This window comes from Pantoea sp. Fr-CA_6 (assembly GCF_024520895.1).
GTDB lineage: Bacteria > Pseudomonadota > Gammaproteobacteria > Enterobacterales > Enterobacteriaceae > Pantoea > Pantoea agglomerans.
This window is the reverse complement of sequence record NZ_JALNPO010000013.1, coordinates 57,672-114,860: the sequence shown is the minus strand read 5'-3', so window position 1 is coordinate 114,860 and position 57,189 is coordinate 57,672. Positions and strand designations below refer to the sequence as shown.

The following is a 57,189-nucleotide window of genomic DNA, read 5'->3' as shown; positions in this document are numbered from 1 at the left end:
AGCGGATCGACAGTCCAGACCCAGCAATCTTTATTCGGTGCATTGGCCGGGCTTTCCAGCACGCCACCTTCGGTGGAGATGTGCCAGGCATTCTCGTCGCGGCTGTAGATTTTCTCCAGTGACGCGGTGGTCGGAATGTTGCGCTCTTTCAGGTAGTCCAGCAGCGCTTCACGTGAACGCAGGTTCCATTCACGCCACGGTGCCACCACTTTCAGCTGCGGTGCCAGCGCGGTGTAGGTGGTTTCGAAACGCACCTGGTCATTCCCTTTACCGGTTGCGCCGTGACACAGCGCATCCGCACCCACTTTCAGCGCCAGCTCAACCTGTGCTTTAGCGATGATAGGACGTGCCATTGAAGTGCCCAGCAGATAAGTGCCTTCATAGAGGGCGCCAGTCTGCAGCACCGGATAGACATAGTCGCTGATGAACTCTTCACGCAGGTCAACCACGTGGCATTCAGATGCGCCGGACTGCAGGGCTTTCTTCTCTACACCTTCCAGATCGCCGCGCTCCTGACCGATATCTGCGACAAAAGCGACGACTTCACAGCCGCCGTAGTTCTCTTTCAGCCATGGAATGATGGCCGAAGTATCAAGACCACCGGAGTAAGCCAGAACGATTTTTTTGATGTTTTGCGTTTGCATTTCGTAATCCTTGAATCAGAGTCGTTAAGCGAGAATCCGGGTGCCAATCGACACGCCGTTAAACAGGTCAGGCAGCCGCTCAGCGTGACGCCAGCTGGCAATATCCACCGGGCGGCCCAGGGTACGCGCTGCATCAAGCGCAGCGTGCACTTTCACAATCATGCCGTCGGTAATAATGCCCTGGGTAATCAGCTGCTCAGCTTTGTCGGCGGTCATCTCTTCGATGCGCTGACCTTTGCCGTCGAGAATACCACTGACGTCTGACAACAGGACCAGATCAGCGCCCAGCGTCGAGGCCAGTGCGGTCGCCGCCTGGTCAGCGTTGACGTTCATCAGGTCGCCGCTGTCAGTTATACCAATTGAGCTCACCACCGGCATATAGCCGGCCGCCAGCAGGGTGTTCAGCAATGCCGGATCGCCCGGCATTGCGTGGCCAACGTGGCCGAGTTCTTCATCAAACGGTGTGACATTCACGATGCCCGCATCGCCCAGGCAGAGGCCTACCGCGTTGATGCCCGATTTTTTTGCCCAGGCCAGCAGCGTTTTATTCGCGGTTCCCGCCAGCGCACCGGTAATAATGTCGATCTGATCGGCTGGCGTGACACGCAGGCCATTTTTCTTCTTCACCGGCAGCGCCAGCTTTTTCATCAGTTCATCCACCAGGCAACCGCCGCCGTGGACAATAATCAGCGGACGCTGATGGGCGCTGCGGTAGGTCAGCAGCGCTTCAAACAGGCGGGCCAGCGCTTCTTCGCTGTCTAACAACACACCGCCCAGCTTGATAATCAATGGATTGGTCATGGTATATTTGTCCGTTAAATCAGTGACTGCGTTTCAGGGAAGCCGAACCGGATGTTCAGGCACTGTACCGCCTGCGATGCCGCGCCTTTCAGCAGATTATCTTCGGCTGCCACGACAATCAGATGCTCGCCCTGCACTTCAAAACCGATATCGCAATAAGGCAGACCTACAACGGCTTTCAGCGCCGGTACGCCCTGTTCGTAGAGCCGCACCAGTGGCTTGTTGTCATAGGCGCGATGGAAAACTGCGGCGATATCTTCACGGCTGACACCCGCTTTCAGACGGCAGGTAATCGTCGCCAGGATACCGCGCGGGAAGTTACCCAGATGCGGTGTGAAGATCACCGGCGTACCAAGGTGCGCAACGATTTCCGGGTGATGACGATGATTGAACAGGCCGTAAGGCTGCAGGCTCACTTCGCAGAAGCTGGTGCCGACATTGGCTTTACGTCCGGCACCGCTCACGCCGCTGGTGGCGTTGATTACCGGCCACTGCGCCTCGTTTAACAGTCCGGCATCCACCAGGGGCTTCAGCGCCAGCTGCGCAGCGGTCGGATAGCAACCTGGCACAGCCACCAGCTGCGCCTGCTGGATTTTCTCATGCTGATATTCGGCAAGGCCGTAAACGGCTTTGTCCAGCCAGTCGCTATGCTGATGGGTGAAGCCATAAAAGCGGGTATAAAAATCAGCGTCATTCACGCGGAACGCACCCGACAGGTCGAACACCACACAGCCAGCCTTGAGAAATTCCGGCGCCAGATCGTGGCTGACTTCGTGGGCCGTCGCCAGGAACACCACATCCACCTTGTCTGCCCACTCGGCCGCGCTGCTCAGCGGCTGCAGCGGCAAATCCACCACACCTTTCAGCTGCGGATGGAGATCGGAGAGGCGCTTGCCGGCATCAGGGCTTTGCGCCGAAACCGCCAAAGCGGTTATGTTGATATGTGGATGGCGATTCAGGAAGGTGGCAAGCTCTGTACCAGCATAACCACTGGCACCAACGATCAGCGTATTCAACATCAGGCTGTAACCCTTTTTACAGTCGCACGTTCTGGGTCGCGGCCTTGCCCCGTTACCCGCCCTGTCATCTGCAGTGATTTAAGGTTCCCTTGCAGAGGACGTTAATGTATTTTTATTCACTATTACTGCATGAATATGGATACATCCTAACCCAAGGACCGCCAACAGTGAAGACAAAATTACCGCCTTTTATTGAACTGTACCGCCAGTTAATCGCCACACCGTCGATCAGCGCAACCGATGCCGCACTGGATCAGAGTAATGAAACTTTAATCAATTTGCTGGCCGGCTGGTTCCGCGACCTCGGCTTCAGCGTTGAAGTGCAGCCGGTGCCCGGCACCCGCAATAAATTTAATATGCTGGCGCGTACCGGAAGCGGTGCGGGCGGCCTGCTGCTAGCAGGTCATACCGATACCGTTCCTTTTGACGATGGCCGCTGGACACGCGATCCCTTTACCCTGACCGAGCACGACAACAAGCTCTATGGCCTGGGCACGGCAGACATGAAAGGCTTCTTCGCCTTTATTCTCGATACGCTGCGCGATGTGGATGTCAGCACGCTGAGCAAGCCGCTCTATATCCTCGCTACGGCCGATGAAGAGACCACCATGGCTGGCGCCAAATATTTTTCTGAATCGACGCAGCTGCGTCCCGACTGCGCCATCATCGGTGAACCAACCTCACTTAAACCGGTACGTGCGCACAAAGGTCACCTGTCGAATGTGATCCGTATCGAGGGAAAATCGGGCCACTCCAGCGATCCCGCACGTGGCGTTAACGCCATTGAACTGATGCATGAGTCGATCACTCATCTGATGCAACTGCGCAATACGCTGCAGGAGCGTTATCACCATGACGGCTTTGCCATCCCCTATCCCACCATGAACTTCGGCCATATTCATGGCGGTGACGCCGCTAACCGTATCTGCGCCTGCTGTGAACTGCATATGGATATCCGTCCGCTGCCGGGTCTGTCGCTGAACGATCTCGATGGGCTACTGAACGAGGCGCTGGCACCGGTCAGTGCGCGCTGGCCGGGCCGTGTCACGGTTGCCGAGTTGCATCCGCCGATTCCTGGCTACGAGTGTCCGGCAGATCATGAACTGGTTAGTGTGGTCGAGAAATTGCTGGGTATACCCACTGAGGTGGTGAACTACTGCACCGAAGCGCCTTTTATTCAGCAGCTCTGCCCAACGCTGGTACTGGGCCCGGGGTCGATTGAGCAGGCACATCAGCCAGACGAATTTATTGATACTGCATTTATTAAGCCGACAAGGGCGCTTATCAGTCAAGTTGTGCAGCATTTTTGCCACTGATTAACAGCAAATGGGGCATTTCACTGCATTAACAGTAAAATGCCCCTTCATTCTGCGGGATTTAGCAATAAGAATAACTTATCCCGCTTTGTTCCCGATAAATTCTACGAATTTCCGTTATTTAGCCACACCTTCAGCGCACTTTAACGCATTTGACGAACGCAACATTACGTGGCTAGATAAAAGACGATGTTATGCCCACCGGGTGATTATCCAGAGCGTTTCAGAATGTGGACAGGCGGCAACGGAGCCGGTTCCCTGTAGATTAGGGGGAACATGGCGTTGCTGATTTTTCTGCTGCCTGAAAGGTCGGGTGTAGAAGTTTTTCAAGACGATAAGGGTGTCAGGGTCCAATGAACGAACAATATTCCGCAATGCGAAGTAATGTCAGTATGCTCGGCAAACTCCTCGGGGATACGATTAAGGATGCACTGGGAGAGAACATCCTCGACCAGGTGGAAACCATCCGTAAGCTCTCCAAGTCATCCCGTGCAGGAAATGACACTCATCGTAAAGAACTGCTCAATACGCTGCAGAACCTCTCCAACGAGGAGCTTCTGCCGGTTGCACGCGCTTTTAGCCAGTTTCTGAACCTCACCAACGTGGCTGAGCAGTATCAGACCATCTCGCAAAGTGGCGAGGGTGAGAACCATCCCGAACTGCTGAAAAAGACCTTTGATACCCTGAAGCAGCAGAAAGATATCAGCGAAAGCGACATCCTTGCGGCCATTGAATCGCTGTCGCTGGAACTGGTGCTGACGGCTCACCCGACTGAAATCACCCGCCGTACGCTGATTCACAAGCTGGTTGAGGTTAACAGCTGCCTGAAACAGCTCGATCACAGCGACGTGTCCGACTACGAACGTAACCAGATTATGCGCCGTCTGCGTCAGCTGGTGGCACAGGCGTGGCACACCGATGAGATCCGCAAATATCGTCCGACCCCTATCGACGAAGCCAAATGGGGCTTTGCCGTGGTGGAAAACAGCCTGTGGGAAGGCGTACCCGCTTTCCTGCGTGAGCTGAACGAGCAGGTAGAAGAGGCGTTCGGCATTAAGCTGCCGGTCGATTTCGTGCCGGTTCAGTTCACCTCATGGATGGGTGGCGACCGCGACGGTAACCCTAACGTTACGGCGGCGATTACCCGCCACGTTATGCAGCTGAGTCGCTGGAAAGCCACTGACCTGTTCCTGCGCGATATCGGCGTACTGATCTCTGAGTTGTCGATGTCAGAGTGCACTGAAGAGATCCGGGAACTCAGCGGCGATCCGGAAGCGCTTGAACCTTATCGTATGATCCTGAAACGCCTGCGCAGCCAGTTAATGACTACCCAGTCATTCCTGGAACGTCGCCTGAAAGGTGAACGTCTGCCGCGCCCGGCCGATCTGCTGGTCTCCAACGATCAGCTGTGGGATCCGCTGTTTACCATCTATCAGTCACTGCAAAAGTGCGGCATGGGCATTATCGCCAACGGTCAGTTGCTTGATACGCTGCGCCGCGTGAAATGCTTCGGCGTGCCGCTGGTGCGTATCGATCTGCGTCAGGAGAGTACCCGTCACACCGAAGCGATTGCTGAAGTGACCCGCTATCTGGGCCTCGGCGATTATGAAAGCTGGTCCGAAGCGGACAAGCAGGCCTTCCTGATCCGTGAACTGAACTCCAAGCGTCCGCTGCTGCCTCGCAGCTGGGAGCCCAGCGATGAAACGCGTGAAGTGCTGGAGACCTGTCGCGTCGCGGCTGAAGCGCCACAGGGTTCTATCGCCGCCTATGTTATTTCCATGGCGAAAACCCCTTCTGACGTGCTGGCCGTGCATCTGCTGCTGAAAGAAGCAGGCATCGGCTATGCCATGCCGGTTGCACCGCTGTTTGAAACGCTTGATGACCTGAATAACGCCAATGACGTGATGAGCCAGCTGCTGAGCATCGACTGGTATCGCGGCTTAATTCAGGGCAAACAGATGGTGATGATTGGCTATTCTGACTCGGCGAAAGACGCCGGTGTGATGGCCGCCAGCTGGGCGCAATATCAGGCACAGGATGCCCTGATTAAAACCTGTGAGAAGGCCGGGATTTCACTGACGCTGTTCCACGGACGCGGCGGCAGCATTGGCCGTGGCGGCGCACCCGCCCATGCAGCGCTGCTGTCGCAACCACCAGGCAGCCTGCGCGGCGGTCTGCGCGTGACCGAACAGGGCGAGATGATCCGCTTTAAATATGGTTTACCCGCCGTCACCATCGCCAGCCTGTCGCTCTACACCGGCGCAATTCTGGAAGCGAACCTGATGCCGCCGCCGGAGCCAAAACGCGAATGGCGCGACATTATGGATCAGCTCTCCGCCGACTCCTGTGCGATGTATCGCGGTTATGTGCGTGAAAATGCTGACTTCGTGCCCTATTTCCGCTCAGCGACACCAGAGCAGGAGCTGGGTAAATTACCGCTGGGCTCACGTCCCGCCAAGCGCCGACCTACCGGCGGCGTAGAGTCGCTGCGTGCGATTCCATGGATTTTCGCCTGGACGCAGAACCGTCTGATGCTGCCTGCGTGGCTGGGTGCCGGTGCGGCCCTGCAACAGGCGATGGCCGCCGGTCATCAGGATCAGCTGGAAGCGATGTGCCGCGACTGGCCATTCTTCTCTACCCGTCTGGGTATGCTGGAGATGGTATTCTCAAAAGCGGACCTGTGGCTGGCGGAATATTACGATCAGCGTCTGGTCGAGAAATCACTCTGGCCGCTGGGCAAACAGCTGCGCGATCAGCTTGATGCGGATATCAAAGCGGTACTGACCATTGCCAATGACTCACACCTGATGGCCGATCAGCCGTGGATTGCCGAGTCAATTGCACTGCGTAACGTCTATACCGATCCGCTCAACGTACTCCAGGCCGAACTGCTGCATCGTTCGCGCGCGCGGGAAGCGAATGGCGATGAACCGGATGCCCGTGTTGAGCAGGCGCTGATGGTGACCATTGCCGGTGTCGCGGCAGGCATGCGCAATACCGGTTAATGGTGGTGCAGTAAAAAACAAAAAAAGTCGGGACTCTCCCGACTTTTTTATTGGCTGAAGCAGAGCGGTTAAGCCGCAGCAGCAGCAGGACGCACGCCCAGGGTGTGACAAATGGCGTAACTCATTTCGGCACGGTTCAGCGTGTAGAAATGGAAATCCTTCACCCCTTCGCGTGACAGGATTTTCACCATATCCATCGCGATATTGGCTCCCACCATTTTCCGCGTTTCCGGATCATCATCCAGACCGGCGAACATCGCGCTCATCCAGCCCGGCACGCGCACATTGGTCAGCGTGGCAAAGCGTTGCAGCTGTTTAAAGTTAGAGACCGGCAGAATGCCCGGCACAATTTCCACGTCAATGCCGGTCGCGACACAGCGATCGCGGAAACGCAGATAACTTTCAACGTCGAAGAAAAACTGGGTAATAGCCCGGTTGGCACCTGCATCGATTTTTCGCTTCAGGTTAATCAGATCGGCCTGGGCGCTTTTCGCTTCGGGATGGACTTCCGGATAGGCCGCAACCGAAATATCAAAATCACCCACCTCTTTCAGCAGCGAAACCAGATCGCTGCCGTACATTTCTGGCTTACCGCTGCCAGGAGGCAGATCGCCGCGCAGCGCCACAATGTGACGGATGCCGTTGTTCCAGTAATCCTGAGCGATGGTGCGCAGTTCATCGCGCGTGGCATCGACACAGGTCAGATGGGGTGCGGCTTCCAGACCGGTGCGATCTTTAATGCCTTTGATAATGCTATGGGTGCGATCACGCTCACCTGAGTTCGCACCGTAGGTCACAGAAACGAATTTCGGTTTCAGACTGCTCAGGCGATCGATAGAGGTCCACAGGGTCTCTTCCATGTCGCTGGTACGAGGCGGGAAGAACTCAAATGAAACATTAATTTGCCCGTTCAGCTCAGCCAGGCTCTGGTTTAGCGCTTCGCGCTGATTGGCATGAAAGAAACTCATCCTGCACCCTCATCGATTAACAATCGGCCTGCGAACATCTACACGTTTAGACGTCCAGATGTTCAAAATGACGTAATCTGACTGTGCCGTCAACTTAAAAATGGTCAACAGTCGTGATCAATTTTCAATCAACATGAAGGCGATTCAACAGGGGAGCGATAACGCATTGAAAACAGGCGCCGAAGCGCCTGAGGAGGAGGAGTTACAGCAGTTGTGCGAGGCGATTAATATCTGACTGGATAGCGCCTGCGGTGACATCCCGGCCTGCGCCCGGTCCGCGGATCACCAGCGGATTATCGCGGTACCAGCGGCTCTCAATCGCAAAGACGTTGTCGCACGGCAGCAGTGAGGCCAGCGGATGCTCCGGGCGCACCGCTTCAACACCCACGCGCGCCTTGCCATTGGCATCAAAACGGGCAACGTAACGCAGCACCAGGTCCATCTCCTGCGCGGCTTCGAGCCGCTGCAGCATCTGCTCATTCAGCTCTTCGCCATTTTCAAAGAAGTGGTCGACAGATCCCTGCTGACAGTTACTGGGCACCAGCGATTCCACCCGCACCTGATCCGGCTCGATGTTGTAGCCTGCCTCACGCGCCAGGATAACCAGCTTGCGCATCACATCCTGACCCGAGAGATCGGCGCGCGGGTCGGGCTCGGTTAAACCCTGCTGCCAGGCCTGATCCACCAGCTCGGTAAAGGGCACCGTGCCATCAAACTGCAGGAACAGCCACGACAACGTGCCGGAGAAGATCCCGCTGATCGCCAGGATGGTATCGCCGCTGTCGCGCAGATCGCGCACCGTATAGTTGATCGGCAGACCTGCGCCAACGGTGGCGTTATAGAGCCAGTGACGTCCGGTTTTGGTAAAGGCATCGCGGATCTGGCGCCAGGTCTGACTGTCAGACGCTCCCGCGACCTTATTGGCGCTGATAACGTGAAAACCGTGACTGGCGAAGTCGAGATACTGCTGCGCCAGCGGTGTGCTGGCAGTGACATCCAGCACCACCAGGTCATCAAACGGGTGAGCACGCATCCACAGGAACAGCGACTCTTCATCGCGCTCTACCGCTTCATCATCAAAGAAGGCGAGTGCCCGGCTGGCTTCCAGCCCTTCATAGCTCAGCAGGCTGCGACGGCTGTCCGCGACGCCCGCCAGCACAAATTCAAAGCCGGTCCGCGCTGACAGCGTTTCCTGATCGCGGGCAAACAGCTCCAGCCAGCGTGAACCGATATTGCCTTTGCCAAACAGCATCAGACCGATGCGCTTTTCTGCCCGGAACAGCGACTGATGCAATCCCTGAATCAGATGCTGAGTCGGGCCGACGCGCAGCACTGCGACCACGCTGATGTGCTCTTCTGACTGCCAGATGAACTCAATTGGCTGATCCTTTAACTGCTGCCAGAAGCGATGGGTATGCAGCGGATTGCGGGTAACGCCTGCGCCAACCAGCGCCACCAGCGCCAGGCCGTCGCGCAGCTGCAGATGGCCCGGTAAACCGGCATCCTGTAGCAGCGTAAAGGCGCTGTTTACCACTTCGGCGGTGTAACAGAGCTGCAGCAATTGACGATCGGGATGAACGCCAAACGCCAGCGGACGCAGCTGCGCGCGCTTCAGCAACAGGTCGATCTCTTTGTGCAGGATGGCGAAGTCATGCTGCTCTGGCAGCTGAATCTCAATCAGGCAAACATCATCATGGCTGGTGACGATACGCGCGCCCGTCCCGGAGGCCAGCACGCGCTCAATGCGGGTTGAGCCCTGCTCCGGCTGATAACTGCAGCGCAGTTGCAGGTCGATATCGCTGCCTGAAACCGGCTGCAGAGTACGGGTATGGAGAACCGGTGCCGCCAGGCGCGCCAGCTCGCTGGCTTCATCCAGCCTTAACAGCGGCAGCAGACAGGCATCAGAGACTTTGCGGGGGTCGGCACTGTAGACACCCGCCACATCGCTCCAGATGGTCACCCGCCCGACACCCGCCAGTGCGCCAATCTGCGTGGCAGAATAGTCGGAGCCGTTGCGGCCAAGCAGGACGGTTTCACCGGCGTCGTTGCGGCTGATAAATCCGGTCACCACGATGCGCTTATGCGGATGCTGCGCCAGTAGAGTCTGTAGCAGTGGCCAGGACTTCCCTTCATCTACCTGCGGTTGTGCCGCACGTTCAGCGCGCAGAAACTCACGCGCATCCAGCCAGCAGGCCTGAAGGTCACGCTGGCTCAGTACCGCTGACATCAGGCGTGCCGACCAGACTTCACCATGACCGACCACTTCGGCATAGACCGCATCGGTAATCGGCGCATCCAGCAGTGCGGCCAGCTTTTCCAGGTCGCGGATAAACGCGGTGATTAAAGGTTCTGCGACCTCAGCAGGCAGCAGCGCACTGATCAGTTCGCTCTGGTAGCGCCGTAAAGCCTGTTGCACCTGATGCGCAGAGAGCCGATCGCTCTGGCTCAGCTTCAGCCAGCTAATCAGCTGGTTGGTAGTTGAGCCTGCCGCAGAGACCACCATCAGGTCGCCCGGCTGGCTGTAGTCCGCCATAATACCGGCAACGCGCTGATAGCAGCGCGCATCGGCCAGGCTGCTGCCGCCAAACTTATGCAACTGCCTGATGTTCGGCGTTCCCGCGCCTGCTGAAATCGTCATGCTTAACCCTCGGCTGCGACCCGGAATGCATTATCCAGATCGGCAATTAAATCTTCGTGATCTTCAATACCGACAGAAACCCGTAGCAGCGTATCGGAAATGCCCGCTGCCGCGCGTGCTTCTGCCGACATCCCCGCGTGCGTCATGGTGGCGGTATGGGAGATCAGACTCTCTACTCCGCCCAGCGATTCCGCCAGCGTAAATAGCTGCAGTGCTTTCAGGAAGCGACGCAGCAGCGCCTCATCACCGTCGACCTCGAAACTCAGCATGGCGCCAAAGCCGCGCTGCTGACGTACGGCATGTTCGTGTCCGGCGTTTTCCGGCAGCGAAGGATGATACAACTTTTTCACCAGTTTCTGCTGCTTCAGATACTCTACAATCGCGAGTGCGTTGCGTTGTGCGGCTGCAATCCGCGGTGAAAGCGTACGAATCCCGCGCAGCAGCAGATAACTGTCAAACGCTGCACCGGTCACACCAATGTTATTTGCCCACCAGGCCAGGTCGGTAGCGAGTTGCGGATCTTTGGCGATGACCGCGCCCGCCACGACATCGGAGTGGCCATTGAGGTATTTGGTACAGGAGTGGATCACCAGGTCCGCACCCAGCGCCAGAGGATTCTGCAGCGCCGGACTCATAAAGGTATTGTCCACCACGCTGATGGCACCCGCAGCACGCGCAGCGGCGCAAATCGCGCTGATATCTACCACGCGCAGCAGCGGATTGCTGGGGCTTTCAATCAGCACCAGTTTTGGGTTTTCATCCAGAGCGGCCTGCAGCGCTACCGGATCACCCTGATCGACAAATTTCACCCGATAGGCGCCGCGCTTGCTCAGGCTGTCAAACAGCCGATAGCTGCCGCCATAACAGTCATGTGGCGCGACCAGCAGATCGCCAGGCTTCAGAAACACCGTCGTGACCAGGTGAATCGCCGACATCCCGGTATTGGTTAATACCGCGCCTGCTCCCCCTTCCAGTTCTGCCAGGGTACGCTGTACGACATCACGAGTGGGGTTGCCACGACGGGAGTAGTCATGCGCACGAGGCTCATTGAAATCCAGGAAGTTATAGGTGGTAGAGAGGTGGATTGGCGGGACAACGCAGCCATATTGCTCGTCATCATTCAAACCGCTGCGCACTGCGATGGTTGCCGGTTTACGCGTCATGAGCGAATTGTTCCTGAAGAGTGAATAAAATGTAGGCCACAGGATATCACCCTCTAATTAGACGTCAATACATCTGGACATCTAAATGTCTTTGCGTATAGATTGAGCAAAACCGCAATAACCGCTAAAATTATGCGTCATCGCCTGGCGTTCCCCTCTGTGAGACAGAGGCAGTGAGCGAAGAAAACCCGCCATATCAGGGGTCAGGCAGGAAAAAATCAGGCATAATCCGCTGATTTCCTAACATTTAACGTTTATTAATTAAGGTAACCCATGGCTGAATGGAACGGCGAATATATCAGCCCGTACGCTGAGCACGGTAAGAAGAGCGAGCAGGTCAAGAAGATCACAGTATCAATCCCATTGAGCGTGCTGAAGATTTTAACGGATGAGCGTACCCGTCGTCAGGTGAACAACCTGCGTCACGCCACCAACAGCGAGCTGCTTTGCGAAGCCTTTTTACATGCCTTTACGGGCCAACCGCTGCCGGATGACGTCGACCTGCGCAAAGAGCGTAGTGATGAGATTCCGGAAGAAGCAAAAGCAATCATGCGCCAGATGGGTGTCGATCCGGATACCTGGGAGTATTGATCTTTCAGCCATAAAAAAACCCAGCCGAAGCTGGGTTTTTTCTTGCCGCCGAACCCGCAGGTTCAGGTGCCTTTTAATCTTATTTTTTAGCGCCTGGCACGCTGAAACGCTTGTTAAAGCGGTCAACACGGCCACCAGTTGCCACTTCACGCTGCTTACCGGTATAGAACGGGTGGCATTTGCCACAAACGTCCAGGTTCAGTTCGTGAGTCAGTGTTGAACGGGTGTGGATCTCGTTGCCGCAGGTACATTTGATAGTAACTGCTTCGTATTTCGGGTGAATACCTTGTTTCATGGGAAACCTCATTGAAGGCCGTGTCGCTCTCCGTGCCAGGCTTTAACCTGCACAGCACCACACGCGATTGAACATTATAGGGTGTACTCCGGCCAGATATTTCTCACCGAAGGCGGCATATTATACAGGTAAGTTTCGATTGCTGCAAATATCTGCTGAGATACCCGCCATCAGGGTCAGCGTGTACACTAGCTTCCCCGATCATTGAGCCGGAAAGAGAGAGTTATGCCCGTAGTCCAGGTCGCCCTGCCCGTCCCCTTGCCCCGCCTGTTTGATTATCTGCCGCCACAGGGCGCGCAGCCGGTCATTGGTGGTCGCGTGAGTGTGCCCTTTGGCAATCGCAGGATGATCGGGATTGTGGTCGCCTTTCGTGAGAGCAGCGATCTGCCGGAAGCACAACTCAAGCGCGTGATCGAGGTACTGGATAGTGAATCTCTCTATCCAGCGTCGCTGTGGCGCATCCTTAACTGGGCCGCCAGTTACTATCATTCGCCGCAGGGAGAGGTACTGAGCCATGCTATTCCGGTACTGCTGCGTCAGGGCAAAGCGGCGCAGGACAATCCCTTATGGCGCTGGGAAATCACCGAGCAGGGTCGGGCGACTGCGCCGGAAAGTTTAAAGCGGGCACCGAAACAGCAGCAGGCGCTGGCTGCACTGCGTCAGCAACCGCTCTATCGTCATCAGGTCAGTGAACATGACCTCACGGATGCGACGCTGCAGGCGCTGCGCGCTAAAGGGTTATGCGAACTGCATGAGCATCAGCCGCAGATGCACGACTGGCGTACCACTTATGCCGTAAAAGGCGAACGTCTGCGGCTGAATACCGATCAGGCGATGGCCGTGGGTGCGATTCGGGCAGATGATGAACATTATGCAGCCTGGCTGCTGGCGGGCATCACGGGTTCAGGCAAAACCGAGGTTTACCTCAGCGTGCTGGAAAATGTGCTGGCACGCGGTAAACAGGCGCTGGTGCTGGTACCGGAGATTGGCCTGACCCCGCAAACTATCGCCCGTTTTCGCGAACGTTTTGATGCGCCCATTGATGTGCTGCACTCCGCATTAAATGACAGTGAGCGGCTGGCGGTCTGGTTACGTGCGCGGCGCGGCGAAACGGCGATTGTGATTGGCACCCGATCGGCGCTGTTTACGCCACTGGCCCGTCCTGGCGTAATTATTATCGATGAAGAGCATGACAGCTCCTATAAACAGCAGGAAGGCTGGCGCTATCAGGCGCGCGATCTGGCCGTCTTCCGCGCACATGAAGAGGATATCCCGATTGTTATGGGATCGGCGACCCCTGCTCTGGAGACACTGCACAATGTCCGCAGCGGCAAGTATCGCCAGCTCGACCTGACAAAACGCGCCGGCAATGCCAGACCGGCACTGCAACAGCTTATCGACTTAAAAGGCGTGCAGTTGATCGGCGGTCTGGCACCGGGCCTGATTGGTAAAATGCGCCAGCATCTGCAGGCCGATAATCAGGTGCTGTTGTTTCTTAACCGCCGCGGCTTTTCGCCCGCCCTGCTCTGTCATGATTGCGGCTGGATTGCTGAGTGTACCCGCTGTGACCGCTACTACACGCTGCATCAGCACCATCGCCAGCTACGCTGCCACCATTGCGACAGCCAGCGTCCGCTGCCTAACCAATGCCCGCAGTGTGGTTCAACCCATTTGCTACCGGTAGGCGTCGGGACTGAGCAGCTGGAGCAGCAGCTCGGCACACTTTTCCCTGGCGTGCCGGTGTCGCGAATCGATCGTGATACCACCAGCCGCAAAGGTGCGCTGGAGCAGCATCTGGCTGACGTTCATCGCGGCGGCGCACGAATCCTTGTCGGCACCCAGATGCTGGCCAAAGGCCACCACTTCCCCGATGTTACGCTGGTGTCGCTGCTGGATGTCGATGGTGCGCTGTTCTCAGCCGATTTTCGTGCGGCGGAACGCTTCGCTCAGCTCTACACCCAGGTCGCCGGTCGTGCTGGCCGTGCCGGCAAACAGGGCGAGGTGTTGCTGCAGACTCACCATCCGGAACATCCGCTGCTGCAGACGCTGTTGCACCAGGGCTATTCGGCGTTCGCCCAGCAGGCCTTGCTGGAACGACAGGCAGTCCATCTGCCGCCCTGGAGCCGCCATGCGCTGTTCCGCGCTGAAGATATGGATAACCAGCAGGCGGCGGAATTCCTGCAACAACTCCGTAATTTGCTGGAGGCAAGCCCGCTGAACGATAAGGCGATGTGGTTTATGGGTCCGTTGCCTGCCCTGCAGCCAAAACGCAGTGGACGCTGGCGCTGGCAACTGCTGCTGCAGCATCCTTCCCGGCAGCGTCTGCAACAGTTGCTGAGCAGTTCGTTGCCGCTGGTTTCAACACTGCCTGCGGCGCGCAAAGTGAAATGGACGCTGGATATCGACCCTACCGAGAGCTGATTTAAGCTGACACTGCGAGCCAGATCGAAAAATGTCGCATAAGTCACAATTTTTATGCAAATTAAGTAACAACCAGCCGGGCAATCGTTAACAATGTTGCCTGGTTTGCCTTCAGGTCAGGCAGAAACAGAATTGAACGCGCCATAACGCGTCAGGAGCATGTGTTGGAGCAGAATCAACAACCGCCCGCCGCCACGATGAAAGATGTTGCGGAACATGCGGGCGTCTCAACCGCCACCGTATCGCGTGCGCTGATGAATCCGGAGAAGGTTTCTGCGGCCACTCGCCAGAAAGTCGAGCAGGCGGTTGCCGCCGTCGGCTACGCGGCACATGGCCCCACGCGCAACGCCCGTCGTAATGAGACGCGTACCATCCTGGTCATTGTCCCTGACATCTGCGATCCCTTCTTTAGTGAAATCATCCGAGGCGTTGAAGTTACGGCAGCCGAAGAGGGCTATCTGGTGCTGATTGGTGACTGCGCGCATCAGAATCAGCAGGAGAGAACTTTTCTTAACCTGATGGTGACGCGACAGATCGATGGCATGGTGCTGCTCGGCTCAAAGTTGCCTTTTGATGCCAGCATTGATGAGCAACGCAACTTGCCGCCTATGGTAATGGCGAATGAGTTTGCGCCGGAAATGTCACTGCCCACTGTCCACATCGATAACCTGACCGCCGCATTTGAAGCGGTAAATCATTTACTGCAGTTGGGTCACACACATATCGCCTGTATCGCCGGGCCGGAAGAGATGCCGCTCTGCCAGTATCGTTTGCAGGGGTATGTCCAGGCGATGCGTCGCAGCGGGCTGACGGTCGATCCCACCTATATTGTGCGCGGTGACTTCACATTTGAAGCGGGCGTTGCCGCTATGAATCAGCTGATGACCCTGCCGCAACCGCCGCGTGCGCTCTTCTGCCACAGCGATATTATGGCACTTGGGGCGATGAATCAGGCCCGGCGCTGCGGACTGCGGATACCGGAGGACCTCTCTGTGGTCGGATTCGATGACATTGAGCTATCACGTTACTGCGAGCCGCCGCTGACCACGGTCACGCAGCCACGTTACCAGATAGGCCGGGAAGCGATGCTTCTGCTGCTGGATGAGTTAAATGGCAAACGAGTCATCAGCGGATCGCGGCTGCTGGATGCCGGTTTAACCATTCGTGGCAGCACGGCGCGAGCAAAAAAGCGTGAAAAATAAGCGTATTTGTCTGATTTTTTCAGTAGATTCTTAAGGCGAACACTGCTGGTCAAAGTTCCGACCCTTAAGTAACATGGCGGACTCCTTGCCGGGCGCGTAAAAATCATCATTTCGCCCATCTGGCACTATTTTTGAAGGGTATAAGAACGAGAGTGGCACAAAAAGATTACGTAGGCCGCGGGCGTTCAACAGGGACGCGTCGCAAAAAAAGCCCCAGCCGTGGCAAGAAGAGCAAAGGCGGTTCGGGAACATCTAAATTGATGATTGTACTGGCGGTCGCAGTGTTGGTGACCTTTGCCGGTGGTTTATGGTTCCTGGCGCATCACAAAAAAGAGGACGTGCCGGTCATTACGGATCATAAAGCCAACGGCAATGGCCTGCCGCCGAAGCCAGAAGAGCGCTGGAAATATATTAAAGAGCTGGAGAACCGTCAGGTCACTGTGCCGACACCTATCGAACCCTCTTCGGGTGGCGAAGTGAAGTCGCAGACACAGCTGACCGACGGGCAGCGCCAGTTGCTGGAGCAGATGCAGGCGGATATGCGTCAGCAGCCGACGCAGCTCAACGAAGTGCCGTGGAACGAACAGACGCCGGCGCAACGTCAGCAGACACTGCAGCATCAGCAGCAGTTGCAACAACTGCAACGTCAGCAGCAGCAGGTTCAGCAACAACAGCAGCAGCAACAGGTTCAGCAGCAACGTCAGCAGTTGCAGGCTCAGCAGCAACAGCAACGCCAGCAGCAGTTGCAGCAACAACAACAGCGCCAGCAACAGCAGCAATTACAACAACAGCAACGTCAGCAGCAGCAGCAGCAGCAGCAGCAGCAGCAAAACGTACAGCGCCAGACGCAGCCAGCACCTGTTACGCGTGAACCGGAAGTGCAGCCAAAACCGCAGGAGACCGCGAAGGCGAAACCGGCGGAGAAAGCCTCTTCGCAGCGCTGGATGGTGCAGTGTGGTTCGTTTAAAGGCACTGACCAGGCTGAATCGGTGCGCGCTGGCTTAGCCTTTGAAGGATTTGAAAGCCGTATTACCACCGGTGGCGGCTGGAATCGTGTGGTTATCGGTCCTTATAAAGACCGCGCCTCCGCTGACAGCACCCTGAAGCGCCTGCGCAGTTCCGGACACTCCAGCTGTATTCCGCTCTCCGTCGGGGGTTGAAACCCGTCAAACCCGCCCCATATCTGTTGCATGATACTCCGCGCCCGGTGCGCGGAGTCCTTTTCCGACTGCAACAAGGGGTCTGCCCGTGACAACAATAGTAAGTGTACGACGCAACGGCCAGGTAGTGATTGGCGGTGATGGCCAGGCTACGCTCGGCAATACCGTGATGAAAGGCAACGTTAAAAAAGTGCGTCGTTTATACAACGATAAAGTGATTGCCGGATTTGCTGGCGGCACCGCAGACGCCTTCACCCTGTTTGAACTTTTCGAACGTAAACTGGAAATGCATCAGGGCCATCTGGTGAAAGCTGCTGTGGAACTGGCTAAAGACTGGCGTACTGACCGTATGCTGCGTCGCCTTGAAGCCTTACTGGCCGTCGCAGATGAATCAGCTTCACTGATCATCAGCGGTAACGGTGACGTCATCCAGCCTGAAAACGATCTGATCGCCATCGGCTCCGGTGGGCCTTTCGCCCAGGCAGCGGCACGTGCGCTGCTGGAGAATACCGAGATGGGCGCACGCGACATCGTCGAAAAGTCGCTGAATATCGCGGGTGATATCTGCATCTACACTAACCACAACGTTAATTTCGAAGAATTAACGTCTAAGTCGTAAGGGTATAAATATGTCTGAGATGACTCCTCGCGAAATCGTCAGCGAACTGAACCGCTTTATCATCGGCCAGGACAGCGCTAAGCGCGCCGTGGCTATTGCACTGCGTAACCGCTGGCGCCGCATGCAGCTCGACGAAGAGCTGCGCCATGAAGTGACCCCTAAAAATATCCTGATGATCGGTCCGACCGGTGTCGGTAAAACCGAGATCGCGCGTCGTCTGGCTAAGCTGGCCAATGCGCCGTTTATCAAAGTAGAGGCGACCAAATTTACCGAAGTCGGTTATGTCGGTAAGGAAGTGGACTCTATCATTCGTGACCTGACCGATTCGGCCATTAAGATGGTGCGCAGTCAGGCGATTGAAAAGAACAAATATCGTGCCGAAGAGATGGCGGAAGAGCGCATTCTTGATGTGCTGATTCCACCAGCAAAAAACAACTGGGGCCAGTCAGAGCAGAGCGCTGAACCCTCTGCAGCACGCCAGTCGTTCCGCAAGAAGCTGCGCGAAGGCCAGCTGGACGATAAAGAGATTGAGATCGACCTGGCCGCCAGCAGCCCTGGCGTCGAAATCATGGCCCCTCCGGGCATGGAAGAGATGACCAGCCAGCTGCAGTCGATGTTCCAGAACCTCGGCGGCCAGAAGCAGAAAGCCCGCAAGCTGAAGATCAAAGAAGCGATGAAGCTGCTGATCGAAGAAGAAGCGGCCAAACTGGTTAACCCGGAAGAGCTTAAGCAGGACGCCATTGATGCCGTTGAGCAGCACGGTATCGTGTTTATCGATGAGATCGACAAAATCTGTAAGCGCGGCGGCCAGAATGCCGGCGGCCCGGATGTCTCACGCGAAGGCGTTCAGCGCGACCTGCTGCCGCTGGTGGAAGGCTGCACCGTCTCCACCAAGCATGGTATGGTGAAAACAGACCACATTCTGTTTATCGCCTCAGGCGCGTTCCAGGTTGCCAGCCCATCCGATCTGATCCCGGAACTGCAGGGTCGTCTGCCCATCCGTGTTGAGCTGCAGGCGCTGACCGTGAACGATTTCCAGCGCATCCTGACCGAGCCGAATGCCTCGATTACCGTGCAGTACAAAGCCCTGATGAATACCGAGGGCGTGAACATTGAGTTTACCGAAGAGGGTATTCGCCGGATCGCTGAAGCCGCATGGCAGGTCAACGAAACCACCGAAAACATCGGTGCGCGCCGTCTGCATACTGTGCTGGAGCGTCTGATGGAAGATATTTCGTATGACGCCAGCGATCGTCATGGTGAATCCGTTACCATCGATGCTGACTATGTCGGTAAACATCTGGATGAACTGGTGGCTGACGAAGACCTTAGCCGCTTCATTCTCTGATCCACTGATTCAGCGCTTTTCAGAAGCCCAGCCCACCCGGCTGGGCTTTTTTATGCATGTTCTTGATCGAACGATGCTTTTTTCATACTGATGATTTTGCCAACAATCTGCATATAGCGATATACTTACCCTTCCTGTGGCAAACAGACGAAACCCTTATGAAATACGATACATCTGAACTCTGCGATATCTACCATGAAGAAGTGAATGTTGTTGAACCGCTTTTTTCAAATTTTGGTGGGCGCACTTCATTCGGTGGTCAGATTACCACAGTGAAATGCTTTGAAGACAACGGCTTACTCTACGATCTGCTGGAAGAGAATGGCCGGGGTCGGGTACTGGTGATTGATGGCGGCGGCTCAGTGCGCCGTGCACTGGTGGATGCGCAGCTGGCACGTCTGGCGTCAACCAACGAGTGGGAAGGTCTGGTGATTTACGGTTCGGTACGCCAGGTTGATGAGCTGGAAGAGCTGGAGATTGGCATTCAGGCGATTGCCGCGATTCCGGCAGGCGCTGCGGGTGAAGGAATTGGCGAAAGCGATGTGCGCGTTAATTTCGGCGGCGTCACCTTCTTCTCCGGCGACCATCTCTATGCCGACAACACCGGTATCATTCTGTCAGAGGATGCGCTGGACCTCGAATAGGCCAGACATGAAAACGGGTGCCTGAGCACCCGTTTTTCACATCAGCTGAGGCTTCAAACCTCTTCCATTTTTCCCAGCAATGCACGCAGACGTTCCTGCCACACGTGTTGCTCTTCTTTCAGGTGCTGATTTTCACGCATCAGCGCATCGTGGTTGCCCGCGACTTGTTGCGCATCGTTACGCAGTGAGTTGTTCTGCTCTTTCAGCTCTTCGATTTCCATCTGCAACAGGGTGATGGTATCAATCGCCTGCTGTACTTTCGCTTCCAGTTTCTCAAACACTTCAAATGACATCTTTCTGACCTCTCCTAAATTCCTGCAAGGCGTTGATGATGCCAGCTTAAGCCAGCAACGTTGTCCCGATTGTATGTAGCCTCACCCCGCAAGTCCAGCAACGCGGCCGCTGCGGGCGTAGTCTGTAACACTTTTCAGCCAATCCCTGAATTTACGCTGCGCTTACTGTGACGGCTTTCTGGTACGGGTGCGTTATCCCCGTCCTCAGGCGCGAATATTGGCTAAAGAAAGCCAGAATACGCGAAAACGCGCATTTTTATGACGCAGTACACAAAAAACGATTTCGCTATTTCTCGTTTATGTTCGTTAACGATAAATTCACACCAGCCCTACATTAAAGCTGGGTGCCTCATGGAATGAGAACAAAAACTGATAAAATTTAACCTCGCTTCAGGAACCACTATTATGAGTCAGACAACTAACACGCTCAAAGGTCAGTGTATTGCCGAATTTCTGGGGACAGGCTTGATTATTTTCTTTGGCGCAGGCTGTGTGGCTGCACTGAAACTCGCCGGTGCCGCCTTCGGTCAGTGGGAGATCTGCATCATCTGGGGTCTTGGCGTTTCCATGGCCGCCTACCTCACCGCAGGCATTTCGGGCGCGCACCTGAACCCGGCAATTACCGTTGCACTCTGCCTGTTTGCTAATTTTGAAGGACGTAAAGTTCTGCCTTATATCGTATCGCAGATTGCCGGTGCCTTTTGTGCCGCGGCGCTGGTATACGGTCTCTACTACAGCCTGTTTTTTGATTATGAGCAGAGCCACCAGATGGTGCGCGGCACGGTTGAAAGTCTCGACCTGGCAGGCATCTTCTCAACCTACCCTAATCCACATATCGGTGTCGGCCAGGCCTTCCTGGTTGAGATGGTCATCACTGCAGTATTAATGGCGGTCATTATGGGTCTGACGGATGACGGCAACGGCATTCCACGAGGCCCACTGGCTCCACTGCTGATTGGCCTGCTGGTTGCGGTTATCGGTGGCTCCATGGGTCCTCTGACCGGCTTCGCCCTTAACCCGGCTCGTGATTTCGGACCGAAGATCTTCGCATGGCTGGCAGGCTGGGGTAACGTTGCCTTTACCGGTGGTCGTGAGATCCCTTACTTCCTCGTGCCGATTTTTGGCCCGCTGGTCGGTGCCTGCCTGGGTGCAGTAGGTTATCGCACACTGATTGGTCGCTACCTGCCAGGTACCGCCCAGGAACCTGCAAGCGTTCCAGCAGACAAACCGGTTGCACGCGCTCAGCAGCGTAAAGCGTAAGTTTCACCTTTTATCATCAGGACAGAATTTATGACTACCACAGATAAAAAATATATTGTCGCGCTCGATCAGGGCACAACCAGCTCCCGCGCCGTCGTTCTCGACCACGACTCTAATATCGTCGCGGTATCGCAGCGCGAATTCACCCAGATCTACCCGAAAGCGGGCTGGGTTGAACATGATCCAATGGATATCTGGGCTTCACAAAGCTCAACGCTGGTTGAAGTGCTGGCCCATGCCGACATCCGCTCTGATGAGATTGCGGCAATCGGTATCACCAACCAGCGCGAAACCGCTATCGTCTGGGAAAAAGAGACCGGCAAGCCGATCTATAACGCCATCGTCTGGCAGGATCCCCGCACCGCCGACTACTGTCACAAACTGAAGAAAGAGGGTCTGGAAGAGTATATCCAGCACACCACCGGTCTGGTGATTAACCCCTACTTCTCCGGAACCAAAGTGAAGTGGATTCTGGATCACGTTGAAGGCTCTCGTGAGCGTGCAAAACGTGGCGAGCTGCTGTTTGGTACCGTCGATACCTGGCTGGTCTGGAAAATGACCCAGGGCCGCGTGCATATCACCGACTATACCAACGCCTCCCGTACCATGATGTTTAACATCCATAAGCTGGAGTGGGATCAGCGTATGCTGGATATCCTGGATATCCCGCGTGAAATGCTGCCAGAAGTGAAGTCCTCTTCTGAAGTCTATGGTCAGACCAACATCGGTGGTAAAGGCGGTACACGTATTCCAATCGCTGGTATTGCCGGTGACCAGCAGGCTGCGCTGTATGGCCAGCTCTGTGTTCAGCCTGGCATGGCGAAAAACACCTACGGCACCGGCTGCTTTATGCTGATGAACACCGGTACTGAAGCGGTAACCTCAACGCACGGCCTGCTGACCACTATCGCCTGTGGCCCGCGCGGTGAAGTGAACTATGCACTGGAAGGGGCTGTGTTTATCGGTGGCGCCTCTATTCAGTGGCTGCGCGATGAGATGAAGCTGATCAGTGAAGCTGCTGACTCTGAATACTTCGCGATGAAAGTGAAAGACACCAACGGCGTTTACATGGTGCCTGCTTTCACCGGCCTGGGCGCTCCTTACTGGGACCCGTATGCCCGTGGTGCTATCTTCGGCCTGACCCGTGGTGCTAATGCTAACCACATCATCCGTGCGACGCTGGAGTCAATCGCTTATCAGACGCGCGACGTGCTGGAAGCGATGCAGAACGATGCCAACACCCGCCTGCAGGCGCTGCGTGTCGATGGTGGCGCGGTTTCCAACAACTTCCTGATGCAGTTCCAGTCGGACATCCTCGGCACCCGTGTTGAGCGTCCGGAAGTGCGTGAAGTCACCGCGCTGGGTTCTGCTTATCTGGCAGGTCTGGCTGTCGGCTTCTGGCAGGATCTGGATGAAGTCCGCTCTAAAGCAGTTATTGAGCGTGAATTCCGTCCAAGCCTGGAAACCACCGAGCGTAACTTCCGTTATGCTGGCTGGAAAAAAGCCGTAGCCCGCGCCCAGGCGTGGGAAGAACAAGAGTAATATCAATGCCCGCGACCCTTGCTGTCGCGGGCCTTTTCCCCGCTCCACTGCCCCGCTGTGTTACACTGCCCGCCTGTTTTTTGTCAGGTAGATGCCATGAAACGAGAACTTGCCATTGAATTTTCCCGCGTAACCGAAGCTGCCGCCCTGGCAGGCTATCACTGGTTAGGACGCGGCGACAAAAATGCGGCTGACGGCGCGGCTGTCCATGCCATGCGTCATGTCCTGAACTCCATTGAAATCGACGGTCAGATTGTGATCGGTGAAGGCGAAATCGACGAAGCTCCGATGCTCTATATCGGTGAAAAAGTCGGTACCGGTCGCGGCGATGCGGTCGACATTGCGGTCGATCCGATTGAAGGCACCCGCATGACGGCGCTTGGCCAGGCTAATGCGCTGGCGGTGATGGCTGTAGGCGATAAGGGCAGCTTTCTGCACGCACCCGACATGTACATGGAGAAGCTGATTGTTGGCCCCGCTGCGCGTGGAGAGATCGATCTCGACCTGCCGCTGGAAACCAACCTGCGTAACATCGCCATCGCGATGAATAAGCCGCTGTCGCAGCTAACCGTGTCGATTCTGGCAAAGCCGCGTCATGACGCAGTGATCAGTCAGTTGCAGCAACTGGGCGTGCGGGTGTTTACCTTCCCGGATGGCGATGTCGCCGCCTCCATTCTGACCTGCATGCCGGACAGCGAAGTGGATGTGATGTATGGCATCGGCGGCGCACCGGAAGGCGTGGTCTCTGCGGCGGTGATCCGCGCGCTGGATGGGGATATGCAGGGCCGGTTACTGGCGCGTCACCACGTGAAAGGCGACAGCGCTGAAAACCGTCTGCTGGGTGAGCAGGAGCTGCAGCGCTGCGCAGAGATGGGGATTGAAGCGGGCAAAAAGCTGATGCTGAATGAGATGGCACGCAATGACAACGTGGTGTTTGCCGCCACCGGCATTACCAGTGGCGAACTACTGAAAGGCATTACGCGTCAGGGCAATATCGCCACCAGCGAGACCCTGCTGATTCGCGGTAAATCACGCACCATCCGCCGTATTCAGTCGATTCACTATCTCGACCGTAAAGATCCGGCGCTTCATCCCTTTATCCTGTAACCGGCTGGTTGCCGCGCTCCGGCTGACGTGAGAGCGGCAACCAGCAGAGCAGCATCACCAGCGCCGTGAAGAACATCAGCATGCCAAGGCTGAACTGATCGCGCTGCGGCATCATGGCTGACAGCCACGCCACCAGGCCCGATCCCAGGTTCTGCATCCCGCCAATCAGCGCGCCCGCGCTACCCGCCAGCCAGGCATAAGGCTCCATCGCGCCTGAAGTCGCCAGCGGGAACAGCATGCCAGCCCCAAAGAAGAACAGCGCAGCCGGAACCAGCAGCGTCCAGATATTCATCACGCCGAACCATGCCGGGATCCACATCAGGATGCCCGCCAGCAGGCAGCTATTTACGCCCCACCACATCAGACTGTGCCATGAACCCTGCTCGCGACCGGCAAACCAGGCACCAAAAAACGCTGCCGGAATCGGCAGGATGAACAGGATGCTGACGGTCAGGCTATGCAGGCCGAGCACGCCGCCCAGCAGAACGCCACAGCTCGACTCAAATACCGCAATCCCGGCCAGCGCGCCAATCAGCAGCACAATGTAGCGAACGAAATTCGCGTCACTGAGCAGGCGGGCGTAGCGTTTAAAGAAAGGTGTCACTTCCGCGCTCTGCGGTCGGGTCTCCGGTAGCCAGCGTGCCATTGAGACGGTTACCGCCAGACAGAGCAGCAGCAGAAAGGCAAAGCAGGCGTGCCAGCCAAAGAGCTGAGTCAGCAGTGCACCAATTACTGGCGCCAGCAGCGGGCTGACCAGAATGCCCATATTAAGCAGGCTGTTAGCGCGCCGCAGTGCGTGCCCCTCGTAGAGATCGCGCGGCATGGTGCGGGCCATCACGCCAGCTACGCCGGTGCCCAGTCCCTGAACAGCGCTGCCGAACACCAGCATATCGAGCGACGTCGCCATCAGTGCCGTAATTGCGCCGATCATAAAGATCATCATGCCCGCCAGGATCACCGGACGACGACCGATGCTGTCTGACAGCGGGCCATAGATCAGCTGGGATCCGCCATAGGTCATCAGATAGGCCGCCATCACACGCTGCAGCGCGCCATCCCGCACATTCAGAGCATCCGCCATCACCGACATCGCCGGGACGTAGATAGTCTGTGCCATCTGCCCTACTGCCACCAGCACAATGAGCATCACCAGCAGCGGGCGATTTTCGAGTTTAGTCATCATGATTATGCAAAATTTCTTTCTGTGAAAGGAGGTTAAAACAGCGGTTCACCCGCCAGTCATCTTGTTATGGCGGGCAAAATATCAGGATTAGATGACAAAGCGAGAGGTAAGCGAAAAGGTCCCGGCTTGCGCCTGTCAAGTTTATGGGCCAGCCTGTAAAGACAAAGTAACAGTTTGTCGATTAGAGCCTTTGCCCCGGCGCAGGCTGGCAATCTCACCGGGCAGCCGCGAAAATAGTGACCTGCCTGAATAATCAACAACCAGGGAGTGATTATGGCTGAGTGGGTCAATGCTGAAGTAAAGGAAGTGAAAAACTGGACGGATGCGCTGTTCAGTCTCCGGGTAAAAGCGCCCATCGATCCCTTTATCGCCGGGCAATTTGCCAAGCTGGCACTGGAAATCGACGGTGAGCGGGTACAGCGCGCTTACTCTTACGTCAATGCGCCGAAAGATGATCTGCTGGAGTTCTACCTGGTCACCGTGCCAGAGGGCAAACTGAGTCCGCATCTGCAGGCACTTCAGCCTGGCGATCAGGTGATGGTCACCAAAGAAGCGGCAGGATTCTTTGTGCTGGATGAAGTCCCTGAATGCAAAACCTTATGGATGCTGGCAACCGGCACCGCTATTGGCCCCTACCTGTCGATGCTACAGCAGGGCGAAGGGCTGGATCGCTTTGAAAACATCGTGCTGGTCCATGCTGCACGCTATGCGGCCGACCTGAGCTTTTTGCCGCTGATGCAGCAGCTGCAACAACATTATCAAGGCAAGCTGCACATCCAGACGGTGGTGAGTCGCGAAGAGATCGCCGGTTCGCTGACTGGCCGGGTCCCGGCGTTGATCGAAAACGGTGAGCTGGAGCGCGCCACCGGGTTAAGCCTGGATGCCGACAGCAGCCATGTGATGCTGTGCGGCAACCCGCAGATGGTGCGTGATACCCAGCAATTACTGAAAGAGACGCGCGAGATGCGCAAGCACCTGAAGCGTAAGCCGGGCCATATCACCAGTGAACATTACTGGTGAGCCGTTTGCCGGTATCTCACCGGCTGAGTCGCGGTACCAAACCGGTTAGCGCCGGGGGTACCGCGAAAGAGACCGAGATCGAGCAGCAGGCCAGCCAGTAACACAAACGGAATGGCGCGACCCAACAGCCAGGGCAGTATGCCGTCCAGCATGCTCCAGTTCCCTGCCACCAGCAGCCAGGCAACAATCACCAGAAATCCCCAGTAGCCACGGCGATTACGATCGTGCAACCGTTTAACGATAACCGCGCTGGCGGGCCACAGCAGGCAGACCACGCCAAAGGCCGCCATCTGAGTATCAAGCCAGTCGTTAGCCGCTAACGCGAATAACAGGGTTGTTGTCAGCAACCAGACCGCCTGCCAGATCCAGAAATCACGTCGTCCCAGCCGGCCGCGCCAGGAAAAACACCATTGTTGTAACGTCATGCATTATCATCCAGAGAGAAGAGAACCGCTGCGGTTTTGACCTCGCGGATAAAAACCGTTTTAATTTGCGCCTGAGTTTACGGGTTAGGATCGACAAAATGAAGAATTTGCCTGGCGCACTGCTGTTATCGTTTGCGCTGACGGTTCCGGTCTTTGCCGCCGATCCGCCACCGCAGGATCGGGCCGATGCGTTGCCCACCGCCCCCTATCTGCTGGCGGGCGCTCCCACCTTTGATATGACTATCGGCCAGTTCCGCGAAAAGTATAATCAGGCCAACGGGGCGCTGATGCTGCCGGAATATCGCGCCATTGATAATCGGGGCGACAAAAGCACCCTGACGCGCGCCGCCAGCAAAATCAACGAGACCCTCTATGCGTCTACCGCGCTGGAGCCCGGTACCGGCAAAATTAAGACGCTGCAGATTACCTGGCTACCGTTGCCAGGTCCGGATCAGAACGCCTCACAGCAAAAAGCGCTGGCCTACATGACCGCCATGTTGCGCTTCTTTGTACCGGGACTGAGCGCCGATGAGGGACGTAAAAAGCTGGAGGGTTTGCTGAAGCAAGGTAAGGATTTACCCTACTTTGCGCAGGTCGAGGGCGCGTTGCGTTTTGTGGTGGCTGACAACGGCGACAAGGGGCTGACCTTCGCCGTTGAGCCGGTCAAACTGGCGCTCGCCAGCCCCTGATGATGAGGCCGAAAATGACGAAAAGCAAAGCCATCGCTACATTTGATCTCTATACTGTCTGGCAGACAACGCTGCCAGCTGGCAGCGATTTTTCATGTATCGCTTTATGCGGAGGATAGAATGCGACATCCACTGGTTATGGGTAACTGGAAGTTGAATGGCAGCAAGCAGATCACAGCTGAACTGATCGCCGGTCTGCGCAAGGAACTGTCTGGCGTTGAGGGTTGTGGCGTCGCCATTGCACCGCCAGCTCTCTATCTCGAGCAGGCAAAACACGCCATCTCCGGTAGCCACATCGCACTGGGTGCGCAGAACGTAGACGTTAACCTGTCTGGTGCGTTTACCGGTGAAGTTTCCGCAGAGATGCTGAAAGATATCGGCGCGAAATATATCATTATCGGTCACTCAGAGCGCCGCACTTACCACAAAGAGAGCGACGAATTCATCGCGAAGAAATACGCGGTGCTGAAGTCAGTGGGCCTGGTACCGGTGCTGTGCATTGGTGAAACCGAAGCGGAAAACGAAGCGGGTAAAACCGAAGAAGTCTGCGCTCGTCAGCTGGATGCCGTTCTGGAAACTCAGGGCGCCGAAGCGTTTAAAGATGCGGTCATCGCGTATGAGCCAGTCTGGGCCATCGGTACCGGCAAATCTGCCACCCCTGCTCAGGCTCAGGCCGTTCACAAATTCATTCGTGACCATATCGCGAAGAAAGATGCGGCTATCGCAGAACAGGTCATCATCCAGTACGGCGGCTCAGTTAACGATAAAAATGCGGCTGAGCTCTTCACCCAGCCTGACATCGATGGCGCGCTGGTTGGCGGTGCCTCACTGAAAGCGGACGCTTTCGCTGTGATCGTTAAAGCTGCTGCGGCTGCAAAAAGCGCCTAAGCAGTAAACGTACCGATTAAAGGCGGCTTAAGCCGCCTTTTTTATGGGCGCTATCAGCTGACAGGCGTGATCCTGTACCTCCTCCGCCGAACCGCTGTTCAGCAGCAGCCAGTTTCGCTCTATCGCCATCAGCACCAGTCGTCCATCACTTAATTCAGCCAGTGCCAGCCCATATTTCCCCATCTCACTGCGCGCCTCTGGCCGCTCATCGGCCAGTCGGATAAACGCACTCTGCCGGGTCAGCTCGTCCGGGGTCAATGCACGCAGCCAGTAGCGGTGCTTACGCAGCGTGATGCTCTGCCACCGCCCGCTAAGCTGCGGCGTCAGCTGATCAAGCTGCTGACGCACATCGGGTCGCAGGCAGGAGATATGAATATGGAGCTGATTCTGCGTGCGGCCATATTGTGAATTGATAGCCAGTGACAGGACCCGATCATCAATAGGTGAGCCGCGTCGCTGCGCAAGCAGAGTCCGCTCATCCCATGCAAGGGCAAAGTAGTTGGGCGTAGCGGATTGCAGTAACCGCGGGCTTTCGATGCCGGTGATCCTGTCGAGCGGGATCAGCAGATACTGCAACGGCCCGTGCATATCTTTCAGCATGGCATAGCGATGCCGCTGATCGACGCGCTGACAGGGCGCAGGTTCTCCACCACTCTGCTGGTGAGGCAGACATTTCTCGCTGACGATCTGCCACAGCGCATCACTGTTCTTTTTGAAATGCAGTGCGGCAGCCAGCATCCCCGCAATGACCAGTACCAGCAGAACCGCAACCAGGCGGGTTGCACGACGATGTGTCGGCATAACAACGCTTCCTGAATGGCTTAGCAGCCTGCATCCTCGCCTGGCGAGAAAAAAATGTCACGGGGAATTCTGGCAGATAACCCAGCGGCTGGGCGGAGAAGGAGAAAAGGCGTGGTTGTGGGGGATAAGCGGTCAGCGCAGGAATGCGCTGACCGCAACGCATTACGGTTTCATGACCTGGTCATAGCTGCCGCCATCGGCGAAGTGGGCTTTCTGAGCCTGTGTCCAGCCACCAAACTTGTCCTGAATGGTAAACAGCTTCACTGGCGCAAAGGTGCTGGCGAATTTCTTCGCGACTTCAGCATCACGCGGACGGTAGTAGTTCTGTGCAGCGATAGTCTGGCCTTCTGGCGAGTAGAGGTATTTCAGATAAGCGTCGGCGACTTTACGCGTCCCCTTTTCATCTACCACTTTATCGACCACCGACACGGTCGGTTCCGCCAGAATCGATTCGCTCGGAGTGACAATCTCGAACTTGTCTTTGCCCAGCTTGTTAACCGCCAGATAGGCTTCGTTTTCCCAGGCGATCAGCACATCACCAATCCCGCGCTCAACGAAGGTGTTGGTTGCGCCGCGTGCGCCGGAATCCTGCACTTCAACGTTTTTAAACAGCGCTCTGACGTAAGCCAGCGCTTTAGCCTGATCGCCGTTGTTATGATCCAGCGCCCAGCCCCAGGCCGCCAGATAGTTCCAGCGTGCGCCGCCGGACGTTTTCGGGTTAGGGGTGATAACAGATACGCCTGGCTTCGTCAGGTCGCTCCAGTCATGGATGCCTTTAGGGTTATCTTTACGAACCAGGAAGACAATGGTCGAGGTGTAGGGCGCAGAGTTGTCCGGCAGACGCTGAATCCAGTTTTTATCAATACGACCGCGTTCTGCAATGGCATCAACATCCGATTGCAACGCCAGTGTGACCACATCCGCCCGAATGCCGTTAATCACGGAGGTCGCCTGCTTACCGGAACCGCCATGCGACTGACGGACCACGACATTATCGCCGGTTTCCTGTTTGTAGTGCGCACTGAACGCTTTATTGTACTGTTCGTACAGCTCACGCGTTGGATCGTAGGAAACGTTTAACAGCTGAATGTCTTTCGCCAGAACGCTGGTTGAGGCCAGCAACAGGGTAACGCCGATACTCCACTTGTTCATTACGCACTCTCCCAATGTCGTTATGGGCTAAGCGTGACATAAACCAATACAGAGCTAAAAGAATTAAAAATAAGCTGTTATAACCATGGGGAATATAGAGGCGGGATGCCGGGGCGCGCCAGGTCGCACACCCCGCAGAGGAATTAATAGAGTTTTTTCGCGGTGTCGAGCCAGTCGCGTTTGAACGGACGCTTCATATTTTCAATGGCGTCGACGATGTCGTGATGCACCATCTTCTCGTTCTGAATACCGACGCAACGGCCGCCGTAACCCTGCATCAGCAGTTCAATGGAGTAGGCCCCCATGCGTGAGGCCAGAATACGGTCATACGCACAAGGTGCACCGCCACGCTGAATGTGGCCCAGAACGGTAGAACGGGTTTCACGCTTGGTTTCTGTTTCGATGAAACGCGCCAGATCGTCGATATCGCAGATGTGCTCGGTAATCGCCACGATAGCGTGCTTTTTACCTTTGGCGATGCCCGCTTTGATTTCCGCTACCAGCTCTTCACGAGTATACGGGAACTCAGGCAGCACGATGAACTCACAGCCACCCGCAATGGCGGCCGCCAGTGTCAGATCGCCACAGTAGCGACCCATCACTTCCACAATCGAAATACGCTGATGCGATGAAGAGGTATCACGCAGGCGGTCAATCGCTTCAACCACAGTTTCCAGCGCAGTGAAATAACCGATAGTGTAATCCGTTCCGGCAACGTCGTTATCGATGGTGCCTGGCAGACCAATGCACGGGAAGCCCATTTCAGTCAGGCGCTTAGCCCCCATGTAGGAACCGTCACCACCAATAACAACCAGCGCATCAATGCCGCGCTTTTTCATGTTCTCAATGGCAACCTGACGCACATCTTCATTACGGAATTCAGGGAAGCGTGCTGAGCCCAGGAAAGTGCCGCCGCGGTTAATCATGTCGGAAACGCTGTAGCGATCAAGATTGATCATGCGATCTTCGTACAATCCCAGGTAACCGTCATAGATCCCAAAAACTTCCAGTCCTTCACTCAGCGCGGAACGCACCACGCCACGAATAGCTGCGTTCATGCCTGGGGCGTCACCGCCGCTGGTTAATACACCAATTTTTTTGATCATGACAACCTCTGGATTGTTCAAAACTAAGGGTTAATCCTGCCTGTCGATCGCTGCTGAAGCTCATTTTACGACTCGCGCGACACGTGATGGCAGATAGTATATCAAAGGCTTGCTGCTGAATTGATTCAGGTCAGACAACTTTTCACTATTTTTTGCAGCAATGTTAGCGTTACGTCATCCCTGCCGTATCGATTTGATTCATTTAAGTTAAAAACCTAAAGAATCCTCTCTCTCGAACGGTACCACAGAACAGGGATCCTGATGGATAATTACGTCTGAGCCGGGAAATTCTTTGCGTAACGCCTTCTCAACCTGATCGGCTACCCGATGCGCCTGCACCAGTGGCAGCTGATCTTCCAGTTCCAGATGCAGCTGAATAAATTTGGTCGGCCCGGACTGACGGGTTCGCAGATCGTGAACGCCCTGCACCTGCGGCCAGTTTGTCGCAAGCGTCAGGATTTGCTGCCGTTCCTCTTCCGGTAACGCGCGATCCAGCAATGACTGAACCGCCTCGTAGCCCATACGCAGTGCGCTGTAGAGAATAAAAATACCAATGCCCAGCGCAAACAGGGCATCCGCCCGGGCAAAGCCATAGCTGCTCAGCACCAGCGCAACCAAAATAGCGCCATTCATGATGACGTCGGACTGATAGTGCAGCATGTCAGCCCGGATCGCCTGGCTGCGGGTTTTACGAACCACCCAGCGCTGAAAGGCCACCAGCACCAGCGTTGAGCTCAGCGCCACCACGGTCACTACAATACCGACGCCGGGCGCCCGCAACTCATTGGGCGTCGCCAGATGCTGCAGGCCGGTCAGAAACAGAAACAGCGCCGACCCGGAAATAAACATACTTTGCGCCAGCGCTGCCAGCGACTCCGCTTTGCCGTGCCCGAAAGTATGATCTTCGTCAGCGGGCTGCAGTGCATAACGCACCACCAGCAGATTGGTCAGCGAGGCGGCGATATCCACCAGTGAATCCACCAGAGAGGCCAGTAAACTCACCGAACCGGTGTACCACCAGGCAAAAATTTTCACGAGCAACAGCACAGACGCAAGAATGGTCGCGCCGAGCGCAGCACGCTTTACCAGTCGGCCATAAGAGGGTTGCATGCCAGGTTCCCTGTGCGGCATCAGTGAAGATGCGCACCAAAATGAATGAATGGCTCAAGTTTAACATCGGGAGGCGGGCACTGCTTAGCGGGTCGATCAGCGGATCAGGCTTTTTTGGGAAGGCGCGACAGGTACAAAAAAACAAGCCCCGGCCTCTGTGGGAGGTCGGGGCAAAGTGTCATACACATCAGTACCAGGCCACATTCAGGCCCAGGTCTGGGCTGAGAAAGGGGCGGCGACTACTTTTTGCCGCCTTTTTTCCCGGCTTCTGATGCTTTTTCACGATCGTTTTTGAAATTTCCGCCGCCGCTACTCTGGCCGCCTTTCTTACCGGCTTCAGACGCTTTTTGCGGATTATCTGCGAAATTACCTGAACCACCACGATGCTCTGCCATAACTTACTCCGTTAATAGATTCATTCAGGACTACATAATGTGGTTGCTGCTCCCTGAGACTTCGCAAAGACACTTAACTTCCCTGCAGTGACAGGATTAAGTGTAGAGGGTGCGCCTGAACCGGCAAGCGTAACGCGGGGGATTTATCTCATTGAAAAATATAATTAAATCTTTCTATGCCTGCCTGTAATTCATTCACTTTCAGTGAGTTATAATATTTAACAGGCGGTAAAACCCTTACCGGTACGCTTAAATTTAAGTCATGACCTGAATAGTAAGGAATCGGTGAGACTTACCCATAAAAGCTCAACAAGCGATAATCAAACAGGGGTTTTATTGCGGGGTGATGATTCCAGTCAAAATAATAAAAGTGAAAAAAAGATAAAAAAAACCCCCACCATCATGGCGGGGGAAGACAGGGATGTGTCTATGGCAAGGAAAACAGGGATACTATGTTACTGGTTACTGCTGGTACTACTCACTGCCTGCAGCGATGACGCTGACTGCAAATTCGAAAACTGTCGCAGCTCATTAAGTCGCCGCTGGTAATTCTGCTGTAACGCCGACTGCTGGGCTGGCGTTAGCAGCTGGAACATTTGATTCTGTACGCGCGCCATCTCGACCTGCTGTTCAACCTGAACTCTGGCGATCACTTCCGCCTTCTCGCGGATGGCCGCTTCGTTAAACTGGTCTGCAGTCACTAACTCATGTAGTGCTGCGATATCGTCAATATGGACGACCGGGCGCTCATGTCGGGCCTGTTGCATCAGGTCTCGCATCTGCTGACGTTGCTCTTCAGTCAGTTCGATGCCATCGAACATGTGGCTTTGCGGATTTTGCGTCATACTGCCTGTCGGCAATCCGCCATGATGCATCTCGTCAATCGTCGTCGCATCTTTAGCACCTGCGCTGGCGACACTCAGAGCCATCGCTGAGGCAAGGACGACGGCGGTTAATTTGCGCATCGTGTACTCCAGTTCGTTCCGTTTTGCGATTCAACGAGAGCCAGTGTACGGCGACAGCTGCAAACATCCGTCAGGGGGTGTAAAACTACGTAAAGCGATGGATAGGTGCGCCAGGAACACGGTATTTTGCCTGCGGAGGGCTACAAAAATGAATAAAATCCTGTTGGTAGATGACGATCGCGAATTAACTTCGCTTTTAAAAGAACTGTTAGAAATGGAAGGGTTTGAAGTGGTGGTAGCCAGCGATGGTGAACAAGCGCTGAACCTGCTCGATAACTCAATTGATCTGCTTTTACTGGATGTCATGATGCCGAAGAAAAACGGTATCGACACCCTGAAAGAACTGCGTCAGCAACATCAAACCCCCGTCATCATGCTAACGGCGCGCGGCAGCGAGCTGGATCGCGTACTGGGCCTCGAACTGGGCGCAGATGACTATCTGCCTAAGCCGTTTAACGATCGTGAACTGGTGGCGCGTATCCGCGCTATTCTGCGGCGCTCAAACTGGAGTGAACAGCAGCAGCAACACGACAATAGCTCGCCTACGCTGGAAGTGGACTGCCTGCGTCTCAATCCCGGCCGTCAGGAGGCCAGTTTTGATGATGTCACGCTGGATTTGACCGGCACGGAGTTCACCCTGCTCTATCTGCTGGCGCAGCATCTGGGCCAGGTGGTGTCGCGTGAGCACCTGAGTCAGGAAGTGCTGGGCAAACGCCTGACGCCTTTTGACCGCGCTATTGATATGCATATCTCCAATCTGCGTCGCAAGCTGCCTGAACGCCGTGACGGCCATCCCTGGTTCAAAACCTTACGTGGCCGCGGCTATCTGATGGTTTCGGCATCATGATTGGAAGTCTGACCACCCGTATCTTCGCCATCTTCTGGTTGACGCTGGCGCTGGTGTTGATGCTGGTGCTAATGGTGCCCAAGCTCGATTCACGACAGATGACCTCGCTGCTGGAGAGTGAACAGCGGCAGGGCATCATGATTGAGCAACACGTCGAAGCAGAGCTGTCACAGGATCCCCCTAACGATCTGATGTGGTGGCGTCGTCTGTTTCGGGCAGTGGAAAAGTGGGCACCGCCGGGTCAGCGGCTGCTGTTAGTGACGAGTGAAGGTCGGGTGATTGGCGCGCAACATAACGAAATGCAGGTTATCCGCAATTTTATCGGCCAGTCTGACAATGCCGATCATCCGCAGAAGAAGAAATATGGTCGTGTAGAGCTGGTAGGGCCTTTCGCCGTTCGGGATGGCGAAGATAACTACCAGCTTTACATGATTCGTCCCGCCAACAGTTCCCAGCTCGATTTCGTGAATCTGCTGTTTGACCGTCCCCTGTTACTACTTATCGTCACCATGCTCATCAGCTCCCCGCTGCTGCTCTGGCTGGCCTGGAGCCTGGCACGTCCGGCACGTAAGCTGAAATATGCTGCCGACGAAGTCGCAAGCGGAAACCTGCGTCAGCATCCGGAACTGGAATCGGGCCCACAGGAGTTTCTGGCGGCGGGTTCCAGCTTTAACCAGATGGTCAGTGCGCTGGAGCGGATGATGACCGGTCAGCAACGTCTGTTGTCGGATATCAGCCATGAGCTTCGTACCCCGCTCACCCGCTTGCAACTGGCTACCGCGCTGCTGCGTCGGCGCCAGGGTGAAGGCAAAGAGCTGGGCCGCATTGAGATGGAAGCACAGCGCCTGGATGGCATGATTAACGATCTGCTGGTGCTGTCGCGCACCCAGCATAAAAATGCGCTGGTCAGCGAAGCGATGAAGGCGAATCAGTTGTGGAATGGGGTGCTGGAAGATGCCCGCTTCGAAGCGGAGCAGATGGGCAAGAAGATGGATATCCCCTATCCGCCTGGCCCGTGGCCGCTTTATGGTAACCCCCATGCGCTGGAGAGTGCGCTGGAAAATATCGTACGCAATGCGCTGCGCTATTCCCACACCCATATCAGCGTCAGCTTCTCCGTCGATATTTCCGGCATCACGGTACACGTTGATGACGATGGTCCAGGCGTGAGTCCGGAAGATCGTGAACAGATTTTCCGGCCTTTCTACCGTACCGATGAAGCACGCGATCGCGAATCAGGCGGCACCGGTCTTGGCCTGGCGATTGTTGAAACGGCAGTGCAGCAACATCGCGGCTGGGTTAAAGCGGATGACAGCCCATTGGGCGGCCTGCGTCTGACCCTCTGGTTGCCGCTCTACTCCTCCGCTCGTCAATAATTTGTTATGCTTCGGCCCCTGTCATCGGGGGCCTTATGCTTAACATTGTCTTGTTTGAACCAGAAATTCCGCCGAATACCGGCAATATCATCCGCCTGTGTGCCAATACTGGCTTTCAGCTTCATCTGATTCAGCCGCTTGGTTTTGCCTGGGATGACAAGCGTTTACGCCGCGCCGGGCTGGATTACCACGAATTCACTGCCATTAAATTCCACGCCGACTATCAGGCGTTTATCGCCTCAGAGTCGCCTGAGCGTCTGTTTGCGCTGACGACCAAAGGTACGCCCGCACACAGTGCCGTAGCGTACCAGGCTGGCGATTATCTGCTGTTTGGCCCGGAGAGCCGTGGACTTCCGGCTGAGATCTTAGCGGCGTTACCGGCTCAGCAGAAAATCCGTATCCCGATGAAAGCGGAAAGCCGCAGTATGAATTTGTCGAACGCCGTATCGGTGGTGGTCTATGAAGCCTGGCGCCAGCTTGATTTCGCGGGCGCGCTGATTAAAGACTAGATGCCGTCGCCAAACTGAAAACCCGCCAGGCTGCCATTAAAGTGCTGATCCATATCCATCGACGGCTTTTCACTGCCTGGCTTACCAACGATTCGCGCGGGTACGCCTGCTGCAGTGGTGTGCGGCGGCACGGGCTGTAACACCACGGAACCGGCACCTATTTTGGCTCCCTTGCCAACTTCAATATTGCCCAGGACTTTCGCACCGGCACCAATCATCACCCCTTCACGGATTTTCGGGTGACGATCGCCGCTGGTTTTGCCGGTTCCGCCCAGCGTAACCGATTGCAGGATCGAGACATCATTCTCAACCACGGCGGTTTCACCAATCACAATGCCTGTGGCATGGTCGAGCATGATGCCGTGGCCGATGTTGGCGGCGGGATGAATATCGACGGCAAAGGAGACAGAGATTTCATTCTGCAGATAAACCGCCAGCGCGCGCCGGCCTTCATTCCACAGCCAGTGGCCAATGCGGTAGGCCTGTAAGGCGTGAAAACCTTTGAGGTAGAGCAGCGGCGTGGAGTATTTATCGACTGCCGGGTCACGCTGGCGCACCGCCTGAATATCGTACGCCGCTGACATAATCATCGACGGATCTTCACGGTAGGCTTCTTCAACGATTTCACGAATGGCGATGGCGGGCATAATCGGGTTAGCCAGCTTGTTGGCCAGCATATAACTCAGTGCACTACCGAGATTTTCATGCTTGAGCAATGTCGCGTGGAAGAAGCTGGCCAGCATCGGCTCACAATCAGCCAGGGCGCGCGCTTCTGCTTTGATATTATTCCAGACCAGTTCTAACTCATCAGACGACATTGCTGTTTTCTCCCGATAAAAAAAGCGCCTGAATGGGCGCTGCAGGTGATGATGCTACGCGTCCTGCGTTAGCCAGTGCTGTTTTCGTCCTTCCTTGTTCGTCCCAGCAGACTCAATGCTGCATCTCTCGCCGGCTTTTCGCAATACAGCACCTGATAAATCTGCTCGGTGATCGGCATTTCCACACCAAAACGGGCTGCCAATGCTTTGACTTCTTTGGTGTTTCTGTAACCTTCTACAACTTGTCCGATAATGCGTTGCGCGCTATCTACATCCTCGCCCTGGCCCAGCATCATGCCAAAACGACGGTTACGCGACTGATTATCGGTACAGGTCAGCACCAGATCGCCCAGACCCGCCATCCCCATAAAGGTGGTGGGATCGGCACCCAGCGCGGCGCCCAGCCGGCTCATTTCAGCCAGACCACGGGTGATCAGTGCGGTACGTGCATTCGCGCCAAAACCAATCCCGTCAGAGATCCCGGCACCGATAGCAATCACGTTTTTTACCGCGCCGCCCAGCTGTACGCCGATGAAGTCAGGGTTGTTATAAACGCGGAAGCTCTTACCGCAGTGCAGCTTCTGCTGCAGATCCTCAGCAAACTGCGCATCCGTTGCGGCCAGCGCGATAGCCGTCGGTAATCCGGCTGCCAGCTCTTTCGCAAAGGTCGGTCCGGAGATCACAGCCAGCGGAATGTCATCGCCGACAATTTCCCGCGCCACATCCTGCAGCAGACGGCCGGTCTCTTTTTCCAGCCCTTTGGTCGCCCAGACAATACGCGAGTCTGACCGCAGATGAGGCTTGATCTGCTGCAGCACCTCGCCAAACACATGACTCGGCACCACGATCAATAAATCGCGGCTGGCAGCAATAGCTTTAGTCAGATCAGGTTCAAGAGAAAGATGGTCGGGGAACGGGACATCAGGCAGGAAAGCGGTGTTGCAGCGGTCACTCTGAAGTTGCGCCAGATGCGCCGGGTTATGTCCCCACAACAGCACCGGATGGCCGTTACGGGCCAGCGTAATCGCCAAAGCGGTGCCGTATGAACCGGCACCGATGACGCTAATCGAAGCGTGAGTTGTCATCAGGCATCCTGATGTGGTTCAGCACCTTCTTCACCTTGCTGCTGCTGCAGGTAGTTCATGAACAGCGCATCAAAGTTAACCGGTGCCAGGTTCAGCTGCGGGAAGGTACCACGTGATACCAGGCTGGTAATGCATTCGCGTGCGTACGGGAACAGGATGTTCGGGCAGTATGCGCCCAGGCAATGTGCCATCTGCGTTCCTTCGATACCGCTGATGGTGAAAATACCGGCCTGCTGAACTTCACACAGGAAAGCGGTTTCTTCGCCCACGGTGGCGGTTACAGTCACACGAAGTACCACTTCGTAAACTTCGTCAGCCAGCTGAGAAGATGCAGTGTCCAGATCCAGTTTAACGTCCGGTTCCCACTCTTTCTGGAAAACCTGTGGTGCATTTGGCGCTTCAAAAGAGATGTCTTTGGTGAATACGCGCTGAATCTGGAATTGCATTTCGTTGGTGTTATGTTCTGACATGTGACCAAATCCTATGTATGAGATTGTCCGGCGTAAAATTACGCCTGCAGTAAGGGATCTAAACCTTCGCGATTATCGAGTGCGAATAAGTCGTCGCAGCCACCAATGTGCTGCGCATCAATAAAAATCTGAGGCACGGTGGTGCGGCCGCTACGCTTGATCATCTCTTCGCGTTTCGCCATGTCTCCATCAATGGGGATCTCCTGAAACGATACGCCTTTTTGCGTTAACAGCGCCTTCGCCCGATGGCAGTAAGGACAGGTCGCCTTGGTATACACTTCAACATTTGCCATGATCAGCACCTCTGTAAGATTATTTGCCGCGAACTAACGGCAGATTTTCGCCGCTCCAGCCACTGATACCATCTTTCAGCACTGAAACCCGCTCAAAGCCGGCCGCGCTGAGATGCGCAGCAGAATCACCCGCGCTTTGTCCGGTTGCACACACCACAATTATGGGCTGCGCTTTATGCTTTGCCAGTTCGTCGATGTTGCCTTTTTTAATCTCAGCGGCTGCGACATTCAGCGCACCTGAAATATGGCCTCTGCGGAAATCGTCGCGCGAACGCACGTCTACAACTACCGCGTCCTCTTTGTTAATCAGGCGGGTTGCTTCACCGCGACTGATCGTTTTTACCTTAGAGAACATTCCTTTAACGGTAGTCACAATCACCAGAACGAGTAAAACGACCCATGCCAGACTCAGGATGGGGTGATTGCTTGCAAACTGCATAATTTCTTGCATGAGGGGTAACGACTCCAGACCGGGCTAATAAGCTAAAACAAGGGTTCTGAGTATACCTGCGCCACTTCGCATGTACAGATGCTATGCGGCCAGAGTATCGATTTGTGCTTCATTTTCCAAAAAAAGTGGCTGAATAGCAAAAATGGCGTAAGGCTTAATCCATGTCATTGTGAAAGTGGACATAACTGGAAAAGCAAATGCCAGTGGGGAGCACTGGTAAGCGGCGGTTCATCGTGGAATAATCATTGGCCTATGAAGGGAAAAACAACCGTTTCGCACACAAGGACCCGTCCCAACGGCGATAACCTGCCGTTGTTCACACACTTGTCCAGCCTCTCCCTTAGCCTGCTTTGTGCGGGGGCACTGTTATTGCCTGCCGCCGCCGTTAGTGCAGAAGACAGCAAATCTCAGCTGCAATCTATTCAGCAAAACATCGCTGAAAAAGAGAAAAGCGTTAAAGCGCAAAAGTTGCAGCGCAGCAAATTACTGGATCAGTTGCAGAGCCAGGAAAAAATCATCGCTCAGGCGAGCCGTCAGTTGCGTGACACCCGCAATAGCCTCAACGCCCTGAATGACGAAATCAAACAGCTTGCCACCTCCATCGCCCGCCTTGAAAAACAGCAAACCCAACAGGAAAACCTGCTTTCAGAGCAGCTTGATGCGGCGTTTCGTCAGGGTAAGCACAACGGTGTACAGCTGTTGATGGGCGGTGAAGAAAGTCAGCGCAGCGAGCGTATTCTGGCCTATTTCGGCTATCTGAATGCGGCGCGCCAGAAAAGTATCGAATCGCTGCAACAGACGCGTCAGGATTTGGCTCAGCAACGCGCCACGCTGGAGCAGAAGCAACAGCAGCAGAAAGGCTTATTAGCGCAGCAGCAGGGCCAGCAGCAGAAGCTGCAACAGGCGAGCGAAGCGCGGAAAAAAACCCTGACGACACTGGAAAGCGCGCTGGAAAAAGATCAGGCCGATCTGGTCGAGATGCGTCAGAACGAAAGCCGTCTGCAGGATAAGATCGCCCGTGCGGAACGCGAGGCGCGCGAGCGCGCCGCCCGTGAAGCGCGTGAGGCGGAAAAAGTGCGTCAGCGTCAGGCGCAGGCGAAAGCCAAAGGCTCCAGCTATCAGCCGACCCAGAGCGAACGCGAACTGGTGGCGCGCACCGGTGGACTTGGTCGCGCGGGCGGGCAGGCCTTGTGGCCGGTACGCGGACGCATTGAACATCGTTTTGGTGAACAGCTGCAGGGTGAACTGCGCTGGAAAGGACTGGTGATTGATGCGCGCGAAGGTACCGAGGTGAAAGCTATCGCCGATGGCCGCGTGCTGATGGCCGACTGGTTACAGGGCTACGGCCTGGTGGTCGTGCTGGAACATGGTAAAGGCGATATGAGCTTGTATGGCTATAACCAAAGTGCGCTGGTGAGCGTGGGTACGCAGGTGAAGGCAGGACAGCCTATCGCACTGGTGGGCACCAGTGGTGGCCGCGGTACTCCGTCGCTCTATTTTGAAATCCGACGTCAGGGACAGGCCGTCAATCCACTCCCGTGGTTAGGAAAATAGGTTTTGCTGCAACTTCGAAAAATCCCCGTTCTGTTGAGCGCCCTGCTGTTCAGCTACGCTGCGCAGGCGGGCAAACTGGCCATTGTCATCGATGACGTAGGCTATCGCCCTGCCGAAGAGAACAAGGTCCTGCAGATGCCGCAGGCCATTTCAGTGGCGGTTTTGCCCAACGCGCCACATGCCCGTGAAATGGCCACCAAAGCGCACCAGAGTGGTCACGAAGTGTTGATCCATCTGCCCATGGCGCCGCTGAGCAAACAGCCACTGGAAAAAGATACCTTAACGCCGGAGATGAGCAGCGAAGAAGTTACCCGCATCATGCGCAATGCGGTTAACAACGTGCCTTATGCCGTAGGTCTGAACAACCATATGGGCAGCAGGATGACCTCCAGCCTGCCCGGCATGCAGAAAGTGATGCAGGCGCTGAACCACTACAATCTCTACTTTCTGGATAGCATGACCATCGCTAACAGTCAGGCTGTTCCTGCCGCACAGGGCACCCAGGTCAGGGTATTAAAACGCCGGGTATTTCTGGATGACAGCCAGGATATTAATGCCATCCGCCAGCAGTTCAGTCGGGCGGTGAAACTGGCGCAGCGCGACGGTTACGCCATTGCCATTGGTCATCCCCACCCTAACACCGTGCGGGTGCTGCAGCAGATGTTACCCACATTGCCAGCCGACGTTACGCTGGTTCGTCCCAGTCAGCTGCTGAACGAATCACTGCACAGCGGCTCACGGCCGCCTGTGGCGCCGGCAAAACCGGTGACACCGCGCTTCCAGCCTGCAGACCTGTGTAAACCGAAACAGCCGCTGGCGCCGGTTCCTGCCACCCGAGCCTTAGCGGTAATAGCGGAAAGCGTGAATAACAGCCCGCTGTTTAACACGCTAAAAAATCTGTTCTGAATTTGCTATGAATGCTAAGTGTTCAGCTTAGCGTTCATTTATACGCAGAAATTACTATAATCCTGGGTCGGGCGATTACGTGCTGTGCGGGAACAGTGATAGGGATGACGATTATTAAACAAAAAATCCTGCTGCTGGATAACGGCAGAGAGTGGGGCGGCGGCACCAACAGTATGCTGGAGCTGTTGAAGCGTATTGATCGTCAAAAGTTTGATATCACCTGCTGCTTCTATCACAACTACAGCCGTGGCAACGACGAAACCATTGAGGCCACGCTGAATGCGCTGGCTATCCCGGTCTTTTTTATTCCGCAAATCAGGCAGCCACGCTGGGCAAAGTTTGTTAAAGAAGTCGCGCGGGCACTGCTGTTTTTTAATAAAAAGCTCAAGAAGCGCGCCATCGATCAGATTGATACACACTGGCGCATTATGCCCAATGCCAGCAAAATCAACTCACTGCTGCAGCTGGGGAAGTTTGACACGCTCTATATGAATAACCAGCCCAGCACCAATGTGGAAGGTTATCTGGCGGCGCGCAGCCTGGATGTTGCGGTAGTGCAACACTGCCGTATCGATCCGGTTCTGGAACCGCGGCTGGTCAGCATGGTTAATCAGGATTGCCAGGCGATCATTGCCGTGTCGCAGGGCGTGAATAACACCCTGCGCAGCCACGGTGTTGACGCGGAACGCTGTTTTACCGTCAATAACGCTATCGACATCCACCAGCCTCTGCCCGACCGCCTTGAAGTACGCCAGCGCTTTAAACTCTCCCCTTCGACCTTTGTGTTTGGCACGATCGGCTCGCTGATATTGCGTAAATCTAATCACCATATTCTGCAGGCGCTGGGCCGTTTTAAACGCGCTAATCCCGATGCCGACTGGAAGATGGTGGTTGTTGGAGCGGGTCCGGAACTTCAGCATCTGCTGCAACTCGCTACCGCAGAGAACATCCAGCAGCATGTGGTCTTTACGGGCTTTCAGAACAACGCGCTGGATTACCTCACTGCCTTTGATGCGTTTATTCTTGCCTCACGCAGTGAGGGCTTACCAAGGGTGGTGCTGGAGGCGATGCTGGTGAATACCGCCGTAGTGGGATCCCGCGTGGTCGGCACTGCCGAATTGATCAGTCATGACGAAACCGGGCTGCTATTTGATTATGGCAACGTGGTGCAACTGACCCAGCATCTGACCGCACTGTGGCAGGATGCGGATTTACGTCAACGCCTGATCAATGCGGCAGCGAAACGCGTACGTGAACAGTACGCTATTGAAACTTATATCAGCGGCGTCGAGAATATTTTGCAAAGCGTCGTGAAAAAGAAACCTCATGCTTAATTTTTTAAATCCCCGTTATCGCCATATCAGAGCGAGCCATAACCTGCCTTATTCGCAGAAAGAGGTTCAGGGCACTGTACCGGTAACCTCGGTCGTGATTCCCTGCACCGGCGCGGACTATATTGAAGAAGCCCTGCTCAGTGCCGATTTTGCGGCGCGCTTTGCGACAGAGGCTGAAGAGATCGTAATTGTCAGCGATCAGCCGGCTCACGCCTTTGGCAGCCTGCCAGTAAAAACCCGCGTGGCGACGCTGGATGTCCCGCATCGGGAAGAGAGCTATCGCTACAAGCAGATCTATCGCAGTCGTTTGATTAAATTGCAGGCGCCCTTACAGGCAAAAGGCGACGGCATTCTGATGATCGATTCCGACCTCAATCTGCTTAAGATGCCGGAGATCATGATGAAGCCCGGCCATCTCTATTCCAGTTTTCGTCAGGGGAAAATGATTGCCAAGCTGGCTGATGCGCCGGAAGAGGCGATTCCCGCCTACTACCCGCACAGTATCCGGCCCTGGCTGGTGGATCACGTGAATGGGGCTTACCTGGCTGCCACCCGTGAAGTCTGGCAGCGTATTTCACCGCTGTGGCTGACGCTGTTTAATGATACCTGGAATTTAATGAACGACAGCCAGCCGCCTACTGACCAGCTGCCGCTCGCGGTATTGCTGGACATGCTGGATATTAAAACCGTCAATCTGGGCGAATGGGCTAACTGGCCGGTATCAAAGAAAATTGGCGGTCAGTCGGCGGTGATCCCGCCTGAAGTGGTAGGCGCACATGGCGGCTTTCCGCTGTCGGAATGGCAAAAATACCTCGCCGATCCGCAACAGCCGCTGAACTTCAAAGGCCAGGACTACACGCGCAAAGTGCGCTACCTGACCGATGAAGAGAAAAAACAAAGCTAATCATGCGGCCGCCCTGGCGGCCGTTGTTTTAATCCCAGCTCAGTATCACCTTTCCCGAGCGTCCAGAGCGCATCTCATCAAAGCCCTGCTGGAAATCGTCGATTCCATAGCGATGGGTAATAACCGGCGTTAAATCAAGCCCGGACTGGATCAGCGCCGCCATTTTATACCAGGTTTCAAACATCTCCCGGCCATAAATGCCCTTGATAAAAAGCCCTTTGAAGATCACCTGGTTCCAGTCGATCGCCATTTCACCCGGCGGGATGCCCAGCAGTGCAATCCGCCCTCCGTGGTTCATTACCTCCAGCAATGAACGGAAGGCAGGCGGTGCACCAGACATCTCCAGTCCGACATCGAATCCCTCCGTCATGCCCAGCGAGTGCATCACGTCTCGCAGATCCTCATTCGCCACATTGACCGCGCGCGTGACGCCCATTTTGCGCGCCAGTGACAGACGATACTCATTGATGTCCGTGATCACCACGTTACGTGCGCCGACATGGCGACAGACCGCGGCGGCCATGATGCCGATAGGACCCGCGCCGGAGATCAGTACATCCTCACCCACCAGATCGAACGATAGCGCGGTATGCACGGCGTTGCCGAACGGATCAAAGATTGCCGCCAGCTCATCGGAAATGTTGTCGGGAATTTTGAACGCATTGAAGGCCGGGATAACCAGATACTCCGCAAAGCAGCCCTGGCGGTTAACGCCTACACCCATTGTGTTACGGCATAAATGCGTTCGCCCGGCACGGCAATTACGGCAATGTCCGCAGGTAATGTGCCCCTCGCCCGAGACCCGATCGCCAATCGTAAAGCCTTTCACTTCCTGTCCTATCGCAACCACTTCCCCCACATATTCATGACCGACAATCATCGGTACCGGAATGGTTTTGCGCGACCAGTCATCCCAGTTGTAGATATGGACATCGGTACCGCAGATAGCGGTTTTGCGAATCTTAATCAGCAAATCGTTGTGGCCCGGCTCCGGAACCGGCGCATCGGTCACCATCCAGATGCCCGTTTCCTTCTTCAGTTTGGCGAGTGCTTTCATGACGGACTCCTCAGGCGATAACGCCCAGTTGTTTGCCGATACGGGTAAAGGCCGCCACCGCACGTTCCAGCTGTTGCTGGGTATGCGCCGCAGAGATTTGGGTGCGAATGCGTGCCTGACCTTTTGGCACCACCGGATAGAAGAAGCCGGTAACGTAGATGCCTTCCTGTTGCAGCAGGCGGGCGAACTCCTGGGCGACGCTGGCTTCACCCAGCATCACCGGGATAATGGCGTGATCGGCTCCCGCCAGCGTAAAGCCCGCCGCCGTCATCTGCTCCCGAAAGTAACGGGCGTTGTCCCACAGACGCTGACGCAGCCCGTCGCCTTCGCTGAGCAGATCCAGCACCCGCAGCGAGGCGGCAACAATGGCCGGGGCCAGCGAGTTAGAGAACAGATAGGGACGGGAACGCTGGCGCAGCCACTCCACCACTTCTGCTTTTGCTGCGGTGTAGCCACCGGAGGCGCCACCCAGCGCTTTACCCAGCGTGCCGGTAATGATGTCGACCCGGCCCATCACATCGCAATATTCATGGGTTCCGCGTCCGGCGTTCCCGACAAAGCCCACCGCATGGGAATCATCCACCATCACCAGCGCAGAGAACTCGTCGGCCAGATCGCAGATAGCGGGCAGATTCGCAATTACCCCATCCATTGAGAAGACCCCATCGGTGGCGATCAGAATATGACGCGCGCCTTTATCGCGCGCTTCCTGCAAGCAGGCGCGCAGCTGCGCCATATCGTTATTGGCATAGCGGTAACGCTGCGCTTTGCACAGCCGGACGCCATCGATAATGGAAGCGTGGTTCAGCGCATCAGAGATGACGGCATCCTGCGCATCGAGCAGGGTTTCAAACAGGCCGCCATTGGCATCGAAACAGGAGGAGTAAAGAATGGCATCCTCCATGCCGAGAAAGTCTGCCAGCCGCTTTTCCAGCTGCTTATGACTATCCTGCGTGCCGCAAATAAAGCGCACCGACGCCATACCAAAACCATGCGAATCCATCCCCTCTTTCGCCGCCTGAATCAGCGCCGGATGGTTCGCTAAACCTAAGTAGTTATTGGCACAGAAGTTAATCACCGCCGGAGCGCCGCCAACCGCGATCTCCGTCTGCTGGGCAGAGGTGATGATCCGCTCCTGTTTAAACAGTCCTTCCTGACGTGCATCATCAAGTTGCTGACGAAGTTGTTGATAAAATTGCGCAGGCATCATTGCTCTCCTCAGATGGCAAAAATCTGGCATATCTTACTGAACAGGCCGCTTCTTCACGATAAATCGCCCAACAGAATGTCATTTTTGCAGCATAGTTCACGCCACAAGGATGTACGCACAAAGCGTTACAGAGTCATCTGGCTGTCTGCACCCTGATGAAATGTTATGATGTGAGATATTCGTGTGTGAAACCTCCTGTTTCACCCCACAACGTTGAAGGTAACAACATGATTATCGTAACTGGCGGCGCAGGAATGATTGGCAGCAACATCGTCAAAGCGCTGAACGATCGCGGTCACACCGACATTCTGGTGGTGGATAATCTGAAGGATGGCACCAAGTTTGCCAATTTAGTCGACCTGGATATCGTCGATTACATGGACAAAGAAGAGTTCCTGATGAGCGTGATGGCGGGCGATGATTTAGGCCCGATCGAAGCGGTGTTCCATCAGGGCGCCTGCTCCTCCACCACCGAGTGGGATGGCAAGTACATGATGGAGAACAACTATCAGTACTCCAAAGAGCTGCTGCACTTCTGTCTTGAGCGCGAGATCCCGTTCCTCTACGCTTCTTCCGCAGCGACCTACGGCGGACGCAACGAGAATTTCATTGAAGAGCGTCAGTATGAGCAGCCGCTTAATGTTTATGGCTACTCTAAGATGCTGTTCGACCATTACGTCCGTCAGATGCTGCCGGAAGCGAACTCGCCGGTATGCGGCTTCCGCTATTTCAACGTCTATGGACCGCGTGAAGGCCACAAGGGCAGCATGGCAAGCGTGGCATTCCATCTGAACACGCAGATCAGCAACGATGAAAATCCAAAACTGTTTGAAGGCAGCGACGGCTTTAAACGTGATTTCATCCACGTTGATGATGTTGCGGAAGTGAACCTGTGGTGCTGGGAAAATGGCGTCTCCGGGATTTACAACTGTGGCACAGGCCGCGCCGAGTCCTTCCAGGAAGTGGCTGACGCAGTACTGAAGTTCCACCAGAAAGGTCAGATCGAGTACATCCCGTTCCCGGAAAAACTCAAAGGACGGTACCAGGCCTATACTCAGGCCGATCTCACTAAGCTGCGTGCGGCCGGCTACGACAAGCCATTTAAAACGGTGGCGCAGGGCGTCGCTGACTATATGGTCTGGCTGAACCGTAACGCATAAAGGAAGCTGCTCCGGCGATGAAAATTCTGGTAATCGGCCCGTCGTGGGTCGGCGATATGATGATGTCGCAAAGTCTCTATCGCACCCTCAAGGCCGAACATCCCGATGCGGTGATTGACGTGATGGCACCTGCATGGTGCCGTCCGTTGTTGTCACGCATGCCGGAGGTGAATCAGGCGCTGGCGATGCCGCTTGGGCATGGCGCACTGGAAATCGGTGAGCGTCGCCGGTTGGGCAAAGTGCTGCGCGCCAGTCACTACGACCGTGCTTATGTGCTGCCTAACTCCTTCAAGTCGGCGCTGGTCCCCTTCTTTGCCGGAATAAAACGCCGCGTCGGCTGGCGCGGTGAAATGCGCTATGGCCTGCTGAATGATTTGCGGGTGCTGGATAAAGCCGCGTTTCCGCTGATGGTTGAGCGCTACGTTGCGCTGGGCTACGACACACCTGTTGCTTCGGCGGCGCAGCTGCCACAGCCGCTGTTGTGGCCAAAACTGCAGGTTGAAGAGCAGGAAAAAATTGAAACGGCCGCACAGTTTCAGCTCGCCGCGACCCGTCCGGTCATCGGTTTTTGTCCGGGCGCTGAATTTGGTCCGGCCAAACGCTGGCCGCACTATCACTACGCCACGCTGGCCCGCCAGTTGATTGCTGAAGGCTTTCAGATCGTGCTGTTTGGCTCCGCCAAAGATCGCCCGACCGGCGAAGAGATTATCGCGACGCTGCCCGAAGAGGCTCGCGGCCACTGCCGTAATCTGGCGGGTGAAACTCAGCTGGAACAGGCGGTGATTTTGCTGGCGCAATGCCGTGCCGTGGTCAGCAACGACTCCGGCCTGATGCATATCGCCGCGGCGCTGGATCGTCCACTGGTGGCGCTCTATGGACCAAGCAGCCCTGACTTTACGCCGCCGCTGGCAAAGCAGGCGCGAATTATTCGCCTGATTACCGGCTATCATAAAGTGCGCAAAGGCGATGCCGAACAGGGCTATCACCAGAGCCTGATCGATATTCAGCCTGAACGTGTACATCAGACGCTGAGCGAACTGCTCGCGCCACAGGAGGTGCCATGCACGTCCTGATTGTTAAAACTTCGTCAATGGGCGATGTGCTGCATTCGCTCCCGGCACTGACCGATGCAATTCATGCCATTCCCGGCATCCGTTTCGACTGGGTAGTGGAAGAGAATTTCGCACAGATCCCTGGCTGGCATCCCGCAGTAGATAAGGTGTTACCGGTTGCGATTCGCCGCTGGCGCAAACACTGGTTTGGCAGTCAGCAGCGTGAAGAGCGCGTGCTGTTTAAGCGCGCGTTACAGTCACGTGAGTACGATATCGTGATTGATGCACAGGGCCTGATCAAAAGTGCCGCGCTGGTCACCCGCTTATCGAAAGGGGTGAAACATGGGCAGGACAGCCGTAGCGCGCGTGAGCCGTTCGCCAGCTGGTGGTATGACATCCGCCATGAGGTCAGTAAGCGACAGCACGCGGTTGAGCGGACGCGCGAACTGTTCGCCAAAAGCCTGGGCTATGAAAAGCCGCAAAGTCAGGGTGACTACGCGATTGCCGGACACTTCCTGCATCATCTGCCCGCTGACGCACATCATTACCTGGTCTTTCTGCATGCCACAACGCGTGACAACAAGCACTGGCCGGAATCACACTGGCGAGAGCTGATTGAGCAGATGCAGCCCAGCGGGTTGCGGGTGAAATTGCCCTGGGGTGCTGAACATGAGCATCAGCGTGCGCAGCGCCTTGCAGAAGGATTTGAGCATGTCGATGTGCTGCCTAAGCTGACGCTGGAAGCGATAGCACAACAGCTGGCGGGCGCACGGGCGGTGGTCTCAGTGGATACCGGATTGAGCCATCTGACGGCGGCACTGGATCGCCCTAACCTCACGCTGTATGGTCCGACCGATCCTGGATTGATTGGCGGTTACGGGCAGAACCAACAGGCACTGAGCGCCCCGAATCATAACCTGGCAGAGCTGACTGCTGACACGGTGGCAGAGAAACTGCAGGCCGTTATTACGGAAAACATGCCATGAACTATGTGCTGATCTACCTGCTGTTGCTGCCTTTCCGGGCCATAATGCGGCTGTTTTACCGGCCAACCGGACGCAGCCTGATCATCCAGACGGCGAAGATTGGTGATTTTATTAATATCACCCCGATGCTGCGCGCACTGGGTCAGTCTGAGTTGCTGATCAGCAAAGCGGTGGAGCCGCTGGCGCGTCACGATGACACGGTCAGCCGCTATTTCCTGATTGAAGAGGCGAAGCGCAGCTTTTTTGCCAAACTGAAGCTCGCGTTCACTCTGATGAACCGCTATGACAACGTCTATCTGGTGCAGCCAAACAGCGTGAACCTGTTTTTCGCCGCGCTCTGCAACGCACCGAACAAGCAGTTTCTGCGCACCTATGTGCGTAAGTCCTACCATAAGACCTTCTATCGCAGCGCCAGCGGTATTGTCGACCACACCAAAACGGATTTAACGCTCGACAGCTACCTGAAGCTGATTAATCGTGACTACCGCAACACCGATTTCCCTAAGCATGCGACCTCACCGCTCTGGCAGCCGCCTGCGCCGCCCGCCGCGCTGCTTAATCCGCGCAGCGGTATTAAAATTGGCATCAGTATTTCTGCCGGAAATCGGGCTAAAACCATTCCTGCCAGCATCTGGCAGCAGCTGATGGCGTCACTGGCTGACCTGCCCTGCACCTTTTATGTGTTTGGCCCACCGGCTGAGCAGCCGTGGCTGGATGAGTTACTGAGCCTGACCGGCCCGAAAGACAATATCGTCAGTCTGATTGGTGAGCTAAAACTGGAAGAGGTTCCGTGGGCCATTGCACAGATGGATTTCTACATCTCCTCTGACTCTGGCAATGCTTATATTGCGGATGCGCAGCAGATACCGGTGATCATGCTTTATGGCCCGTGTGAAGTCCGGGAACAGCGTCCGGTCAATAACGTTTTGTTTATCGGACCGGATAATATTGCTGCGTCGACGTTCGTTTTTGCCACCCGTTTTCAGTTTGATCAGCCTGCTGAAAAATTATTCGGGCTGGATCACGATAAACTGACTAGAATACAAACGTTTATTACTCATAATCTGGAATAGTGAAGCGTAATGGCAATTACCCCTCTTGCTGAGGCCGTTCAGCAAAGTCAGCTGCTGGTTAACACGCTTGCTGACACGGATGATAATCCGGTTCATGTTGCGTTTGGCATCAACTACGCCTACGCGCGTGGCCTGGGCATTACGTTGTTTTCACTTCTCAGCCATCATCCTGATACCGCTTTCCACGCCCATGTTTTTTCAGACTCGCTTTGCGAAGAGGATGTGGAAAAACTGCGTTCACTGGCCACGGGCCATCGTCTGGCGATCACGCTGCATATCTTTAACCGTGCCTGGGTTGATCAGCTGCCTGCGGTCGGACGCTATCCCAAAAGTATCCACTACCGTTTCCTGATCCCGGAAACCGTGGCGAGCTACAGCGATCGGGTGATCTATATTGATGCTGACACCCTGGTGGTGGGCGACTACTCTCCCCTGTTCACGCTGGATATCACTGATTACACGCTGGCGGCCTGTAATGACACACCGCGAGCGCGACATAACCAGTGCGCAAGGCTGGGGCTGAAGCATCACCACTATTTCAACTCCGGTTTTATGCTGATTAATATTCCACGCTGGCTCGAAAGGCAGACCACCGCGCGCATTACCGACGTGCTGGTAACGCGGGGCGCAGAGTTTGGTTTTCCCGATCAGGATGCGCTGAATATCGTGCTGGAGGATGAGGTCCTGATCCTGCCAGACCGCTATAACCACATTTATGACATCATCGCCAATAAAGTATGGGATCACACGGGCGTGCCAGAAGAGACGGTGATGATTCACTACACCGGTAAATGCAAACCCTGGCATGCATGGGCTGGCAGCGATCTTTCCCACCGCTACTACAGCTATTACCAGCGCTCACCCTGGGCTTCACAACCGCTTGATACGCCAAAGCATTATAAAGAGATGAAGCGATTCGCCCGCGTAAAATGGCATCAGAAACAGTATGCTGAAAGCCTGAACTGGATGATGAAGTATGTCAGTCTCAAGTTTTTTAAGCAGAGTGAGCAATAACACACTCAGGTTTATCAGATTGATGCGGGCGCTGTTATTTCAGCGCCTGACTTTCCCGTCATTTATCCCGCCGGCTATTTGCCACGACCTCTGTAATAACGACGCTGACAGCAAGCCGGCATAATAATCTGTTTACCTGCACGGCCACATTGCGTAAAAAAAGCGCATATAGCGCATTATTGTTGTCGGGCGTGGTTTTTAGTAAAGCAGGGATGCAACATCGTTTTATAATTGTGAACTCCCTGATTTCACTCTGCTGATTTGGAAATGATTTATGACGAGGCAACGCCCTTTCGCAGTGAATACAATGCTGGTGCAGATATTGTCATGAGTACTTCTCCTCTGCTGAGTATCATTACCCCGATGTACAATGCGGGCAGCATGTTTGATGAGTTCATGCAGTCACTGCTGGCGCAGACGCTGACTCTGCTTGAGATCATTATCGTCGATGACGGTTCAACCGATGGCTCAGGCGAGCGCGCCGATCAGTATGCACAGCAGCATTCTTACATTCGTGTGATTCATCAGGAAAATGGCGGCGTCTCGCGCGCCCGTAACGCCGGGCTGGCGATTGCCCGCGGGAAATATGTCACCTTCCCTGATGCGGATGACACCATGCAACCCGATATGTATCAGACGCTGGTGACACTGGCGGAGGCAGATAATCTGGATGCGGCACAGTGCAACGCCGAGTGGTTTTTCAAACACAGCCAGCGGGTAAAGCCGCTGATTCCGCTGGATCGCCTGCGCAGCACGCCGGTACTGAGCGGTGCCGACTGGCTGAATACCGCGCTGAAAACCCATCGTTATATGCATGTGGTCTGGCTGGGCATCTATCGCCGGGAACTGATTGAGCAGCATCAGTTGCAGTTTGAACCCGGCCTGCATCATCAGGATATTCCCTGGACCACCGAGTTTATGCTGCTGGCAAAACGCGTGCGTTATACCGAAGCGGTACTCTATCGCTACTATATGCACGACGCCTCAATCAGCAATCGCAAACGTACCGGCGAGCGCAACGTAGAGTATCAGCGTCACTACATGAAGATTGCGCGACTGCTGGAAGAGCTCAATGACCGCTATCGTGACCGCGTGAAGATCTACCCGTCGTTTCACTATCAGGTGACCCATGAAGCGCTCAGTGTTTGCCACAGTGTAAGACGTGAGCCTGACGCCCGCGCACGCCAGGCAATCATTGCCGAGCTGTTCGCCACCCGGACACACCTGCGCATGTTACGCAACGCCCGGGGAATTAAGCAGTGGTATCAGTTGCTGTTGTGGCTGGCCCGGCTCTATCGCTGGCGTGATAAATAACCTTTGAGGCTGGCTTTATCCTAAAAAGGGTTTGCCCTACAATCGGTTCACTGAATTCTGAGAACTCTTGTTTATGGCCAGCCTGACTCCAGCAAACATCTCTCCAAAAAATATATTACTGATTAAGCTGCGCCATCATGGTGACATGCTGCTCACAACGCCCGCCATCAATGCGCTTCATGAGCGTTATCCGCAGGCCAGCATCGACGTGTTGCTCTATCAGGAGACGCGTCCGATGCTGGAAGCGCATCCGGCTATCCGCCATTTGCACGTCATCGATCGTAAATGGAAGCAGGAGGGCACCTGGCGCAAGCTGGGCCATGAGCGTGCATTAATTCGCGCCATACGTGACGCACATTATGATCTGGTGATTAATCTGGCCGATCAGTGGCGGGCTGCCCTGATTACGCGGCTCTCTGCGGCACCCGTTCGCATCGGTTTTGCCTATAAAAAACGTGATAACGTCCTGTGGCGATGGTGTCACAATCAGCTGGTCTCCACACACAATCACAGCAAGCTGCATACCGTTGAGCAGAATATGTCGGCGCTGGCACCCCTCGGCATCAGCAGCGACGGCGCACGGGTCTCAATGCACTACAGCGACGCTGACCAGCAAATTGTGCTGACCCGACTGGCAGAACACCAGGTCACCGCGCCCTATATTGTGGTGCAGCCGACCTCACGCTGGGGCTTTAAATGCTGGGAAGAGGAGAGTGTTGCCGCCACGCTCGATCAGCTGGCGCAGCCGGGCCGCAAAGTGGTGCTGACCGCCGGGCCGGACAAACAGGAGCTGGCAATGATCAACCGCATTCGGGCACTGTGTGCATCGCCGGATGTGGTTTCGCTGGCCGGTCAGTTTACTCTGCCGCAGCTGGCGGCGCTTATCGATCATGCCCGGCTGTTTATTGGTGTCGACTCTGCACCAATGCACATGGCCGCCGCACTTGAAACGCCCTGTATTGCGCTGTTTGGCCCGACCAAGCTGCAGCACTGGCGGCCATGGGGCGACAATAATCATGTCATCTGGGCGGGGGATTATGGCCCGCTGCCCTCACCCGATTCCATCGACACCAAAACAGACCAGCGTTATCTGTCGGCCATTCCGGTGAAGGATGTGGTCGCGGCAGCGAGGAGCTATCTGAATGAGTAAGTTACGGCTGGCGATTGTCCGGCAGAAATATCGTCCGGATGGCGGTGCCGAGCGTTTTATCTCACGCGCGCTGGAAGCGCTGGGCAGCGAGCAGCTCGATCTCAACATCATTACCCGCAGCTGGCAGGGCACACCCAATCCTGACTGGCATCTGCATATCTGTAATCCTGCAAAGCTGGGCCGGGTATCCCGTGAGCGCGGTTTTGCCCGTGCAGCACGCGCCTGCTGGGAGCGCGAAAAGTTCGATATTGTGCAAAGCCACGAGCGCATCGCGGGCTGTGATATTTTTCGCGCGGGTGATGGTGTTCATCGCGTCTGGCTGGAACAGCGCGCCCGCATCGTCTCATCGTGGCAACGACTGAGTGCTGTGCTCAGCCCTTATCATCGCTATGTTCTGCAGGCGGAAGCGGAGATGTTTAACTCTCCGACGCTGAAAGCGGTGATCTGTAATTCTGAGATGGTAAAGCGCGATATCCTGCGCTGTTTCTCGCTCGACGCCGGGAAAATCCACGTTATTCATAATGCTATCGACGCCAGCCGTTTCCAGCCCGCCACGGAAGCAGCACGTCGCGCCACCCGTCAGCAGCTGGCGCTGCCCGATGCGGCCACCGTACTGATTTATGTCGGCTCCGGCTTTGAACGCAAGGGGTTGAAAGCGGCGATACAGGCGCTGGCTGCCAGCGACCGTTATCTGATTGTGGTGGGTCAGGATAAGCAACTGCAGCGGTATCAGCAGCTGGCAAATCAGCTTAACTGTCTGGACCGCCTGCGCTTTGTCGGCGTACAGCAGGATGTGCAGCCGTTCTATCACGCGGCTGATGGCCTGCTGCTGCCCACCCTCTACGATCCTTTTCCTAATGTGGTACTGGAGGCGATGGCCTGCGGCTTACCGGTGATTACCAGCACTGGCTGCGGTGGCGCAGAATTTATTACCGCTGGTCAGGAAGGCTTCGTCTGTGATGCGTTGGATATCAACGGGTTAAATCAGGCTGTTAATGCATTACCGGCGCTTTCCGTCGATTCACGAATGGGTGACGCGGCGCGGCGCAAAATTGAACCTTATGGTCCACAACGGCTGGCGCAGGCGCTGACTTCGCTTTATCAGCAGGTCCTGAGCAGCAACTGACAATGTGGGATGAGTGCATGCGGGGTTTCTGATAACATGCCGCCATCTGATTTTAATCTGCTTTTAGACGCGAATTTGCTGTAACGGTAACTATGACGACCTTTTACACCGCATTGCTCTACTTAATTCAGCCACTGATTTGGCTGCGCCTGTGGCTGCGCGGTCGTAAAGCGCCTGCCTATCGCAAACGCTGGGCAGAACGCTATGGCTATTGTATCGGCAAAGTTAAGCCCGACGGCATTGTGCTGCACTCGGTCTCTGTGGGTGAAACCCTGGCTGCGATCCCGCTGGTGCGCGCTCTGCGTCATCGTTACCCGACCCTGCCGATTACCGTCACCACCATGACGCCTACCGGCTCTGAACGCGCGCAATCTGCATTTGGCAAAGATGTGCATCACGTCTATCTGCCTTATGATCTGCCGGGTTCGATTAATCGTTTTCTGGATACGGTCAACCCACGCCTGGTGATCATCATGGAAACCGAGCTATGGCCGAATATTATCCGCATTCTGCACCAGCGTAATATTCCGCTGGTGATCGCCAATGCCCGCCTCTCGGCCCGATCGGCCAAAGGCTACCGCAAGCTGGGTAAATTCATGCGCCGGCTGTTGCAGAGCATCACGCTTATCGCGGCGCAGAATGCGGAAGATGGCGACCGCTTCCTGAGCCTGGGCCTGAAACGTTCTCAACTAACGATTACCGGCAGCCTGAAGTTTGATATTTCCGTGACGCCAGAACTGGCCGCCAGAGCGGTGACGCTGCGTCGTCAGTGGGCGCCGCGCCGTCCGGTGTGGATCGCCACCAGCACGCACGAAGGTGAAGAGGCCATTGTGCTGGATGCTCATCGCCGCCTGCTGCAGACGTTTCCGGATTTGCTGCTGATTCTGGTGCCCCGCCATCCCGAGCGTTTTAACGATGCCCGTGAACTCACGCAGGAACGCGGCTTCAGTTTTATCCTGCGCAGCAGCGGCGAGATCCCGTCTGGCTCAACGCAGGTGGTCATCGGAGATTCAATGGGCGAACTGATGCTGCTATACGGCATTGCCGATCTGGCCTTTGTCGGCGGCAGCCTGGTTGAACGGGGTGGACACAACCCGCTGGAGCCTGCTGCCCATGCGCTTCCGGTTCTGATGGGACCCCATATCTGGAACTTCAAAGATATCTGCAGCAAGTTGCAGGAAGGCCAGGGGCTGATCACCGTCACCGACGTGATTTCGCTGGAAAAAGAGGTCACCAACCTGTTACAGGATGATGATTACCGCCGTTATTACGGACGTCATGCGGTAGACGTGCTGCACCAGAATCAGGGTGCGCTACAGCGTCTGCTACAGTTACTCGAACCGCATCTGCCACCACGGGCCCACTAATGTCAGCACGCCAACGTCTTTCCGTGGTGATGATCGCCAAAAACGAAGCGGAACTGCTGCCTGACTGCCTGGCCTCGGTCAGCTGGGCCGATGAAATTATCGTGCTGGACTCAGGCAGCCATGACAACAGTGTCGAGATCGCCACGCAGGCTGGGGCGAAGGTCTACCTCAATGATGACTGGCAGGGCTATGGTATCCAGCGCCAGCGCGCGCAGCACTATGCCACCGGCGACATGATTCTGATGATCGATGCGGATGAACGCGTGACACCTGAACTGCGCGCCGCGATTGAGCAGGTGCTGGTCGCGCCACCCAGCCGTACGGTTTATAGCCTGGGCCGCAGTAATCTGTTTCTCGGCCGCT

The 57,189-nt window shown here is 55.5% G+C and carries 55 protein-coding genes (2 of these 55 running past the window's edge); 32 read left to right on the top strand and 23 right to left on the bottom strand.

Annotated features, from left to right (window positions below; all coding sequences use genetic code 11):
- The 3 genes in view from NR201_RS19380 to argC are tightly spaced (at most 24 nt apart) and all read right to left on the bottom strand, a layout consistent with a single transcriptional unit that may run on beyond the window.
- Positions 1-644, bottom strand: the 5' portion of a protein-coding gene (locus tag NR201_RS19380; protein WP_022624925.1) for an argininosuccinate synthase. Its footprint begins 574 nt before the window's first position; only the first 644 of its 1,218 coding nucleotides appear in the window; the start codon lies at positions 642-644; its stop codon lies off the left edge, out of view.
- Between the two features lie 24 nt (positions 645-668).
- A complete protein-coding gene (argB, locus tag NR201_RS19375; RefSeq protein WP_010258140.1) occupies positions 669-1,445 on the bottom strand; it encodes an acetylglutamate kinase in 777 nt (258 codons plus the stop codon).
- 14 nt (positions 1,446-1,459) lie between these two features.
- Complete coding sequence (gene argC / locus NR201_RS19370) at positions 1,460-2,464, bottom strand: N-acetyl-gamma-glutamyl-phosphate reductase (RefSeq protein ID WP_033773135.1); 1,005 nt, start codon at positions 2,462-2,464, stop codon at positions 1,460-1,462.
- A 167-nt stretch (positions 2,465-2,631) separates the two neighbouring features.
- Between argC and argE the strand changes: the two genes are divergently transcribed.
- Both argE and ppc read left to right on the top strand, forming a co-directional pair.
- Entirely contained in the window at positions 2,632-3,780 is a 1,149-nt protein-coding gene (gene argE / locus NR201_RS19365) for an acetylornithine deacetylase (protein WP_031292638.1), read from the top strand.
- 353 nt (positions 3,781-4,133) lie between these two features.
- Positions 4,134-6,785, top strand: a complete 2,652-nt coding sequence (gene ppc, locus NR201_RS19360) for a phosphoenolpyruvate carboxylase (RefSeq protein ID WP_022624923.1) — start codon at positions 4,134-4,136, stop codon at positions 6,783-6,785.
- Positions 6,786-6,853: 68 nt separating this feature from the next.
- Here ppc and metF read toward each other — a convergent pair whose 3' ends face one another.
- The 3 genes from metF to metB all read right to left on the bottom strand — a co-directional run bounded on the left by metF (position 6,854) and on the right by metB (position 11,554).
- Positions 6,854-7,753: a methylenetetrahydrofolate reductase gene (gene metF / locus NR201_RS19355; protein ID WP_010258148.1), complete on the bottom strand. Its 900-nt coding sequence runs from the start codon at positions 7,751-7,753 to the stop codon at positions 6,854-6,856.
- Between the two features lie 202 nt (positions 7,754-7,955).
- Complete coding sequence (locus tag NR201_RS19350) at positions 7,956-10,391, bottom strand: bifunctional aspartate kinase/homoserine dehydrogenase II (RefSeq protein ID WP_010258152.1); 2,436 nt, start codon at positions 10,389-10,391, stop codon at positions 7,956-7,958.
- 2 nt (positions 10,392-10,393) lie between these two features.
- Positions 10,394-11,554 carry a cystathionine gamma-synthase gene (gene metB, locus NR201_RS19345; protein ID WP_022624922.1) on the bottom strand — a complete coding sequence of 387 codons (1,161 nt, stop codon included), beginning with the start codon at positions 11,552-11,554 and terminating at the stop codon, positions 10,394-10,396.
- 273 nt (positions 11,555-11,827) lie between these two features.
- On the opposite strand from metB, the gene metJ reads away from it, so the two are divergent.
- Complete coding sequence (metJ, locus tag NR201_RS19340; RefSeq protein ID WP_009088019.1) at positions 11,828-12,145, top strand: met regulon transcriptional regulator MetJ; 318 nt, start codon at positions 11,828-11,830, stop codon at positions 12,143-12,145.
- A 79-nt stretch (positions 12,146-12,224) separates the two neighbouring features.
- On the opposite strand, the gene rpmE is transcribed toward metJ, so the two are convergent.
- Positions 12,225-12,440 (bottom strand): 50S ribosomal protein L31, encoded by a 216-nt coding sequence (gene rpmE / locus NR201_RS19335; RefSeq protein WP_003851227.1) that lies wholly within the window; start codon positions 12,438-12,440, stop codon positions 12,225-12,227.
- A 225-nt stretch (positions 12,441-12,665) separates the two neighbouring features.
- Between rpmE and priA the strand changes: the two genes are divergently transcribed.
- The 6 genes from priA (at position 12,666) to rraA (ending at position 19,834) form a co-directional block, all read left to right on the top strand.
- Positions 12,666-14,861 (top strand): primosomal protein N', encoded by a 2,196-nt coding sequence (priA, locus tag NR201_RS19330; RefSeq protein ID WP_010258167.1) that lies wholly within the window; start codon positions 12,666-12,668, stop codon positions 14,859-14,861.
- A gap of 164 nt (positions 14,862-15,025) precedes the next feature.
- On the top strand, positions 15,026-16,063 hold the full coding sequence (cytR, locus tag NR201_RS19325) for a DNA-binding transcriptional regulator CytR (protein ID WP_010672069.1): 1,038 nt from the start codon (positions 15,026-15,028) through the stop codon (positions 16,061-16,063).
- Positions 16,064-16,215: 152 nt separating this feature from the next.
- Positions 16,216-17,223, top strand: a complete 1,008-nt coding sequence (gene ftsN, locus NR201_RS19320) for a cell division protein FtsN (RefSeq protein ID WP_256850076.1) — start codon at positions 16,216-16,218, stop codon at positions 17,221-17,223.
- 88 nt (positions 17,224-17,311) lie between these two features.
- Complete coding sequence (hslV, locus tag NR201_RS19315; RefSeq protein ID WP_010258174.1) at positions 17,312-17,842, top strand: ATP-dependent protease subunit HslV; 531 nt, start codon at positions 17,312-17,314, stop codon at positions 17,840-17,842.
- Positions 17,843-17,852: 10 nt separating this feature from the next.
- A complete protein-coding gene (gene hslU, locus NR201_RS19310; RefSeq protein ID WP_031591847.1) occupies positions 17,853-19,190 on the top strand; it encodes an HslU--HslV peptidase ATPase subunit in 1,338 nt (445 codons plus the stop codon).
- Between the two features lie 158 nt (positions 19,191-19,348).
- Positions 19,349-19,834, top strand: a complete 486-nt coding sequence (gene rraA / locus NR201_RS19305; protein ID WP_179257471.1) for a ribonuclease E activity regulator RraA — start codon at positions 19,349-19,351, stop codon at positions 19,832-19,834.
- Between the two features lie 53 nt (positions 19,835-19,887).
- Here the strand turns inward: rraA and zapB are convergent, their stop codons facing one another.
- On the bottom strand, positions 19,888-20,127 hold the full coding sequence (zapB, locus tag NR201_RS19300; RefSeq protein WP_003851242.1) for a cell division protein ZapB: 240 nt from the start codon (positions 20,125-20,127) through the stop codon (positions 19,888-19,890).
- A 405-nt stretch (positions 20,128-20,532) separates the two neighbouring features.
- Between zapB and NR201_RS19295 the strand changes: the two genes are divergently transcribed.
- The 3 genes from NR201_RS19295 to glpX all read left to right on the top strand — a co-directional run bounded on the left by NR201_RS19295 (position 20,533) and on the right by glpX (position 24,036).
- Complete coding sequence (locus tag NR201_RS19295) at positions 20,533-21,387, top strand: MIP/aquaporin family protein (protein ID WP_256850075.1); 855 nt, start codon at positions 20,533-20,535, stop codon at positions 21,385-21,387.
- Positions 21,388-21,417: 30 nt separating this feature from the next.
- Entirely contained in the window at positions 21,418-22,929 is a 1,512-nt protein-coding gene (glpK, locus tag NR201_RS19290) for a glycerol kinase GlpK (RefSeq protein WP_010672072.1), read from the top strand.
- 96 nt (positions 22,930-23,025) lie between these two features.
- Complete coding sequence (gene glpX / locus NR201_RS19285) at positions 23,026-24,036, top strand: class II fructose-bisphosphatase (protein WP_010258186.1); 1,011 nt, start codon at positions 23,026-23,028, stop codon at positions 24,034-24,036.
- Here glpX and emrD read toward each other — a convergent pair.
- Entirely contained in the window at positions 24,026-25,219 is a 1,194-nt protein-coding gene (gene emrD / locus NR201_RS19280; protein ID WP_022624918.1) for a multidrug efflux MFS transporter EmrD, read from the bottom strand. The two genes, glpX and emrD, sit on opposite strands and share 11 nt — an antisense overlap.
- Before the next feature lie 273 nt (positions 25,220-25,492).
- Between emrD and fpr the strand changes: the two genes are divergently transcribed.
- A complete protein-coding gene (fpr, locus tag NR201_RS19275; protein ID WP_033773140.1) occupies positions 25,493-26,239 on the top strand; it encodes a ferredoxin--NADP(+) reductase in 747 nt (248 codons plus the stop codon).
- Here fpr and NR201_RS19270 read toward each other — a convergent pair.
- Positions 26,230-26,664 carry a DUF805 domain-containing protein gene (locus NR201_RS19270; RefSeq protein WP_010258192.1) on the bottom strand — a complete coding sequence of 145 codons (435 nt, stop codon included), beginning with the start codon at positions 26,662-26,664 and terminating at the stop codon, positions 26,230-26,232. The genes fpr and NR201_RS19270 overlap by 10 nt on opposite strands.
- A gap of 98 nt (positions 26,665-26,762) precedes the next feature.
- Between NR201_RS19270 and NR201_RS19265 the strand changes: the two genes are divergently transcribed.
- Both NR201_RS19265 and tpiA read left to right on the top strand, forming a co-directional pair.
- Positions 26,763-27,353 carry a DUF1454 family protein gene (locus NR201_RS19265; RefSeq protein WP_022624917.1) on the top strand — a complete coding sequence of 197 codons (591 nt, stop codon included), beginning with the start codon at positions 26,763-26,765 and terminating at the stop codon, positions 27,351-27,353.
- Between the two features lie 120 nt (positions 27,354-27,473).
- A complete protein-coding gene (gene tpiA, locus NR201_RS19260; protein ID WP_010258199.1) occupies positions 27,474-28,241 on the top strand; it encodes a triose-phosphate isomerase in 768 nt (255 codons plus the stop codon).
- Positions 28,242-28,268: 27 nt separating this feature from the next.
- Here the strand turns inward: tpiA and NR201_RS19255 are convergent, their stop codons facing one another.
- The 6 genes from NR201_RS19255 to cpxP all read right to left on the bottom strand — a co-directional run bounded on the left by NR201_RS19255 (position 28,269) and on the right by cpxP (position 33,770).
- Positions 28,269-29,042 (bottom strand): CDP-diacylglycerol diphosphatase, encoded by a 774-nt coding sequence (locus tag NR201_RS19255; protein WP_010672077.1) that lies wholly within the window; start codon positions 29,040-29,042, stop codon positions 28,269-28,271.
- A 162-nt stretch (positions 29,043-29,204) separates the two neighbouring features.
- Positions 29,205-30,194, bottom strand: coding sequence for a sulfate ABC transporter substrate-binding protein (locus NR201_RS19250; RefSeq protein ID WP_010258203.1), 990 nt, complete (start codon positions 30,192-30,194; stop codon positions 29,205-29,207).
- A 143-nt stretch (positions 30,195-30,337) separates the two neighbouring features.
- Positions 30,338-31,300, bottom strand: a complete 963-nt coding sequence (pfkA, locus tag NR201_RS19245; RefSeq protein WP_003851263.1) for a 6-phosphofructokinase — start codon at positions 31,298-31,300, stop codon at positions 30,338-30,340.
- Between the two features lie 207 nt (positions 31,301-31,507).
- The gene (fieF, locus tag NR201_RS19240; protein WP_010258208.1) at positions 31,508-32,410 is read right to left on the bottom strand and encodes a CDF family cation-efflux transporter FieF; all 903 of its coding nucleotides are present in this window, start codon (positions 32,408-32,410) and stop codon (positions 31,508-31,510) included.
- A 239-nt stretch (positions 32,411-32,649) separates the two neighbouring features.
- Positions 32,650-32,805: a general stress protein gene (locus tag NR201_RS19235; RefSeq protein WP_010258211.1), complete on the bottom strand. Its 156-nt coding sequence runs from the start codon at positions 32,803-32,805 to the stop codon at positions 32,650-32,652.
- A gap of 455 nt (positions 32,806-33,260) precedes the next feature.
- Positions 33,261-33,770: a cell-envelope stress modulator CpxP gene (gene cpxP, locus NR201_RS19230; protein WP_010258214.1), complete on the bottom strand. Its 510-nt coding sequence runs from the start codon at positions 33,768-33,770 to the stop codon at positions 33,261-33,263.
- Between the two features lie 148 nt (positions 33,771-33,918).
- Here cpxP and cpxR point away from each other — a divergent pair, with 148 nt between their 5' ends.
- Genes cpxR through trmL form a run of 3 tightly spaced genes read left to right on the top strand, consistent with a single transcriptional unit; the run spans position 33,919 to position 36,502 of the window.
- On the top strand, positions 33,919-34,617 hold the full coding sequence (gene cpxR, locus NR201_RS19225; protein ID WP_009088062.1) for an envelope stress response regulator transcription factor CpxR: 699 nt from the start codon (positions 33,919-33,921) through the stop codon (positions 34,615-34,617).
- Positions 34,614-35,993 (top strand): envelope stress sensor histidine kinase CpxA, encoded by a 1,380-nt coding sequence (gene cpxA / locus NR201_RS19220; RefSeq protein WP_010258221.1) that lies wholly within the window; start codon positions 34,614-34,616, stop codon positions 35,991-35,993. The genes cpxR and cpxA overlap by 4 nt, the downstream gene beginning before the upstream one ends.
- A 35-nt stretch (positions 35,994-36,028) precedes the next feature.
- On the top strand, positions 36,029-36,502 hold the full coding sequence (gene trmL, locus NR201_RS19215) for a tRNA (uridine(34)/cytosine(34)/5-carboxymethylaminomethyluridine(34)-2'-O)-methyltransferase TrmL (RefSeq protein WP_010672079.1): 474 nt from the start codon (positions 36,029-36,031) through the stop codon (positions 36,500-36,502).
- Here trmL and cysE read toward each other — a convergent pair.
- The 5 genes from cysE to NR201_RS19190 all read right to left on the bottom strand — a co-directional run bounded on the left by cysE (position 36,499) and on the right by NR201_RS19190 (position 39,619).
- Positions 36,499-37,320, bottom strand: coding sequence for a serine O-acetyltransferase (gene cysE / locus NR201_RS19210; RefSeq protein WP_010258225.1), 822 nt, complete (start codon positions 37,318-37,320; stop codon positions 36,499-36,501). The two genes, trmL and cysE, sit on opposite strands and share 4 nt — an antisense overlap.
- Positions 37,321-37,388: 68 nt before the next feature.
- Positions 37,389-38,405 (bottom strand): NAD(P)H-dependent glycerol-3-phosphate dehydrogenase, encoded by a 1,017-nt coding sequence (gpsA, locus tag NR201_RS19205; protein WP_010258227.1) that lies wholly within the window; start codon positions 38,403-38,405, stop codon positions 37,389-37,391.
- Complete coding sequence (gene secB, locus NR201_RS19200) at positions 38,405-38,875, bottom strand: protein-export chaperone SecB (protein ID WP_010258229.1); 471 nt, start codon at positions 38,873-38,875, stop codon at positions 38,405-38,407. The genes gpsA and secB overlap by 1 nt, the downstream gene beginning before the upstream one ends.
- A 38-nt stretch (positions 38,876-38,913) precedes the next feature.
- The gene (gene grxC, locus NR201_RS19195; protein WP_010258231.1) at positions 38,914-39,168 is read right to left on the bottom strand and encodes a glutaredoxin 3; all 255 of its coding nucleotides are present in this window, start codon (positions 39,166-39,168) and stop codon (positions 38,914-38,916) included.
- 19 nt (positions 39,169-39,187) lie between these two features.
- Entirely contained in the window at positions 39,188-39,619 is a 432-nt protein-coding gene (locus NR201_RS19190) for a rhodanese-like domain-containing protein (protein WP_010258234.1), read from the bottom strand.
- 252 nt (positions 39,620-39,871) lie between these two features.
- Here NR201_RS19190 and envC point away from each other — a divergent pair, with 252 nt between their 5' ends.
- From envC to NR201_RS19170, 4 genes are all read left to right on the top strand, one after another.
- Positions 39,872-41,173, top strand: a complete 1,302-nt coding sequence (gene envC, locus NR201_RS19185; RefSeq protein ID WP_029519509.1) for a murein hydrolase activator EnvC — start codon at positions 39,872-39,874, stop codon at positions 41,171-41,173.
- A gap of 3 nt (positions 41,174-41,176) precedes the next feature.
- On the top strand, positions 41,177-42,079 hold the full coding sequence (locus tag NR201_RS19180; RefSeq protein ID WP_045139508.1) for a divergent polysaccharide deacetylase family protein: 903 nt from the start codon (positions 41,177-41,179) through the stop codon (positions 42,077-42,079).
- A gap of 104 nt (positions 42,080-42,183) precedes the next feature.
- Positions 42,184-43,413, top strand: a complete 1,230-nt coding sequence (locus tag NR201_RS19175) for a glycosyltransferase (RefSeq protein WP_010258244.1) — start codon at positions 42,184-42,186, stop codon at positions 43,411-43,413.
- Positions 43,406-44,317: a hypothetical protein gene (locus tag NR201_RS19170; RefSeq protein WP_033759220.1), complete on the top strand. Its 912-nt coding sequence runs from the start codon at positions 43,406-43,408 to the stop codon at positions 44,315-44,317. Before NR201_RS19175 ends, NR201_RS19170 begins: the two co-directional genes overlap by 8 nt.
- Before the next feature lie 28 nt (positions 44,318-44,345).
- Here the strand turns inward: NR201_RS19170 and tdh are convergent, their stop codons facing one another.
- Both tdh and NR201_RS19160 read right to left on the bottom strand, forming a co-directional pair.
- Positions 44,346-45,374 (bottom strand): L-threonine 3-dehydrogenase, encoded by a 1,029-nt coding sequence (gene tdh, locus NR201_RS19165; RefSeq protein WP_010258251.1) that lies wholly within the window; start codon positions 45,372-45,374, stop codon positions 44,346-44,348.
- Between the two features lie 10 nt (positions 45,375-45,384).
- The gene (locus NR201_RS19160; RefSeq protein WP_031292635.1) at positions 45,385-46,581 is read right to left on the bottom strand and encodes a glycine C-acetyltransferase; all 1,197 of its coding nucleotides are present in this window, start codon (positions 46,579-46,581) and stop codon (positions 45,385-45,387) included.
- Positions 46,582-46,811: 230 nt separating this feature from the next.
- Between NR201_RS19160 and rfaD the strand changes: the two genes are divergently transcribed.
- The 10 genes from rfaD to NR201_RS19110 all read left to right on the top strand — a co-directional run.
- The gene (rfaD, locus tag NR201_RS19155; protein ID WP_010258257.1) at positions 46,812-47,744 is read left to right on the top strand and encodes an ADP-glyceromanno-heptose 6-epimerase; all 933 of its coding nucleotides are present in this window, start codon (positions 46,812-46,814) and stop codon (positions 47,742-47,744) included.
- 17 nt (positions 47,745-47,761) lie between these two features.
- On the top strand, positions 47,762-48,817 hold the full coding sequence (rfaF, locus tag NR201_RS19150) for an ADP-heptose--LPS heptosyltransferase RfaF (protein ID WP_187506086.1): 1,056 nt from the start codon (positions 47,762-47,764) through the stop codon (positions 48,815-48,817).
- Entirely contained in the window at positions 48,805-49,782 is a 978-nt protein-coding gene (gene rfaC / locus NR201_RS19145; RefSeq protein WP_187506087.1) for a lipopolysaccharide heptosyltransferase RfaC, read from the top strand. Before rfaF ends, rfaC begins: the two co-directional genes overlap by 13 nt.
- A complete protein-coding gene (locus NR201_RS19140) occupies positions 49,779-50,855 on the top strand; it encodes a glycosyltransferase family 9 protein (protein WP_187506088.1) in 1,077 nt (358 codons plus the stop codon). Before rfaC ends, NR201_RS19140 begins: the two co-directional genes overlap by 4 nt.
- Before the next feature lie 9 nt (positions 50,856-50,864).
- A complete protein-coding gene (locus NR201_RS19135) occupies positions 50,865-51,869 on the top strand; it encodes a glycosyltransferase family 8 protein (RefSeq protein ID WP_256844867.1) in 1,005 nt (334 codons plus the stop codon).
- Between the two features lie 327 nt (positions 51,870-52,196).
- Positions 52,197-53,183 (top strand): glycosyltransferase, encoded by a 987-nt coding sequence (locus NR201_RS19130; protein WP_242462069.1) that lies wholly within the window; start codon positions 52,197-52,199, stop codon positions 53,181-53,183.
- A gap of 73 nt (positions 53,184-53,256) precedes the next feature.
- Complete coding sequence (rfaQ, locus tag NR201_RS19125) at positions 53,257-54,333, top strand: putative lipopolysaccharide heptosyltransferase III (protein WP_010672090.1); 1,077 nt, start codon at positions 53,257-53,259, stop codon at positions 54,331-54,333.
- On the top strand, positions 54,326-55,459 hold the full coding sequence (locus tag NR201_RS19120; protein ID WP_010258274.1) for a glycosyltransferase family 4 protein: 1,134 nt from the start codon (positions 54,326-54,328) through the stop codon (positions 55,457-55,459). Before rfaQ ends, NR201_RS19120 begins: the two co-directional genes overlap by 8 nt.
- Positions 55,460-55,551: 92 nt before the next feature.
- On the top strand, positions 55,552-56,826 hold the full coding sequence (gene waaA / locus NR201_RS19115) for a lipid IV(A) 3-deoxy-D-manno-octulosonic acid transferase (RefSeq protein WP_010672092.1): 1,275 nt from the start codon (positions 55,552-55,554) through the stop codon (positions 56,824-56,826).
- A protein-coding gene (locus NR201_RS19110) for a glycosyltransferase family 2 protein (protein ID WP_163799710.1) crosses the window boundary here: on the top strand, positions 56,826-57,189 show its 5' portion. The gene runs 413 nt beyond the window's last position; 364 of the gene's 777 nt are visible here — the first part of the coding sequence; it begins with the start codon at positions 56,826-56,828; its stop codon lies beyond the right edge, outside the window. Before waaA ends, NR201_RS19110 begins: the two co-directional genes overlap by 1 nt.

Excerpts from the sequence above, each read along its gene's own strand:
- NR201_RS19255 (WP_010672077.1), bottom strand. The coding sequence starts at position 29,042 with ATGCCGACACATCGTCGTGCAACCCGCCTGGTTGCGGTTCTGCTGGTA.
- cysE (WP_010258225.1), bottom strand. The coding sequence starts at position 37,320 with ATGTCGTCTGATGAGTTAGAACTGGTCTGGAATAATATCAAAGCAGAA.
- zapB (WP_003851242.1), bottom strand. The coding sequence starts at position 20,127 with ATGTCATTTGAAGTGTTTGAGAAACTGGAAGCGAAAGTACAGCAGGCG.
- emrD (WP_022624918.1), bottom strand. The coding sequence starts at position 25,219 with ATGATGACTAAACTCGAAAATCGCCCGCTGCTGGTGATGCTCATTGTG.
- NR201_RS19130 (WP_242462069.1), top strand. The coding sequence starts at position 52,197 with ATGAGTACTTCTCCTCTGCTGAGTATCATTACCCCGATGTACAATGCG.
- fpr (WP_033773140.1), top strand. The coding sequence starts at position 25,493 with ATGGCTGAGTGGGTCAATGCTGAAGTAAAGGAAGTGAAAAACTGGACG.
- NR201_RS19160 (WP_031292635.1), bottom strand. The coding sequence starts at position 46,581 with ATGCCTGCGCAATTTTATCAACAACTTCGTCAGCAACTTGATGATGCA.
- metB (WP_022624922.1), bottom strand. The coding sequence starts at position 11,554 with ATGACGCGTAAACCGGCAACCATCGCAGTGCGCAGCGGTTTGAATGAT.
- NR201_RS19270 (WP_010258192.1), bottom strand. The coding sequence starts at position 26,664 with ATGACGTTACAACAATGGTGTTTTTCCTGGCGCGGCCGGCTGGGACGA.
- NR201_RS19120 (WP_010258274.1), top strand. The coding sequence starts at position 54,326 with ATGAGTAAGTTACGGCTGGCGATTGTCCGGCAGAAATATCGTCCGGAT.
- fieF (WP_010258208.1), bottom strand. The coding sequence starts at position 32,410 with ATGCAACCCTCTTATGGCCGACTGGTAAAGCGTGCTGCGCTCGGCGCG.
- NR201_RS19170 (WP_033759220.1), top strand. The coding sequence starts at position 43,406 with ATGCTTAATTTTTTAAATCCCCGTTATCGCCATATCAGAGCGAGCCAT.
- envC (WP_029519509.1), top strand. The coding sequence starts at position 39,872 with ATGAAGGGAAAAACAACCGTTTCGCACACAAGGACCCGTCCCAACGGC.
- NR201_RS19190 (WP_010258234.1), bottom strand. The coding sequence starts at position 39,619 with ATGCAAGAAATTATGCAGTTTGCAAGCAATCACCCCATCCTGAGTCTG.
- pfkA (WP_003851263.1), bottom strand. The coding sequence starts at position 31,300 with ATGATCAAAAAAATTGGTGTATTAACCAGCGGCGGTGACGCCCCAGGC.
- waaA (WP_010672092.1), top strand. The coding sequence starts at position 55,552 with ATGACGACCTTTTACACCGCATTGCTCTACTTAATTCAGCCACTGATT.
- NR201_RS19235 (WP_010258211.1), bottom strand. The coding sequence starts at position 32,805 with ATGGCAGAGCATCGTGGTGGTTCAGGTAATTTCGCAGATAATCCGCAA.
- NR201_RS19295 (WP_256850075.1), top strand. The coding sequence starts at position 20,533 with ATGAGTCAGACAACTAACACGCTCAAAGGTCAGTGTATTGCCGAATTT.
- rfaF (WP_187506086.1), top strand. The coding sequence starts at position 47,762 with ATGAAAATTCTGGTAATCGGCCCGTCGTGGGTCGGCGATATGATGATG.
- tpiA (WP_010258199.1), top strand. The coding sequence starts at position 27,474 with ATGCGACATCCACTGGTTATGGGTAACTGGAAGTTGAATGGCAGCAAG.
- metF (WP_010258148.1), bottom strand. The coding sequence starts at position 7,753 with ATGAGTTTCTTTCATGCCAATCAGCGCGAAGCGCTAAACCAGAGCCTG.
- NR201_RS19350 (WP_010258152.1), bottom strand. The coding sequence starts at position 10,391 with ATGACGATTTCAGCAGGCGCGGGAACGCCGAACATCAGGCAGTTGCAT.
- metJ (WP_009088019.1), top strand. The coding sequence starts at position 11,828 with ATGGCTGAATGGAACGGCGAATATATCAGCCCGTACGCTGAGCACGGT.
- cpxR (WP_009088062.1), top strand. The coding sequence starts at position 33,919 with ATGAATAAAATCCTGTTGGTAGATGACGATCGCGAATTAACTTCGCTT.
- rfaQ (WP_010672090.1), top strand. The coding sequence starts at position 53,257 with ATGGCCAGCCTGACTCCAGCAAACATCTCTCCAAAAAATATATTACTG.
- hslU (WP_031591847.1), top strand. The coding sequence starts at position 17,853 with ATGTCTGAGATGACTCCTCGCGAAATCGTCAGCGAACTGAACCGCTTT.
- grxC (WP_010258231.1), bottom strand. The coding sequence starts at position 39,168 with ATGGCAAATGTTGAAGTGTATACCAAGGCGACCTGTCCTTACTGCCAT.
- NR201_RS19140 (WP_187506088.1), top strand. The coding sequence starts at position 49,779 with ATGAACTATGTGCTGATCTACCTGCTGTTGCTGCCTTTCCGGGCCATA.
- rraA (WP_179257471.1), top strand. The coding sequence starts at position 19,349 with ATGAAATACGATACATCTGAACTCTGCGATATCTACCATGAAGAAGTG.
- cpxA (WP_010258221.1), top strand. The coding sequence starts at position 34,614 with ATGATTGGAAGTCTGACCACCCGTATCTTCGCCATCTTCTGGTTGACG.
- secB (WP_010258229.1), bottom strand. The coding sequence starts at position 38,875 with ATGTCAGAACATAACACCAACGAAATGCAATTCCAGATTCAGCGCGTA.
- NR201_RS19265 (WP_022624917.1), top strand. The coding sequence starts at position 26,763 with ATGAAGAATTTGCCTGGCGCACTGCTGTTATCGTTTGCGCTGACGGTT.
- NR201_RS19175 (WP_010258244.1), top strand. The coding sequence starts at position 42,184 with ATGACGATTATTAAACAAAAAATCCTGCTGCTGGATAACGGCAGAGAG.
- ppc (WP_022624923.1), top strand. The coding sequence starts at position 4,134 with ATGAACGAACAATATTCCGCAATGCGAAGTAATGTCAGTATGCTCGGC.
- gpsA (WP_010258227.1), bottom strand. The coding sequence starts at position 38,405 with ATGACAACTCACGCTTCGATTAGCGTCATCGGTGCCGGTTCATACGGC.
- rfaC (WP_187506087.1), top strand. The coding sequence starts at position 48,805 with ATGCACGTCCTGATTGTTAAAACTTCGTCAATGGGCGATGTGCTGCAT.
- tdh (WP_010258251.1), bottom strand. The coding sequence starts at position 45,374 with ATGAAAGCACTCGCCAAACTGAAGAAGGAAACGGGCATCTGGATGGTG.
- NR201_RS19250 (WP_010258203.1), bottom strand. The coding sequence starts at position 30,194 with ATGAACAAGTGGAGTATCGGCGTTACCCTGTTGCTGGCCTCAACCAGC.
- cpxP (WP_010258214.1), bottom strand. The coding sequence starts at position 33,770 with ATGCGCAAATTAACCGCCGTCGTCCTTGCCTCAGCGATGGCTCTGAGT.
- glpX (WP_010258186.1), top strand. The coding sequence starts at position 23,026 with ATGAAACGAGAACTTGCCATTGAATTTTCCCGCGTAACCGAAGCTGCC.
- glpK (WP_010672072.1), top strand. The coding sequence starts at position 21,418 with ATGACTACCACAGATAAAAAATATATTGTCGCGCTCGATCAGGGCACA.
- priA (WP_010258167.1), top strand. The coding sequence starts at position 12,666 with ATGCCCGTAGTCCAGGTCGCCCTGCCCGTCCCCTTGCCCCGCCTGTTT.
- argB (WP_010258140.1), bottom strand. The coding sequence starts at position 1,445 with ATGACCAATCCATTGATTATCAAGCTGGGCGGTGTGTTGTTAGACAGC.
- rfaD (WP_010258257.1), top strand. The coding sequence starts at position 46,812 with ATGATTATCGTAACTGGCGGCGCAGGAATGATTGGCAGCAACATCGTC.
- NR201_RS19135 (WP_256844867.1), top strand. The coding sequence starts at position 50,865 with ATGGCAATTACCCCTCTTGCTGAGGCCGTTCAGCAAAGTCAGCTGCTG.
- rpmE (WP_003851227.1), bottom strand. The coding sequence starts at position 12,440 with ATGAAACAAGGTATTCACCCGAAATACGAAGCAGTTACTATCAAATGT.
- argC (WP_033773135.1), bottom strand. The coding sequence starts at position 2,464 with ATGTTGAATACGCTGATCGTTGGTGCCAGTGGTTATGCTGGTACAGAG.
- trmL (WP_010672079.1), top strand. The coding sequence starts at position 36,029 with ATGCTTAACATTGTCTTGTTTGAACCAGAAATTCCGCCGAATACCGGC.